The following is a 57,049-nucleotide window of genomic DNA, read 5'->3' as shown; positions in this document are numbered from 1 at the left end:
TATCTTCGCTGCTATTGGCATAAGTTGCGGCTTCCACTTCTTCGTCAGTGATAGCCGGGAACCCAAGTTCATCAAAAATTGCTTGCATTGACTTAGCCGCCTGATAACGCGCTTCAATTATAGTTTCTTCATCCACTGGCTTTAATCCGCCATCCACCATCAAATCTCGTTGAATGATTAAATAATCATCTATGTCACTTGAGTCCATATTGGATCCAGCAAACATATCTTCATTGTTTGGTACTGCGCTAAATCCTGCAAAGATGAAATCCGTTCCAGGTAACATTTGACAAAGCATTTTTGCAGTACGTCGAATTTCTGAATGCGAGAATGTTTGATCGTTTCCAGAGGCTACTTCCAAGTCAAATATCATCGTAGCTAAGTTTTCTGCTAAAACAGCACGGAGCCCACTCGGAACCGAAGCTGGTATACCGATACAACTAATGGACCCATTTTGTAATCCTTGAACTCCTGCCCCTTTCGCCATCATTACACATCGAAGTTCCAGGTACAGCATAGATTTCCCTTCTGCTCCAGCCATTTGTACCTCTGAACCCGTTCCTGATGTAAAACGCATTTTAGCACCCCGTGAAGCATAGGCAGAAGCTAGAAATGATTTGGACCAAGGTGTATCGTCACCATCAATGAAAACGGGCTCAGTTCCGTAAATAGAAATTGTTTCAGCGTATGAAGTCAGTCCAAGCATGGCTAAACGGAGTTCAGTTGCTTCTTCCAACGAATCCTGTGTTAGAATCCCGCCTCTTACCGTTTGTGATCCTACCAGTAAAGCCAATGCATTGAATGGTGCATACCGAACGACTCCTACCGTTGTTTCCTGTTCGTCAAATCCATATAATCCGGCTTCTGCAGCATCCGCAGCCATGAGCACTGGGTTATCCCTAATGTTTGTAACATGGCATTGATTTGATGGTGTTTTCCTAGCTCGCATCTTTTGTAAAGCCATCATCATTTCTACAACATTCATATGATTGAGCACTTCTAATAATTTTGCAGGTGTCAATCCTTTCGATAACTCTACAATTTCAGCACGAGGGATATTGATATCAACAAGTTTCCGTGCAATCTCCATACTGTCAAGAGCCATAACCTGTTCAGTAATTGTTGCATCAATTGTATAATCCGAAATAAATTGATCGAGCATATCGAAATCTTTTCTTTTCTTGCCGTCCAATTCAATAATCTTTCCATTTTCTAACTTAATCGAAGGTTTTGGATCATTTGGGCTCGACATTGCCACAAAGCCCATTTCTGGCCATTCTTTCACGAATCCATCTTTATTGACGGGTCTATCTTCTAAAACTTCAAATCGTTTTGAACGTTGCATATATAATCCCCTTCTTTCTATTAATTTCTTGCTTGAAAGGTAGTAATAAGAACTTACCCCCTTTATCTTTTTAATTATTATAATTTTCTGTCTTTTAAAAGTCTCTGGATTTTAACTACATCAATTAGCACATTTTTGATTTTCTAGCTATATTGCATTAAATTTTTCAGATTTATTTGACAGTATAAATTTGGATTAATCTTAATTATGCTTTTCTAATTTTTAAAAAGTACATTGAAATGCCCCACCGCCTAATAGCTTTAGTAGAGCAGCCTTATAAGGAAGACAGCTATTTAATCGTGGAAGCTGGAGCAATAAATTAAGTCAACCATAGCGAAGAAAAAATTGCGGCAGAAGAAGTAGAAAATATGCTACTTGCCCACCCTGCTGTGTTTTGGATTTTATTAGAATAGTTGGGTGGTTATTAGAAAATGTCGGCGAATTATTAGAACATTGGAGTGCTTTATTTGAAGATGTCGGATGGTTATTAGAACAACTGAGTGCCGTGATTAGAACTATTTACATGCCTCCTGTTTTATTTGAAACTATTTCCATCCAATCGACGTAGAATAGAACAATGGAGGTGTACGGATGAGAAACTTATCTTCATATATGATGCTTACTGGGATATTGATCACTGCCCTATGCGGGAACTGGATCATTCTTAATTATGATGAGGTCGTGATTTATCCGAAAGCTTCTTATCTTACTTTCGGAATCGGATTAGTACTGGTAGGATGCACTTTTGTAATGAATCAAATCTTCAGTTACCGGGAACAGGAAAAAGCACATACAAAAGATAAACGGCATGCTCTAAACGAATGGCTTTCTGCTAATCAGCCAGTTAATAAATGGTTGAGTGGACTTGTTGTTCTACCGCTTGTGATCGCACCGTTTTATAGCTGGACGCTGTTTTTTACGATGCTGGAATGGTATTTATTTTCGGGGCTTGTAATAGCCGGTATTGTTTACATCCTGAAAGGTGACAGAGTAGAAGACAATAAGGACTGGGAGTATAAAGGGAAGACAAAAATGATGCTTGATCTGATCGATTACCGCAAACATCCCTTTAATATTTCGCTTATTATCTACATCCTGGTCATTGTCAGTTTTGTGTTAAGCAAGAGGTTGGATATTCCGCTCTATATGGAAACAGGGGGCAACTCGCGCTACGTTACTTCTTTGCCAACAATTTCATTTTTAATGTCTTCCTTAATGGTCGTGAGTACGTTTATTTATACCCTGTTTATTTTAATTTTCACATTAATCAATGCGTTGTATGTGTATTTTTAAATGGATGGCTACTAACGACATAGGCACACACTGGTAAATTATTGCATATTTTAACTACAATAAAAAAGAGGTGAACTATTGAATTCGAATCAAGATTATACATCAGTGCAACCCCAGTTTACATTCGACCTTAATAAAAACCCGTTGTTCGTTAAAGACCAGCAAAATTTTATTAATGTAATGGGCGTCAACCAGTTAAATACACTGGATAATATATCGCTGCTTGATATTTATTTGAGTGCCAATAATGTGATTGAACCGCACTATCACCAAAATGCGGCGGAACTTGTTTACTGTATTGCGGGGAGTGCGATTGTTTCGATTTTGAATCCGTTTACGAAACAGCTGATGCATTTTCCGATTACCCCCGGTCAAGTAGCGAACGTTCCTCAAGGGTGGTGGCATTACGAAGTCGCTACGCAAAACAACACGCATCTGCTTGCCATTTTTAATGCTCCGACACCGGAAGTCATTTTAGGTTCCGACCTCCTTAAGCTGACACCAGCAAATATTATGGCCCATACGTATGGCATGAACGAAAATTTATGGCAGCAGGCAATTGCTCCTGTCAGACCGAATACTTTCATCGGTCCGCCAAACCCTTGGCAACATGCCCAACCCGGTAATTATGGCGGCGGGTATGAGCAGTAGTTTTTCTCGGTCAAAGGAATCAAATTTAGAAAATGCATTTGCATAATGAAACGGCCGTGTTATGATAATTGTGAAATTAACCTAATATTGGAAGCAGATGATCTGCTCATAAAACTACTAGGGGCGCCTTTTGGCTGAGAAGTACCCTTTGCACCTGATCTAGGTAATACTAGCGTAGGAAAGTAGTGTCGATCCCCTATTTTTATTTTTGTATAGGCCACGATACCACTTTCTTAAATGAAAGTGGTTTTTTTGTTGCAAAAATTATTATAAAGGATGGTAGAAATGAATAAAACGAGAAAACTTACATATTCCGCGATTATCGCAGCGATTACGACGATTCTCAGCAGTTTGGTGTATATCCCATTAGGTTTTGCAAAAATTTTTCCGATTCAGCACTTTGCCAATGTCGTATCGGCGGTACTGCTCGGTCCATGGTATGCGGTATTACAGGCGTTTCTTACGTCGACGTTAAGAAATTTGATGGGGACAGGCAGTATCTTTGCCTATCCGGGGAGTATGATTGGCGCACTTCTCGCTGCATTTTTGTTTGCGAAAACGAAGAAGTTGGCGTTTGCAGCTGTAGGTGAAGTGATTGGGACAGGGTTGCTCGGTGCGATGGCTACTTATCCGATTGCGATTTTATTTTTAGGTCAGGAAGCGGCACTGTTCGGTTTTGTCCCGGCATTTATGATGAGTTCTTTTGCGGGTGCGCTTTTAGGCTATGGCCTGCTGAAGATTATGGTGAGAAATCGGGCATTTGGCGGGATGCTTTATCAGAATGTTGGGTGAATAGCTGGCGTTGAACGCAAGGGATTTATTATTAGAAGACTTTAAAATATATTAGAAAATGAAGCGCCGGGTATCGAGTCATGGCACCCGGCACATTTTATTAAGCTAAATTGATCTGCCATGACACGCCGTAACGGTCATTTAGCCAGCCGAACTTCTTACTGAAACCGTAATCACCGATTGGCATTAGCGGATGTCCGCCTTCAAGCAGTTTTTCATAAAGATGATCGATTTCTTCTTCTGTATCACATGTAATAAAAATAGAAAATGACGGTGTGAAGTCAAACTCATGTTTTATATTACTGTCAATGCACATAAATTCCTGACCTTTTATCGAAAAAGTTGCTTGCATAACTTTCCCTTCATCTCCGCCTTCATTTGCTCCATAGCGGACAATACTCGTAATTTCTGCGTCCTCGATAACGGATGTGTAGAAGTTCATTGCTTCTTCTGCAACGCCGCCTTGAAACATTAAAAATGGTTTTGCGCTTTTCATTGTACCCGTCCCCTTCTGAATTCAAATTTACACCACTTCAATTTAGCCTATTTTACCATTTTCGCGAACTTTTCTCCCTATAAGTTAGAGGCATCTCCTAACTAGACGGTGCCTTTGATTTAATATTTAAATTTCGCGATGAGCTGTTGTTCCGAAGATGCGGCTACTTCTTCTGGAACCGTATAAAGATATAGTAGAACAATTCAACCTTTTATTAGAAAATTTTCCCCGAAAATTCAATCACCGGATGGTCATAACCCCCCACCTTGTGTTTTATTATACGTCCTAACCTTGATAGCTCACTTTTCCGGTCTCAACTAATTCCTTCAGACCCATGAACATTAAATTCCAGCCATGTTCTGTGCCATCTCGCATTTCATCTAGAGCTTTTACGATGTCTGCATCTGTCCATTGCTCTTCATTTTCAACATGGATCAGTTGGGTGAACGTCATTTCACTGCCTTGTCCCAACTCTTTCAGCTCCACTGTGATTGTATCTTCCAGTTCGCTGAATTGCGGCATTTTAAAAGTGAACACGATTTTTTCAGGCGAATTGATTTCAACATACTTCCCGATCGCCCGGTAGTCTACACCTTGCCGGTGGTCTACAATTTCCCAACTGCCCCCTACTTTTGGGTCATTTTGTGCAACCTTATTCGTCCCTTCCAATGTAAAGAACCACTTTTTTATCATTACAGGATTCAACCATGCGTCAAACACTTTTTCAGGCTTTACATTAAATTCTCTTTTCATTGTTAATGTAGTCGTTGAGGTATTGTTCATTCAAATTCTCCTTTTAGTTACTTTAGTTTATTAATAACCTATTCACAGGAACTTTTAAAACAATTGCTCCAATAAAAAAGCCTCCTGCGAGATAACCCTCACAGGAGACGTGCTTCATTAATTATTCTCCGAAAACGATATGCCACTCGGCGCGGCCTGCTAAAAATTCCTCAGCTAATGCTTTTGCGCCTTCTAAACTATGGCTTGCCGCCCAGCCGCATTGCACTTCATTACATGCTGGAACAGCCTCTGCCTTCAGCACATCTTGCAGCGTATTTTCAATAATCGTTAATACGCCGTCATAGTCATTGTAGTTCAGTAATGCCAAGTAGAAGCCTGTTTGGCAGCCCATTGGCGATAAATCAACGACATCTTCGCTATGATTGCGGATACGGTCAGCCATTAAATGCTCTAAAGAGTGTAGTGACGGCATTTCCATATGTGCCTTGTTCGGCTGTTTGAAACGGATATCGTATTTTGTTACGACATCACCTTTCGCTCCTGTTTTTGTACCGGCAAGTCGTACATAAGGTGCCACTACTTTCGTATGGTCTAAATCAAAGCTCTCTACATTTGTTTTTTCTTTTGTCATGTTGAATCCCCCTAGTTAAATAAATTGCATCGATTTTATAAATTGTTGAATCCGTTCGTTGTTGTTTGCCGTAAAGAAGTTTTCGGTTACGCCGTCATAGCCGATTTCACCGTTTTCGAGAAATAAAATCCGATCTGCCACTTCGCGCGCAAAATTCAGGTTGTGCGTCACGATAATCATCGACTTGCCTTCCTCCGCCAAATTTTTCAGCACCTTCAGCACTTCTCCTTCCAGCTCGGGATCCAGTGCACTCGTCGGCTCATCGAACAGTAAAAACTGCGGCTCCATTGCCAATGCTCTTGCGATGGCGACACGCTGCTGCTGCCCGCCGGATAGTTGCGATGGATACTGGTCTGTTTTATGACTCAGGCCAACCTTCTCCAATAATTGCTGTGCCTTTTGTTTAGCAGCCCCTTTGTCTTTCCTTAAGACGGTAACCGGCCCTTCCATCACATTTTCAAGCACTTTCATATGCGGGAACAGATTGAAGCTTTGGAATACCATCGCTGTATTTTGGCGTATTGAAAGCAGGTTCTTTTGAGAGATTGGCTTGTTCAGTTCAACTTTTTGGTTGCCGACTGTCAAAATCCCTTTTTCAGGTCGCTCCAATAAATTGATACAGCGTAACAGCGTTGATTTCCCTGAACCGGATGGACCTAAAATAACCGTTGTTTCGCCTTCATGAAATGTTAAATTAATATTTTTCAATGCCTCGTTTTCGCCAAAGAACTTCGACATTTGCTGAAATTGTACGATAATAAGCCCTCCCTTCTAGCGCTTCACCTGACACTTCTACACATACTTCGATGCGTATTTTTCCAGGCGGCTTTGAATGATCATCAGTATACTAATGAAGATTAAATAGATGACCGCACAAAGTGAATAAATCATAAGCGGCTCATATGTACGTGCGGTAATTTGCTGTCCGACCATGAATAGATCCGCTAGAGTAATACTCGCAACTAACGATGTGCCTTTCACTAAATCGATAAAATCATTGGCCACTGATGGTAATGAAATTCGGACGGTTTGCGGTGCGATCACTCGTCGCATCATTTGCCAATACGTCATACCGAGAGATTCTGCAGCTTCCCATTGTCCTTTTGGGATGGCCAAAATCGAAGCTCGAATCGATTCAGATGCATAGGCGCCTGTATTCAGTGAGAATGTAATAATCGCCGCTGTCCAGGCATCAAGGGTAATCCCCAATTTCGGAAGACCAAAGAATACGATAAACAATGTCACCAATAATGGTGTTCCACGGAATACCCAGACGTAAGTACCGAAAATCCAGCGTAATACTTTATAGTTTGAGATTCTAGCCAGTGCCGTCACGACTGCGATGACTAATGCTATGGCAAAGGCAATGAGCGATAGCGGAATGGTAACAAGAAGTCCTGCTTTTAAAATCGGCCAGATCGAGTTAAGTAAAATATCCATTTCTCTACTCATCCACTAACACTCCTTTCTATAGTTAAATCCACGTAAAAAAGGCCGTCGAAACGACCTTTCCATTAGTTGTTTGAAATAACATTTTCACCAAAATATTTTTCCGAAATTGCTTCGAATGTACCGTCTTCTGTACGTTCTTTAATAATTTCATTTAACTTCTCACGGAACTCATCGTTTTCTTTATTTAAAATTAATGCGATATCTGTTGAATTGATCGCACCGTCCAGCACTTTCAACTTCGTATCCGGCTGTTCCTGCAAGTATGTCAGGAATGTCACGCGGTCATGGATTGTTCCATCAGCGCGGCCTTGTACAACAAGCTCGATTGAACTCATCAGATCATTTGTTGCGACAACTTCTGCACCAAGCGCTTCTGCATCGCGGGCAAAGTTACTTGTAATTGTTTGTGAAGATTTTTTGCCGTCCATGTCAGCCGGCTCTTTAATTTCTGTGTTATCTGTATGTACAGCAACAACCGCTTCTGATTTCATATATGGCGTTGAGAAATCATACTTTTCTTTACGCTCATCTGTAATCGATACATTGTTAATTACGAAATCGTATTTATCTGTATCTAAACCCGCAATTAATGAATCCCATTTTGTTTCAACATACTCAGCTTCAACACCTAGGTCTTTTGCGATCTGATCAGCAATTTCATATTCAAAGCCTGTTAATGCTCCTGATTCATCATGGAAGCTGAATGGAGGGAATGTTCCTTCAAGACCGATTTGAATTTTTCCTTCTGCCTGGATTTCCTCTAATTTATTTTTTGCCTCGCTTGCGTTTTCTTCTGATTTGTCGCCACCACATGCTGCTAAAACAAGCGCTGATAATGTAACGATTGATAGTAATTTTTTCATGCTAAATGCCTCCGCTTTTAATTCCTAGTTATTTAATAAACTTTATATTATAACAGGGTAATAATAAAAACAATCTTTATTTTCTGAACAATTATTAAATTTAAAACTTTTAGTTAATAAAGGCTAGGAATCGTGCAAAATGCAGATAAAAAGTGCCAATTCCCTCAAATAGAAAATTGACACTAACTTTATAAATGCATGCCTGTCCATTGCCAAAAAGTAAAGTAGAAAAGCATGATGATGAATATATATAGGGGCATTAAAATGGCGCTAAGCTTTACGAGATTCCGCGCATCATAGGAAATATCCCCCTCCTCATAAAACAGCAGCAATGCTTTTGAGCTGACCGGCACCGTTACACAATAGTTCATCCCGATTAAACTTAAAAACACGACAGTTGAGGGGTTTACGCCGATTAACTCACTGAACAAGATCAGTCCTGGAATGAAGACTATGGCACGTGTCGTATGGGAAGTAATATACAGATGACTTGTTACGGTAATCGTTAGGATCATTAATACGATCAGCCAGTCCGGTGCAACGACAAACAGATGCAACACGCTGATCATTTCACTTTCTATCCATTCCACAATGCCCGTATCGACCAATACTTTGCCGAGCGCGGTCGCTGCAGCAACAAACATCACAAGATTCCATGAAACGGCATTCATTCCTTGTTTCCAGCTGATAATTCCGAAGTTTGGCATCATGAAAAGAATGGCACCGATTACTGTAATCAGTTCAATATCCAACCCGTGGAGGCTTTCCGTCATCCAGCCGATGATTAAAAATAATATGAGAACCATTGTCTTTTTTTCATCTTTTCCAAAAGGTTTTGTTACAGGAATCGTTTCAATACTTTCCAATTTCTCTACACTCCCCCGCGGCCACAATGTCCATTTGATGACGATTAATGAAAGCAATGTTACAACAAGTGCAAACGGAACACCCCATATTAACCACTGGATGTAGGAAATCGATTCACCGGCCGTACTTTCCAGAAAGCCGATGCCGATTAAATGGGAACCTGCTCCGATTAAAGTCGCCGATGTACTCATTAAAATGATTACCGGTGCAATAATCGCCAAAATACTTTGTTCTTTAGAAGAAAATTTCTCGCTGATTTGCTTAATAATCGGCATCGACAATGCTGCTCGCCCTGATGTTGAAGGGATAAAGAAGGCCGATGCAAACAATACCGAACTTAGTCCAAGCACGACATTTTCTTTTTTATTCGATTTACTTAAGATGAACAGCGTCAGTCGCTCGGCCAGCCCTGATTTTTTAACGGCTTCCCCGATAATAAACGCGCCGATCATAAGCCACACGACTTTCTCGGATAATGAGTTGTACAATAAATCAGGCTCTGCCGCATTCATTAAAATAATAAATGCAATAAGGGCCATCGCCACCCAGCCTGCTGAAAATTTCGTTGTCACCCATAACGTCATCGCGGATAAGAATGCAAATAGGGATACTTTTGCACTGTAATCCAAATCTTGAATGAAAATAACGGCAATCAGAATCAGGATGTGTATGGAAATAATGATCGCTGTCTTTCTCGGCATCGATTGAATCTTTGTTTTCAGGCGATTTTGCTTTTGTTTATTTCTTTCTACTTTGCTAGGCATATTAAATGGCTCTTTCTTTTCTATTTTCTTTATTGGCTATTTCCATGCCAATTGAAACTTTCCGTAAAATTGATTCCGTACTTTCCTCGATCCATTTCGGTGCCTTTTTAATCGCCTTTTCCAAAGATATCGGTTTTTGAATGATGCTGCTGTAGGCATCAATCCCGGCTTGATAGTTCAGATTTGCGCCTTTTCCGATTGTTCCAGTAATCGCAATGACCGGGATGTGATTCTTTTTCGCAATGCGTGCAACCTCAGCAGGGATTTTCCCGTTCGGTGTCTGAAAATCAAGACTGCCTTCCGCTGTTAATATGATATCCGCCGTCAAAATTTTTTCTTCTATATTGATATATTTCATGATGATATTGAACCGTGGATGCAATGTAGCACCCGCAAATGCAATCAGTCCCGCACCTAACCCGCCGGATGCCCCGCTGCCCGGTAACGAACGAACATCCACTTCTGTTGCTTGTTCAATCAAATCCGCATAATGATCAAGCGCAGATGCTAGTTGTTCCACCTGTTTTGGTGTAGCTCCTTTTTGAGGTCCAAATATATGCGCAACCCCTTTTTCCCCGCATAAAATATTTTTCCAGTTACACGCAACATTGATCGAAACGTTCTTTAACCGTGGATCGGCATTTTCCGTATCAATGGTATTGACAGCCATTAAATCTTCTCCGCCATTCACTTGGACAATTTGCCTGTTTTCATCTAAAAACTGAACCCCCAATGCTTGCGCCATTCCTGCACCCCCGTCCGATGTACCCGAATCCCCGCAGCCAATCAGAATATTATCAATGCCCATATCAATTGCCGCAACAATCAATTCCCCTACACCATAAGTAGTCGTTTTCAACGGGTTTCTTTGATGACGCGGGACGAGCTTTAAACCGGCCACCGCTGCCATCTCAATGATCGCAGTCCGTTTCCCGTTCTCTTCATAAATACCAAAATAGCTTTTAATCTTTTTGCCGACCGGTCCAGTTACTTTTTTATAAACTAATTCTCCGTCCTTTAAACGAACAATTGTCTTCACGAATCCTTCCCCGCCATCAACCATTGGCATTACTTCCAAATCAATGGTCGGGTCAAAACGTCTTACCCCCCGTTCCATCGCTAATGCGACATCCTCTGCATCCAAACATTCTTTAAACCCTGATGGTACGATTACAATTTTCATTAGGCATCCCTCCAAAATTTATTAATTGTAACTGTATCATCCCAAAATTAGAAAATACTGAGAACTCTATTAGATTACGATGATAGAACGAGGAGTGCGTTTAACAATTGGAAATGGCGCTGTTCCTCGTTGCAAGGAAAGCGCCCTTCTTTTAATCTACTATTCTTCATAAATCATTTTCTTTGTCATCCCGCCATCGATTGTCAGATCCGTCCCGGTAATAAAATCATTTTGCGGGTTCGCTAAATACAGACAGGCACGTGCAATATCATCCGGTTTGCCGACGCGGTTTGAAAAATGCTGGGCATGGTCGGAAGGTCTGAGAGCATCGTAATCTCCTGTTTCAATCCATCCAGGCGAAATGCTGTTTACCGTTATGTTTAGCTCACTGAACGAGCTTGCCAATGCATGTGTCAGGGCAAGGATTCCGCCTTTTGTTGCCGCATAGCTTTCTGAATTCGGTTCGGACATGACGGCACGCGTTGAAGCAAGATTGATGATTGCCCCACCGTTTTTCATCAGCTTTGCCGCCTCACGTGAACATAAAAAGACACTCCGCAAATTCGTATTGATGATGTCATCCCAGTCTTCAAGCGATAATTCCAGCGGTGAAATCCATTTCCCTTGTCCCGCATTATTGATCAAAATATGAATCTCGCCAAAACGGTCAGCTGCCATTCCCATCAATTGACGTACACTCTCTTCACTGCGCACATCGGTCTCGGCAAAAATGGCGGAGTGCCCTTCTTTTTGGAGTTCCCCTGCCAGCTGGACACCTAAGTCATGTTCGATATCTGCGATGATAACATTCGCACCGGCTTTTGCAAAATGGGTTGCTACGGAGCGCCCGATTCCTTGCGCTGCCCCTGTTACGATCACGGTTTTGTTTTGGAACATTGGTTGAATTCCTCCTTTATAAATTGCTTAGTAAGAGTGTAACTGAAATGGGTTGAGATTTCGTGTTTGAGGTTGTGCTTTTTTGCCGGTGCAAGCTTTGATTATCACGTTATTGAGTGACGGGGCGGATTTTTATTAGAAAAGTTCGGGTACATATTAGAAGAGTTGTATGGGATATTAGAACAATGGAGAGCATTATTAGAAAATCACCCTCACTGCAATCGATTCCGCCCATCTAGTAGAACGAGTAATTACCTCGCTTTCATGCTATAATAGATGGAGCGGATCGTTGCTAGTAAGGCAATGACAAAGGAGACAAAATAATGAGTCAACAAAATCAAGAAACAACACAACAATTACCTGAAAATTTCAGTGAATTAAAGAAAGCTGTAAACCGTACAGCAGATTGGGAAGCACGTTTAGATGCGGTACAGGAATTAGCGAAAATTAAAGCCGATGAATCAATTAAAATTTTGCAATATGTAGCGAAGGCCGATCTAGTAACAAAAGTTCGTGATGCTGCTGTGAAACAATTAAAGAAGATGGGTCAGCAAGTTGAACCGTCGGAAGCACCGAAAGGCGAATTGTTCAAAGACCTGCGTAAAATTTTCAAACGTATTAAGAAGAGCTTGCCTGCGGACCACACGTACGAGGACTTCAAAGTAAAATTGGAAAAAATGCGTATCGATATTTACAACACATATGAAGGCGAAAAAGGTGCACAGTTTGACGCTTGGCTGAAGGATATGTGGGAAACAACGACAACTCGAAAATAATTACAGTGAACACGGATTAATTTCCGTGTTCTTTTTGTTTCGTACACTCTAAAAATAGAAGAACATCAATTGAATTGATGTTCTCATTGGCACTTACCTCGGTGCGTTTCGATCTAAAATTGCGGACGTGTTATCTTCATGTAAATTATTCAAAGTCGTTGTCGTGCTGTCCACTTTGGCGTATTCATTCAGCTCATCCATTGGAATCACATCTGTTGTTTGTACTTCCACAGCATGGGCAAGTAGCGCTTTGCTGTCATTTGGTGAAAAGCCAAGCGTTTCTTCTACTTGCCGGTTTTTCATTTCTTCATTTTGATTCTTTTTCGGATTGTTCTTCATTTTTTACACCTCCTTTATTAGGATGTGTGATGCATCGTTCATTATGTAAAAAACAAAAAATAGCACTCTCCTTATTGGAAAGCGCCATTATGAAACTATTAATAATCTCTTTGAGCATCCGTTGCTTCAGCACTATCAAATACTTGTCTATCAATATATTTGTGGAAGAACCATTCCCCTAAACCGATGACTACAGCCGAAACAATGGCAGCTGCTACAATATTGTCGTTGTTTTCAGAATAGCTTTGTGCCATAAAGTAAATAACAATCGCTGCTAGAAGTACATCAGATAATGTTGCGATGATATTTCTTTTATCCTGCTCTGCGTGGGTACCAGCATTTTGGAAAATCCCTAAATCCCCAACAACATAAGCTAAAAGTGTTAACACTAAGCTGATTACTAATGTGTCGCTAAACGCAAAATCAAAAAATCCTGCAAGAATAATACCTAAAACTGCCGCAATCATCACAAATTTAATAACTAAAGCTTTCAAATGATTCATATAGAATTCCTCCTTTAAATTTGTTATACAGCTTTAATACCCATCTAATATATTTTTACTCATTTTAAGAGAAAATTATTAAATTAATATTTCGGAATAAAATTCATCATTCGTAAGTATATCTTTTAAAAGAATGGAAAAAATAGTGGAATAAACAGATGAGGTGAACATAGTGGGTATTTTTGATGGTTTGATGGGCAATGCAAGTGAATTGAAAGCAGAAGATGTTCAAAAAGAGATGGCCGAAATCATTACGAGTAATGAAGAAGTCAAGCATGCTTATAAAGTAATACGAGATACATTCATCTTTACAAACAAACGCTTGATCCTCGTTGATAAACAAGGAATGACGGGAAAAAAAACGGAATATATGTCCATTCCGTACAAAAGCATTACAAATTTTTCGATCGAAACAGCCGGAACTTTCGATTTGGATGCAGAGTTGAAAATTTGGATTTCCGGAAATAGCATCCCTCTTCAAAAGAAGTTTAATAAAGCGACGAATATTTATGCTGTCCAGCGCGTTTTGGCAGAAAATATTTTGTCTTCATAACAATTAAAACGAACGATTGTGATTGCTCCTTTCCGGGAAATCCGAATCGTTCGTTTTTTTTGTTTCTTTTCTATTTTGTAATTTATGATATGGTAGAAGCAATATGGATATTAGGAGATTTTCCGTTATATTAGAACATGTCTGGAGTTTATTAGAACTTCCGCCGCATATATTTAAACATCGGGAACACTTATTAGAAGATCGTACATATATATTAGAAAAACACAGTTTTATTAAAACATTTTTAAGTTTATTAGAACATTGAGCGGTGATTTTAGAACTTCTCTAAGAAAGCGAGGAACCCTTCATGCAAATCGAACTCGATACAAATACGAAAAAATGGATGCAGTCAAAAGGCAAGCCGGTTTCTGTAAAAACCATTTCGGTGAACGCCTGCTGTGCACCACCTGTCCAGGAATTGATGACTCAACTAGGAAAGCCAAAAGATGTGCATAACTATCAGGAAATCAAAATCGATAACCTGTCCATTTTCATTGAGAAGCATCTTTCACATAATGAGAAAATCACACTGAAGCTTACAGGCATCGGTATTTTCAAAATGATTTCGGCAAAGTTAGGGAGCAATTAGTAAGCGATTCCCACACGCGCTTTTATAAATTCGTTGCTTTGCAGTAAGCTGTAGGTAAAATCTGCTGTATCCGGAACTGAAATTTGGCTGCCGTCTACCGGTAGAAAATTGGGTTCTGTCCGGTAGTTCCCGATCCGTTCCCCGTCCGGCAAATAGGTAGGACAGACAATTGTCCAGTCAAGGTTGGACTGCTGCAGTAACTCGTACACTTTATGGTGTTCTTCGGCAGCACGGGTTAACTTCCGCTTTGATTCGCTTGACTGATAGCGCAGCAGTTCCGGGCTGACCCGGCTTTGCAGAATGCCGGCAGTACCGATCGTGATGATTCGTTTGATGCCTTCTTGTTCCATCGCATCAATAAATAGCGGCATACTTTCGGTTAAAGTCGTTCCCCCATCTGTATTCAGTGCACTTAACACTACATCCACCCCATACATCGCCCGCGTAACATCTTCTTTCTTCAGCACATTCCCTTGAATAACTGTTAAATTTTCATGCTGATTTTCAATTTTGTCCGGTGTACGAACGAGAGCTGTTACATGATGGCCGTCCTTAAGCGCATTCATAACTAAATGACTTCCAACTCGACCTGTTCCGCCTAAAATTAATAGATTCATGAGTAAAACCTTCTTTCATATATGAATGAGCTTAAACAAATAAACAGTCGGCCCCGGATATCGGTCCCAACTGTCTAAATGGAATTAATGCTGTGTAATTAATTACCCTTCAATATAATTCGCTTCCAGGCCGCGCGCTACTTCCTTCGTTTTATCCATAACTGCGCGGTGTGCCGCCGCAACATACAGCTCGTTTTCGTAAAAACGGAACGGTATTTCCTGGCTTTCATATTGCCACATGAAGAAGTGGCCGTTAATTTTCATATTGACACCGTCTTGTGTGACACTATAGAAATCTCGGTATTCGAAATCTGGTTTTGTCGCAAAGAAGTTTAGGCATTCCTGTAAGCTGAGCGTAGGATTCCCTTCCTGATCATGACGTGTAATTTTATATCGTGGATTCATTCGTGTATTCATTAAAAATCTCCTTTAATAACCATCTATCGTTTCATTATAGTTGGTTATGTTAGTTAAGGCAAAAGAGATCGTTCAGGTTCCTTAACGCTTCACTACATATTTTTACTTTGCTGCAGAAGTTTAGACTTCCCGGACCGTTCCCACTCTTCCACTGTCTCATATGCTTCTTCCGGAGAGTATCCTTTTCCTACTAGAACGCCCATAAGAATAAATTCCTGAAGAATATGAGTAGTGTTTATCCCTCTTTGAAAATCTTCTAATCCTTCTTTCACTAAAAATTCAGTATGTCGTATCCATTCATCCGGCGCCTTCCCAGAAATAACAGGGAATTCATTGCTGTGACCTCCGCCTTCTTTCATAGACATTGCTGCAGCTTTCGTAGGGTGAACCGTTCCGAATGGATGGTTCGGCGGAGCGTAGATAGAATATAGTTTTAGTGGGATATTACCTGTATTCGTTAAGTTATGCCATGTTCCGGCAGGGATGAAAATGGCAAAGTCATCCTGGACATTTCTTCTGAAGTCTAATCGATCTTTATTTTTGCCCATTTGAGTTACCCCTTGCCCTTGCTCTATCCGTAAAAATTGATCGACATTCGGATGCATCTCCAGTCCAATATCTTCTCCCGGCTCCAGACTCATTAATGTGAGCTGCAAATGCTTCCCAGTCCATAAAGCCGTACGATACGTATTGTTTTGCTTCGATGCCTCGTTAATATTGATGACAAATGGGGTCGCTCCATAATCCTTTAACATCATTCCATTATTCCCATCGGAAACAGGAGAGGGATTTAATTGATTTATAGAAATAGCCCCATACGGGTATGTCCAGTAAGTCGGGGTTCCAACATAATTATACGGCGAAGAATTCATATAATATGGTGCTTGATATGGATACCCATAAGATTGATAATACATTTATTTCATTCCCTTCACAGAATCATCGTATTATCATATGCGACAGTTTTAAAAACGCCTATTATAGAATATAGTTACCTGTCCCTTTTATAGCTTTGTATCATAATTTATGTTCATTTTAAGTTTGTTTAAATCTTTATCAATTTTAGAAATTAATCTATGTAACTCTTCATTTTCAGAAGGGGTAAAGGTTTCGCCATTGCGTTCCCTTAAAATCACCGCTTGATTAATGAGTCTTAAACATGTTTTAATCAGTGCCAAATCCTTTTCGATTGCCTCTTTACTTATGTCTATTTCGCCCATTTATAACACTCCCTTCCATAAATTATATATCAGGAAGCACAAAAATACTCCCCTTTGCTTAAAGGAGAGTGTTTTTTCATATTTTATTCCCAAATAGCGGATGCCCACTCAGGATTATCGATAAATGGATTACGGTTATGCTGGTAATCGGTATATATAATTTCATTTCTTGTACGTTCAAAATTGTCGACCGGGTCTTGTTTATGCCATTGGAGCAGTACTGAAAGTTTCCCGTGATAAGGCGCCGTGCCGTTATTTACTTTATTATTTAATTCCAAATCTACTTCTCCGCTGTCCCCTTCATAGCGAACCGCCATATAAAACAGCATACGGGCAACATCACCTTTTACGCTGTCTCTTGGCTCCCATGAATCAGAATCATAGTAGTTGCCCGATGCTTCTGAATGCTCGTTCCCGCCATTGTCAAAGTCAAGATTGCTTCGCGTACCGTTGACACTGACATCGGTTGGACGCAAGTGATGCAAGTCAGTTCCTGCACCCATCGATGTGCCAAAGCCACCATGCGATTTTGCCCAAACATGTTCACGGTTCCAGTCATTCACGTTCCCGCCGTTTGTAAATTTGCTTTGGGAGCGGCCTGTATAAAGAAGGATGACGTTATTCGAATTGTTCGGATCTTCATCTGTTTCGCGAAGAGCTGTCCATACATTGGAATACGAAATTTCGGTATGGTCATCTATAATATTATGCAAAGCCGATTTTAAAGCTGTGCCGGTCTTCCCTATAGCTGCATCATAATAGGCACCCGTAGAAGGATTTGGTGTCGGAATCGGCTCAGGTTCGGCAGGACTTCCCCCCACTATTTCAAATGCTGTACTATTTTTCAATCCAGGATGAGAAAAGTATGCGGACAAGGCACCCGTGATTTTTACGCTTTTCCCCATTAATGAAGGATTTGATTTTAATCCGTAAGAAGAGCGGAAAGAAGTTGGAATCTGTACATAGATCATGTTAGCGGTATTCGTTTCATTCGCATTGTCCGCTATAGCCAATGCATAGTCATTCGGAAAACTGCCTGTAAGGACCGTCGTTGTTGATGTAGGTTGTCCCACCACATAACCTTGAACTGTTTTTGTGGAGTTGTTTTGATTGCTGATTGCCTGAGATACGGAGTAAGGTGTCGACCATGACCCGTCCCCAGCTGCTGCATTTGTAACAGTAGATTGAAGAGGCTGAATTAAAATGAAAACAATAAGTACCCAAGAAAACAGTAGAGTTACATTTCGATTTTTAACCATTTTTCTCCTCCTAGTTATGCAATTTAAGTTCAATCAGCAAACGCCAACCAACTCCCCTTTATATTATCATAAAATTATTAATATTCCGTTAATTTTCGAAGTAAAATCGTTAAATTATTTAATTACTTGTTAAGAATGTGATGGAGTTATTTTAGGCACGTCAATAAAGCAAAAAGGCTAGAAAATGAAATAGTCCACTACTCCATTTTCTAGCGATTATAAATTTCATTTAAGCGATTGCCGGAATTTCACAATTTCCACAAGGCGATTGTTCATCATATCAACGGAGTCTTCAAAGTTATTCAAGTACCATTGAATGAGTAATCCGATAATGGCATTTGCATTGTAGGCATGCAAATATTTCTTTAACTCATGTTCATGCTTTACATAATCGGTCTCATCCATCAGCTTGCAAATTTCATCAAAGAGCATGTAATAATATTTCATCGACACATCTTCAGATAATACAATTTTGTAAAAATCCTCGTATTTTTTTACGTGGTCGAAAATCTTTACTGAATTTGGGTTTAAGTTCATTCCGCTGACAGTTAGTTCCAACCCTTCTTTAAATGGCTCATCATATGAAATTTGTAAATCCAGCATAATTTCTTCGAACAATTCCTGAAGTACATCGTCAACACTTTGATAATGGAAATAAAACGTCCCGCGATTAATCGTCGCTTCTTTACAAAGCTCTGTAATTTTAATTTGGGGCAATGACTTTTCCTTCAATAATAAAAGTAATGCTTTATGTATTGTTTTTTTCGTTTTGATAACACGAAGATCATTTTTATTCATGGCGACCTCCTTTATTGTACAATTCTATCAAATCTGTTGGATATCGTACAACACGAAGGTTTTTTGCTGATTGAAAACGCTTTAATTTGTGTATTATAATTTTATTGTACAGATGTATAATAATTATATTTCAGGAGGATGATTTCAAATGAAATTACAAGGTAAAGTAGCCATCGTAACTGGTGCAGCTTCTGGTATGGGGAAAGCAATCGCTGAACTTTATGCAAAAGAAGGCGCAAAAGTTGTCGTTTCAGATTATAACGGTGAAGGTGCAAAAACAGTAGCAGACGCAATCGTGGCAGCTGGCGGACAAGCAATCGCAAACAAGGCAAACGTAGCAGAATTAGCTGACATCGAGCGCATGTTTGAAGAAGCTAAAGCAGCTTACGGTCAATTAGATATTTTAGTAAACAACGCTGGAATCATGGACGGCATGGAGCCAGTCGGTGAAATTACAGATGAGAAATGGGATCGTGTTTTCTCAGTAAATACAATGGGTGTAATGCGTGCTATGCGTATCGCAACGAACCTCTTCCTTGAACAAGGTCACGGTGTTATCGTAAACAACATTTCAGCTGGCGGTTTACGTGGTGCTCGTGCTGGTGCAGCTTATACTGCTTCGAAACATGCAGTTGCTGGTTTAACGAAAAACACAGGTTATATGTACGCTAACTCTGGCATCCGTTGTAACGGTATCGCACCAGGTGGCGTAATGACAAACATTCAATCATCAATGACAGGTGTTTCTGAGTTCGGATACAGCCGTCAATCTACTGGTCAAGGCACAATGCCTCGTGCTGGTCAACCGGAAGAAATCGCTAAGCTTGCATTATTCCTAGGTTCTGATGATTCAAGCTTCATCAACGGACAAGTCATTGCTGCTGATGCAGGTTGGACTGCATACTAATTTTCATGTAGCTGATAGATTAAATAGAGAGACAAAATCTTAGATCACTCGGATTTTGTCTCTCTTTTTCTTGCTTTAAACAGACGCCGCTGCATCCTGATCAGCTTTCACACAATCGATTGCAATAACAATAGCAATGATGATTTTTTCCATGTCATCCTTCAGTACTTCTACCTTGTAGCTATCCCCCCATGTAAACCATTCCTTGCTTACTTGTCCGATGACTTCCCCATGCTGTTTTACTGCAAATTGCATATCCCACCAGTTCCCCTCAATTTCCACCCCAACTGCATCCACCGAATAGCGTGCCTTGAAAAGCGAGAGCTCCTTCTGGATTGTCAATACCTCTTGTCCTTCGACTTCCACATAAAATTTTGGCAGCAAGCTGAGCACCTTTTTCGTAATTAGCGCGACTTCATTTCTTGCTGTATCCATAATCGAGTACGTTTTCGGTATTTGCATAAAACTTCCTTCCACAAAATATACATCATTTTCGTGCTGATCCATTACCGTAAATTTTCCGCTAAGACTGAAAACCTTTTGTTTAATATAGAGCTGTTTCATTCAAAATACCTCCTTTAGTTAATACCTTTACGATTAAATGAGAAAAAAGATTCAATCGCTAAAATGTTGATGCGACTAATAAAAATGAACCTTCCATCTCAAACTTGACTGGAAGGTTCACTTTTTCATTTATATTTCGTTAATAACGCTTCAGGAATATGGCAGTAATCATCCGGACATCTTGTTAACCGGTCCTGATGCTCTTCCGCACTTCTCACATAGTTAGTGAGCGGCAGCACTTCCACAACAATCCGGTCAGCATCCGGTCTCGCTGTAATATATGCTTTTGCATCAATCAAGTGTGCTTCGTTTTCGCTATAGACACCCGTTCGGTATTTCTCGCCTACATCCTCGCCTTGTTTGTTCACACTGTACGGATCGATGATTTCAAAAAAGTACCCCATTAATTCGCGCATCGATACACCATTCGGATCAAACTCGGTTTTAACACACTCGGCATACCCATCATAATCGCCGTCCAGAGTGGTTGTCGTTCCGTTTGCTCTTCCGGCTTCAGTAAATGTTACACCAGGCAATGTTTTCATAAATGCCTGTACACCCCATAAACACCCACCTGCAAAATATACAGTTTCCATCTCGGTCACTCCCCTATGTAAACTAGTCCTTTGTGCTATGTATGTCGATCTTACATTCTCTCTACTATTAGTATACCATTTCAGGCTATATATTTTTAGACTACTCTTTTAAAATTTCCGTACTATACTGATAATACAAAACGAAAGGGGTGTGTCCTATGAAAGATCAAACAGATGTCCTCGATCGGGGTCCTTTTTTTCATGGTACGAAAGCAGAACTAAATATCGGAGATTTATTGGAGCCTCTTCACTTATCCAATTATCAGGATAAGAAATCGAACTATATTTACTTTACCGCAACATTGGAAGCTGCAAAATGGGGTGCCGAATTGGCAAGATCAACAGCAAAAGAGCGAATTTATATTGTTGAACCATTAGGTGAATTCGAAAATGACCCGAACGTTACGGACAAAAGATCCCCAGGTAACCCAACACGCTCATATCGTTCGAAATCTCCTTTGAAAATAGTCGCCGAATTAGGTTGTTGGGAGCGCCATTCCGATGAAGTCATCAATCATATGCTGGCATCTTTAAAGAAATTAAGTGAAGAAGGGAAAAATGTAATTTACGATTAAACCGGTAAAAAGCCAGGTACACAATATGCTCTTGTGTGTACCTGACTTTGATTACTTACTGTCTCGATGTTGATCGGCTAACAACTTGTTTCGTAATGCTTCATCACTTGCATAAATGTAGAGCCCTTTAATCCCGCGCTTCATTAAAATATTAATCGAGTTCAGCACAATCTTTTCCTTCGCTTCGTTCACATCGGCAATGCCTTCCGTGCCTGAGTAGGCCCCTTTATCCATATACTTGCTCGGATCAATGGCAATTTCATTTCGCACAGCATCATATTGAACAGATGGTCCGAGCACAACACCTACGTAATTTAAATCGAACCCTTGAATCGTATAGATCGAGCCGGCTTCATGCACCGTTTCAGGCTTTTCCGCCCATGTATATTTCGTACTTGTCGTATTCCAAGGCATTTTGTATGCGCCGTTTGATTCGTTCACATAATACGTCCCGCCATCTTTTTTATGCAAGTAATCAAATGTTGAAACGACCCGGCTTAAGCCAAATTCACTGTTGCGCATCTTTATTGCATCATGCATATCCTTCATCGTTTCGAACACTTTGAATTCATAATTTTCATCATGAGGCAGCGGAAGCAGCTTTTTATTTTTGAAGGCATTAATCCAATTAATGACATCATCATTTGCCTGCATCCGGAACTGGTTCGTTAACTGGTATTCTTCAGTGTACGTACTTTGCTTCTTTAATTGTTCAAGTGTTGCCGCACCCCATAGACTCTTCAGTTTGAGCACCTGATTTTGGTCGTAAATGATGACGACGACTTTCGCTAACTTTAATAGTTCCTCCAAGTGATTATTGCCGTGGAAGTTATTATACGTATCCGGCTTTGTCAGCAATAAATGCGCTTCATCCACAAAAATGATGTCCGCCTTTTTATTGTCTCTTTGCAGCGAATTGACTAAAGGTGTCGGCTTTGCAAAGTTTTTCGCTTTTAAATGCTTTACCTGTTTCGCAATCCCTTTATAGGTCTTGAACATTTCTTCGTGATTCACGACCAGATAATTTTCTGTTTGATAAAGCGGTGACGAAGCTTCTTCCGCCCGTTCCTGAATCGTGTTGAAAATCGAGCTTAACACAACGCTTTTCCCGACTCCCGCTTCACCTTCAATGACGAGTAAACTGCCGTATTCTTCAGGATTGGCACTTACTTGTTTCTCACAAAATTCGAGTACCTTTTCTTTCAGTTCAAGCTGCTCGAACGATAGTTCTTTAAACGGCGACAATTTAAAAATGTCTTTATTTTCAATGACATGCAGTTCATGATCGACCAGCTTTTGCTCGTGCAGCCTCTGCCAGATTTCTTTAAACAATTCTTGATCGTAATACGGCTTGTCGTAATAATTGTGTGTAAAATCGCTCGCCGTTTTACTTTTGTTTTGCAGCGTATATTTTTCATCACCAAGAAAATAATTAATCAGCTTCGTTTCCAGATGGAAGGTTGCCGAACGGTTGAATTTTTCATGCTTGATGAGGTTAATCTGACTGACGTTTTTACGGGCAGTTAAATGAGCTTTCATCCGGCTTTTAAAGTACACCGTCTCCCCAATATAAGCTTCTTTATTGCCATTTAACACGTAGATGACCGGGTAGTTCAGATAGTGTTCATTGTTATTAATCTGATTGATGCTTTCTTGCTTGAACGGCCAGGACAGTATTTCAATTGCTGACAAATTGCCACCTTCTTTGTTTTAAATCGTTGCTAATTATTAGTTACATATTAGCATACAGGATGATCATAAATCCCTCGTAAACCGGCACTTCGGAAAACCCTGACAGCCATAAAATGACCCACGCTTGCCATTACGCACTACCAAGTTACTACCGCATTTCGGACAAGCAGCATCTGTAGAAACATGAATAGGCTCAACGATTACCGGTCCTGCAGTAACGGGCTCCGCCTTTACTTTAATCACTTTTTTCTTTGCAGGTTTGGCAATTTCTTTCACGTATTCTAGATGGCGCTTTTTTATCTCCTTCTTTTGCTGCTTTGTATCAGGAACAAGTGCATGTAGCAACTGCGAAATCCTGCTAAGTTGTTCGCCTGATATTTCATTTATCGTAAATTGATTAATTGTTCGTTTTAAATGTTTTGTTTGAAGAACATGTGCTTCATGAAAAGGTTCTTTAAATTTAAATGTTGCCGCATTCGAAAACACGATTATTGAATGCAGTGGTACATCCATATCTAAGTAGTGCTGCAATGCTTTAATATGCGCTTTATTTTGCATGACCGGATTATAGAAACGTGACTTTTTCTTATAGATTGTTTGCGTCCAGTTTCTTTGACTTTCACTACCAAAGATCCACCCTGTATAATTTTTTGTTTCGATTACAAAGATGCCATTTGGCGAAAGTAATACATGATCGATCTGTGTCATTTCCCCATTCTTTTTTGGGACATACAAATCATTGTAAATCTTAACGTCCTCCCCTAAACTTTCCAGTATTTTGCGAATACGCCGTCCCCCAACATATCCTTTCAGCTGTGGTAAATAAGCATTAGAAACGAGTGAAGTTACAACAATAAAACCGATTGCTACATAAGTGTTCACCTTTAACAAAATTACTAATACCAATATGTATGAAAGTAAACCGAAAACTAACATTTCCTTCCCCCTTAAAAAGTCCTACTCTAAGTAGTTAGACATATATCATATTATCCAGTTTTTTACAACAATATATCAACAAATCATTGCAAACAAAAAGCCGGTCCGTACAAATTTTGTACGAACCGGCTTATACCCTGTCTATAATACTTTTCCTAAAAACGCTTTTGTTCTTTCTTCTTGCGGTGTTTCAAACAACGCTTTAGGATTGTTTTCTTCAACGATGTAACCGCCATCCATAAAAATAACACGGTCCGCTACTTCTTTCGCAAAGCCCATCTCATGCGTTACGACAATCATCGTCATACCTTCTCTTGCCAAGTCTTTCATAACATCAAGAACGTCCCCTACCATTTCAGGGTCAAGTGCACTCGTTGGTTCATCAAATAACATGATTTTTGGTTGCATAGCAAGTGCACGGGCAATTGCCACACGCTGTTGTTGTCCACCTGATAACTCAGAAGGATATGCATTGGCTTTCTCTACTAAACCAACTTTTTTCAACAGTTCCATTGCCCGCTCTTTAGCTTGGTCTTTCGTTAAGCCTTTTAATTTTAGCGGCGCATATGTGATATTTTGCAATACAGTTTTATGCGGAAATAAATTAAACTGTTGGAAAACCATTCCTACTTCTTGTCTAATTTGATTTAAGTTTGCATTTTTAGCGGAAATCGAATGACCGTTTACAATGACATCTCCCCCTGAAATTTCTTCAAGGCGATTCAAGCAACGTAAAAAGGTACTTTTGCCTGAACCTGATGGCCCAATAACACAGACAACTTCTTTTTCTTTAATTTCTGTGGAAATATCTTTTAAAACTTCTAGTATCCCAAATGATTTTTTAAGATTTTTTACGGTAATAATGCTCATCGCAGGGCCATTCTCCTTTCGAGGTAATTACTTAACAATGTTAACGCATATAAAATCACAAAGTAGATTGCTCCGACAGTTAACCAAATTTCAAACGCAGCAAAGGTAGCAGAAGCCTGTATGTCCCCTTTTTGCGTTAAATCGGCTATACCGATAACAGATAATAGCGATGTATCTTTCAAACTAATAATTGCTTGGTTCGTAAATGTAGGAAGCATTCTTCTAAGTGCTTGTGGCATAATAATGTCCTTCATCGTCTGAGCCCCTGAAAGGCCAAGTGAACGTGCTGCTTCTGTTTGTCCTTTATCAATTGATTGAATTCCCGCACGGATAATTTCAGAGAAATAAGCGCCGGCGTTCAATGAAATCGCAAGGATTCCCGCTGTAATATTATCCATCGGAATGAACTTTGTTACACCGAAGTAGATGAAGAATAGTTGTACAATGATTGGTGTACAACGGATGATATTTACAAATACTTTTGCAATGATATTTAAAATTGTTAATGGTGCCAATCGGAACAATGCTACGATAAGACCGATAGCAAACCCTAATACAATTGCAATAACAAAGATGTAAAGGGTCATCTTCAACCCTTCCAGTAAATAAGGTAACGCAGCGATTGCTACTTCCATATGTATTTCACTCCTCTTAAAAATAAGCACGCTATACGCGTGCTTACCGTTTTATTCAGCTAAATAATTGTCTAGAATTTCTTGATACTTTCCGCTTTCTTTCAAGTTTTCTAGACCAGTATTAATTTTTTCAAGAACCTCTTCGTTTTTACCTTTTAATACACCAATTCCATATTTGTCATCATTTAAACGGTCACCAACAATTTTTAATGGTAAATCTTGTTGTGCGATTGCATATGAGATAACTGGGTAATCTTCAAATAATGCTACAGAATTCCCGTTTTGTACTTCAAGGAACATTGATGGACTATCATCAAATTGAATCATTTCAAATCCAATCTCTTGTGCAATCGAAGTCGCATAGTTTGCGCCAACTGTTCCTTTTTTTACTGCTACGCGTTTTCCTTTTAAATCTTCTACAGATTGAATATCTGTATTTGCTTCACTTACAATAAGAGATACACCTGCATCGAAGTACGGCTCAGTGAAATCAACAACATTTTTACGTTCTTCTGTGATACTCATTCCACCCATAGCTACATCTAATTGCCCTGCTTGTAATGCTGGAATAATCCCCTTGAAGTCCATTGCTTTTAATTCCACTTCAAAACCTTGATCTTCACCAATTGCTTCGATTAATTCCACATCAATCCCAACATATTTACCATCTTTTTCGAATTCAAATGGTGGGTATGTAACATCAATACCTACTGTATACACTTCTTTTTCTGAATCAGTTGATGATGATTTTTTTTCTGTTTCTTCTCCACCGCACGCTGCTAATAACAATGCTGGTACGAGTAATAGACTTGCTAATAGATTCTTTTTCATGAATTTTCCCCTTTTATTATATATTTAGATATTTCTAAATTCAGTTTATTATTAAAAAACTGCCATTACAAGCTTTTTCGTTCTATTTTCCTTTGTTATATCATTATTTTGCTAGTTTTAGATACTTTTCTGCAATAAAATTCTATTTATCAGAAAATTTTTTCTGTTTATTTTAAATTATTATTATTTTGATTGAGCGCCATCTTAGAGAAGAATGCAGTGAAAACTAACACAACGCCAATCTATCAAAAAAGAAGCCCCCTATTAAAGGGAGCTTCTTTTTTGTTGCTATCTATATTTGTACCACACCAATTAAAACCGCAATGATCAGTAGGGTAATACTTAATCCCCACATCCAGAAGAATGAGAACTTCAAGTGTTTGCCCATTTCCAGACCTGATAGTCCAAGTGCCAACCATACTGCTGGTGCAAGTGGTGATACGAATGTGCCGACGATGTTACCGATGATCATCGCATACGCTGTCGATAATGAATCGATGCCGTACGTTAAACCGATCTGGTCAACAACCGGGAACAATGCGAAGTAGTATGCATCCGTACTTAACAGCAAGTCAAACGGTACACCAAGTACCCCGATAATAATATGTAAGTACTGGGCTAAAAAGCTTGGTAAAATATTTACGGCGTTATTGGCAATGGCCGTTAACATGCCTGTCCCGTTTAAAATTCCTAAAAACAGACCTGCTGCAATAATGATTGAAGCCATTGTCAACGCGTTCGATGCATGTGCCTGAATACGTCCCATCTGCTCTTTCGGTGTACGGTAGTTTAATGGTAAAGCGATTGCGACACCGATCAGGAACGCTAAGCCAGCTGGTAAAAGTCCTGACATTAATACAGCAAGAACAACAATTGCTAAAATCGCATTTGCCCAAATAAGTTTTGGTCGTTTTAACGTTTCATCTGTTTCAGCATTTAAAATACTATTGCTTAAATCAAATTTTAACGTTTCTCCTGTTTGCGCTCGTTTCGCAATCAGGCGTTTTTCACGGAAGCCCATAAAGATCGCAAGTAACAGCATCAGCACAACACCGATGATTTGAATTTTAATTAACGGATGCCATAGCTCTGTTACATCTGTTTCTAGAACGGATGCAACACGCCCTAATGGCCCGCCCCATGGAATCATATTGATAATCGCCGCAGAACCGCCGACTAATAGTAAAAGTAAATACGGGTTCATCCCAAGTCGAACATATAGCGGCAATAATGCCGTAATCGAAATTAAGAATGTGGAAGCACCTGAACCGTCAAGCTGTGCAATAACCGCGACAATTACCGTAACGATTGCAACAAGCACAACATTCCCTTTTGACAGCGCTACCATTTTATTGATAATTGGTTCGAATAACCCGACATCCTGCATAATCCCGAAGAAGATAATCGCAAAAATAAACATGATGGCAACACTGATTACAGAACTGATTCCATCATTGAAAAATACCCCTAAATCATCGAACGAATAGCCTGCAACAAACATCGCCACTACTGGTGGAATAACCATTGCGACAATTGGTGATACACGTCCGCTAATTAACAGCACAACGATAACTAAAATCGTAATAATACCAATAATACTTAACATTCAACAACCCCCATTGCTTAGAATTCTTATAATCTTATGACAATTCTATGTTAGGAGGAAGAATGTGCTCATTTATTTAATAAAAACAATAAAGCTAATTTTGTTCATAAGTTTCACGGAGGACATAATTCCGTTCCGGACGCCCGACTGTTCCGTAAAGAAGTTTTGTCTCCAGTATATTCATTTCCACTAAGTATTCCAAATAGCGGCGTGCTGTGGAGCGGCTCGTGCCGATTACTTCACTCAGCTGTGTCGCCGTCAATGTCGTGAACTTTTCCTCCTTAAATAAGTGAATGGCCTGTTCGAGCGTAAAGGTATCGATCCCTTTTGGCAGTGCCTTTTCAGTCGCCGTCGAATGATTTTTCCGGTAAAACAGCGTATCCAAATCTTGCTGCGATAAATGTGTTTTCTTTTGCAAAGCCGATTGCATGTGATGAAACTGCTGAAATGCTTTTTGCAGGCGAGCTTCATCAAACGGCTTCACAATATAGTCGAATACCCCATATGCATACAATGCTTCCACATGTGCACGCTCGGCCGCTGCCGTCACCATAATGATGCGGACTTCCGGGAAATGTGATCTTACATACGCAACGAGTTCATAACCTGTAACATCCGGAATATATAAATCCATCAACAGAGCGGCAGGAGGTGTGTTATGCAGGAGCGCTTCCTTTAATGAGGCCCCCGTTAGAAATTGCTGTACTTGTGCATCCGGCTGTATCGCTTTAATATAGTCTGCATGAATCGCCGCAATGCGAAAATCGTCTTCCAGTAACCATATATCCATTGAATCACTTCCTTTGTAAAATGATTAAAAAGCAGGCCCCGCCTATATCGCTTTCTTCTATTAACAGTGAGCCGCCGACTTTTTCAAGTGCCTGTTCACTGATCGCCAGACCGTACCCCCGATCATAGCCATCCTTTGTCGTAAACCCGAGAGTAAATATGTGATTTGCCGTTTCTTCATCGATTCCCGGCCCATTGTCATGCACCTCAATAATCAGCTCATGACGATATTGATGAATAAAAAGCTTAATTTGCTTGTCCGTTATGTTTGTCTGATCCAAAGCATCCATTGCGTTTTGAAGAACATTCCCTAGCGATGTTAATAATGCGTCCACTTCTTCATCATTATAATCGATTAAAACATCCTCGGTTTCGATCGTAATCGTAATACCGCGCTCTTTCGCTTCCGATATTTTCCCTTCGAGTAACGCCTGCAGCAATATCGACGGCTGTGTTGCAAGTGCCTGTTGCTGTTTCGTAGAATCTTGCTGCTCCTGCCTGATAAATGCAATCGCTTCATCAATATGGGCTTGCTTCAACAAGCCAAGGATAACGTGCAGCTTATTCGCAAATTCATGTGTTTTTGCCCGCTGCATCCGCGCCTGCTGCTTCACCAATGTCAGCTCATTAATGACCGTTTCATATTCAAGCTTAGCCCGTAAAATATATAAATAGCCGAGCTGCTCCTCATGTTTCAATGGCGTTTTGGTAATAATCATCTCTTGCTGCTGCAACGGAATTTCCAGAGCCCGAATCACGTCTTCTTTAAAAAGCCGTTCGGGAAGTAGCGTATGTAATGAGATCCCTTCTGTCAGGGATGAGATGAGTTCCTTCGCACGTGTATTAGCAATCACCACTTCATTATTCAGTGTCGTTAAGATCACACCATCCGTTGTTTCCTCAAGTATTGTATGATACGCCGAATAGAGCTTCGCAATTTGCGCCGGCTGCATACCGAGCAACTGTTCCTTTACATAAAGCGAGATCAGCACCGCACAGACAATCCCGAAAACCGCGAGCAGGAGCGTGATCTGAAGCCAACCGAAAAAGGCAGTATCAATCGTCTTTTGTATATCTTTCGTTAAAAATCCGACCGAAACAACCCCGACAACATTGCCGTCAACTAAAACTGGGACTTTTCCGCGGATCGATTCTCCCATTGAACCCGTCGTTACCGAAACAATGGACTCTTTGTTAATCAGCGCTGAATCATTATCCCCGCCGACCATCGACTGGCCAATCTTTTCAGTGATCGGATGGGTGTAGCGAATCCCTTGCTCATTCCCTATCACGACGAAACTCGCTCCGGTCTGCATTCGTATATCCTCTGCAATCGGCTGAAGAATGGAAGACGGATTTTCCGCAGAAAATGCATTGACTATATCCGGCCGCTCAGCAATCAAGTATGCACTCGTTAACGCCTTTTCTCCCATTTCCTCCAGTACCGATTCATCCAGATAGTGATTGATCAACAACAAAAACAGCACACAAATTGTGAATATGATTCCGCTGATGGTGATAAGAAGACGGGTTGTTAATGATTGTTTTACGCGGGTTATCATGGGACGAGCCTCCTTTTGAGCGGTGTTATTATTAGTTTAACATGTAGAATGATCTCGTTTAACAGGATTCAGATGAAACCACCGCAAAAAAACACGTAAAACCTTTTATGAGTAGGGTTTTACGTGTTTTTAATAACTATGCTAATTTCCGATACCAGAACCGTTGGGCTGCTATCGCTTGTATGAATTGGGTTGCGAACTCCTGCATATCTGTTCCTGTTATGACACCCGGCTGACCTAAAATCTGATTTACACGCAGCCATTCAATACCCGCACCCGTCGCACCAATTGGCTTGTAATGTGAATAGGCTTCATCGATGAAGTAGGCCGCATCCTTGTTGAACATGACGTTTGTGTTACTTCCCCTTACCATATAAACAGCATCAAACAGCACGGATTTTGCAGTTAGGAAGGTGTTTTCGGCTTTTACGACCACTCCGTCTGTTCCGAATACCATCCCAATATGTTCGCTAATAATTTCCGGAACAATGCCTTGGTTAATCAATTGATGGAGCACGTAATTAACTTCCGGACCATTGAATCCCTCTGTCAAAATGACCGCTACTTTCCGTGTTTGTACGGATTTCACTGTATTTTCCTGGCTGAGTGCCGGTGAGGACTTTGATACCGCCGAACCGCCCCTTGCAGGAGGTTGTGACCCGATATTTATTGCAAAGGCGGTTGCTAGTTCCATATCTACATTGGCGAACATATTCACTACCTGCTGTTTAACAGATTCACTTTTCACTTTACTTAGTTCAAAGCTGAACGCTTCAATGATATGCATTTTTTCAGGTGGGCTCATACTGTTCCAGAAAAGTGTCGCTTGTGAAAAATGATCGGCAAAACTTTCACTTCGAGCCCGGATTTTTACACCGTCCACTCTTTCCTGATAAGAAGCATATCCGCCTTTATCCGGACTTACAGGTGACGGCGTGTTCCCGGCTAATGAATTTCGGTGATAACTCACTTTCCCAAGATTAATCGTCTGTCGGTGAAAGCCTTCCCGCTGATTGTTATGGAAGGGGACAACCGGTCTGTTAATCGGGATCTCATGGAAGTTAGGTCCGCCCAGACGAAGTAATTGTGTATCTAAATACGAAAATAGCCGTCCTTGTAATAATGGATCATTTGTAAAATCGATCCCTGGCACGACATTCCCCAAATGGAAAGCAACCTGTTCTGTTTCCGAAAAGAAATTATCTACATTCCGATTTAACGTCATCTTTCCGATAATATTTACAGGAATGTCTTCTTCCGGCCAAATCTTTGTCGCGTCAAGGATGTCAAACCCGAGGCTGAATTCGTCCTCTTCCGCAAGAATCTGAACACCTAGTTCGAATTCAGGGAAAAAGCCGTTTTCAATCGCACCCCATAAGTCATTGCGGTGAAAATCCGGATCAATGCCCGCCAGTTTACGGGCCTCGTCCCATACTAAAGAATGCGTTCCCAATAAAGGCTTCCAATGGAATTTTACGAAATGTGCTTTTCCTTCCTCATTGACGAGACGAAACGTATGCACACCAAATCCTTCCATCATCCGGAAACTACGTGGGATGGCGCGGTCTGACATGATCCACATGATCATATGGGCAGATTCCTGGTTATTCGCGACAAAATCCCAAAACGTATCATGGGCAGTGGAAGCTTGCGGTATGTCATTATCAGGCTCCGGCTTAAATGCATGTACAAGATCCGGGAATTTTATGGCATCTTGGATGAAAAAGACTGGAATATTGTTGCCAACTAAATCATAATTCCCTTCCTCGGTATAGAATTTCGTTGCAAATCCTCTCGCATCACGTACGGTATCGGCAGAACCACGGGAACCATTGACAGTAGAAAATCGAACAAATACAGGCGTCTTTCTAGATGTATCCTGAAGGAATTTCGCTCTTGTATAATTTTTCATGTTTTTATATAACTGAAACTCCCCATGCACACCGAAGCCACGTGCATGGACAACGCGTTCTGGAATTCGTTCATGGTCAAAATGGGTTAGTTTTTCACGAAAATGAAAATCCTCTAGTAAAGTTGGCCCTCTCACGCCCGCTTTTAATGAGAATTCATCTTCCGACACTTTTAACCCTTGATTCGTTGTAAGATCTTTTCCTCTATCATCTGTTCGGAAAATATCTAATTGTTCGTCCTTGCTGTTCTTGCGGTCATTTTGCTCATCCATCCAATATCCCTCCTCAACATTAAATGGTATGAGTCCATGGAATAATTTATGTAAAAGTAAGCATTTGCAAAAAGCTCTTTTAAACAAACCCTTTTATGCAATTAAACGCATTAATTTGGATTATTTTGAGGAGATGTAGCGAGAGGTCTTTTACTAAAAAGATGCTGCGCAGTAATTATATACTGGGCAGCATCTTTCGTAAAAAACAGAATAATCAGTCTCTTTAAGGCGCACCTAATTTAAGTTAATCGTTTCCCAGATGTTGTTACACGTACTTCTTTATTGCCTTCTGCTTCAATTTCAATATTTGCTTTCGGCATTGTTAATAAAATTAGGATACCGACAACTAAAATAATCGCAAGTGCAAACATGCCAGTTTCTAAAACAAACATACCTAAAATTGTTGGACCTACGAATCCACCAAGGGCTGCAAATGAGTTAACAAGTGCAATTCCTACTGGTGCTGTTGACTCGGTGAAGAAGAATGTTAAATAGGCAAAGAAACTGCCCGTGAAGCCGTATAGTCCTGCTGAAGCTAGTGACAACATGGCAACCATTGGCCATAGAGTCGTAGCGAGTGCACAACCTACGAAACCAACTGTAGCAATAAGCAAACATACTACTAGATGCTGCTTATGCTTTCCTGTCCGGTCAGCGTTAAGCCCGGTAAAGATAATGGCAGGTATACCGACTAACGATGGTAACATAGCCATCCAACCAATTTCCATATTCGTTGTAGTGACTGCAGAGAGTGATTTAATGATAGTTGGTACCCAGAACGATAGACCGTATACACCTGTATAGCCAGCAAAATAGAAAAGTGCTAATTTCCAAACCGTTGCATCCTTTAACATTGCTAGTTTAGACGGCTTATTGAGCTTTAATGCCTTTTGTCGCTCTACATTTAATTCGCCTTCCAACCAATTTATTTCTTCCTGTGTCAGCCATTTCGCTTTACTTGGACGATCTGTTAAATAAACTAATGTAATCACACCTAAAATTAATGCTGGAATCCCTTCCAAAATAAACATCCAGCGCCAGCCTTCTAAACTTGCCCAAGCAACGTTATCAATAATCCATGCTGATAATGGAGCACCAATTAATCCTCCAATCGGCAACGCTAATAATAAAACTGCTGTTGCTTTACCACGCTCGCGTTCGCGGAACCAATAGGTTAAATATAAAATAATACCAGGAAAGAATCCGGCTTCCGCAACACCTAGTAAAAAGCGTAAAATGTAAAGATGTGTAGCTGATTGCGCAAATCCAGTCAGAATAACAATGATTCCCCAAGAAAGCATTATACGCGCAATCCAAATTCTTGCTCCTACTTTATGCATAATCATATTACTAGGGACTTCAAAGAAGAAGTAACCGATAAAGAAGATACCCGATAATAACCCGAAGACTTCAGCAGTTAATGCTAAATCAGCGTTCATTTCTAACGCAGCAAACCCTAAATTTACACGATCTAAGTAGGCAATGATATACAGGATTAAAATAAACGGTAAAATACGAGTCATCGTTTTCTTCGTCGTCTGTTTCGCTAAAGCGCTTTCATTCATAGCTTTACCCCCATATCTAATTGAATTTTTAATCGGTCTAGCAATTGTTCAATCGTAAGGTCACCTAACAATTCCTTTACAATTACTTTTTCGTCCTCAAATTCAAATACCGCGTATTCAGTTACAAGCATCTCTATCCTGCGTATACCGCTTCTCGGATAAGTTAAGCTTTCTACAATTTTTGGATCGCCATCTTTTGTAAACAAAGTTGCGGCTGCAATTACCTTTTTGGCCCCTACTACTAAATCCATTGCTCCACCTACACCTAAAATCGGTTGCCCCGGTACAGACCAATTGGCAATTTCACCAAAACGATTCACCTGTAAAATTCCTAATACAGCTACATCGATATGGCCCCCTCGGATCATCGCAAAAGAATCGGCACTACTGAAAAACGATGCATCTTTTGTAATCGTAACAGGTTCTTTTCCTGCAGATATTAAATCTGCATCAATCTGATTTTCTGATGGTGGTGGTCCCATTCCTAATAAACCATTCTCTGATTGTAGATAGACATCTTTTCCTTCAATGTAAGAAGTCACTAACGTAGGAATTCCGATGCCCAAATTCACGATTTGACCATCTTGCAACTCCTGCGCAATACGTTTAGCGATAACTGTACGTGGATCAAACGCTGACATAGCGATCCCCCTCTTTCACATAGTTAGACTGCACAATATAATCTACATAAACATGTGGTGTAACAATTGCTTCTGGATCTAATTCGCCTACCTCTAAAATTTCATCAACCTCCACGATGACCGTTTCAGCAGCAGTTGCCATCATAGGATTAAAGTTTCTGGCAGTCGTATGATAAATTAGATTTCCTAATCGATCGGCTGCTTTAGCACGAATTATTGCCACATCGCCCTTGATTGCTTTTTCAAAAATATACGTTTCTCCATCTATAACTCGCTCTTCTTTATTGATTGCCAACTCAGTGCCTACAGCCGTTTTCGTATAGAAGCCACCAATTCCCGCGCCTCCACAACGAATGGCCTCCGCTAATGTACCCTGTGGTAAAAGTTCAATATCTAGCTTACCTTCCGACCAAGCAATAACTGCCTCTCTGTTCATTGTAAAAAATGAACCAATTGCCTTTTCAATCTTCCCTTGTAAAAACAGTTTGTGTAAACCGATTCCATGATCCCCTAAGTTATTGCTAACTACATGCAATCCCTTCACATCGGTTTCAGCCATTTGATCAATAATTGTTAATGGTGCGCCTGACAATCCGAATCCCCCTGCTAAAATAACCTGATTGTCCTTGAATAACCCACTTAGTTCTGAAAGATTTTGGATGACTTTGTTTTTCAATTTTAACCCCCCTCATCTTATTAACTAGACTGCAGTCTAATTTTACAATAGAATAAAAGAGAAGTAAATGTATAAAGGGTGATTTAATTGATTAAAAGAGAAAATAAAATACATAAAACAGAAAATAAAAGGGAATTCATCATAAGGATTGCCATGCAGTTGTTTAAAGAAAAAGGATATAAAAATGTCAGTGTCGATGAAATTGTACAAGCCTGCAATTCATCCAAAGGTTCGTTTTACCATCACTTTAAGTCAAAGGCTGAAATTTTAAATGAGCACTTTGCCTTGGCAGATAAGTATTATGAACAATTGTATAATGATCTACCAATACAATTATCACCAAAAAGGCGATTACAGCTCTTTTTAGAGAACGTATTTATTTATTTAGAAGAAACGTTTGGACGTGAGTTTTTATCCGTAGTTTACTCTACTTCTTTAGAATCTGAAGCTCATTTATATTTCAGGAATCCTAACCGTAAATTATTTATGTTATTTGAAGCATTAATTACCGAAGTTATTGAAGCAAGCCCAACAAAACCTGCATTATCACTCAAACAATTAAAACTCGCCTTTACCCAGCTCGCAATGGGCGTCATTTATCATTGGTGTACCTTCCCAGAAGATCAGTCTCTCCAAGAAAGTGGTGCGAGTGCATTACAGCATTATTTAAATGGCTTTTCGTAAAGATTTAAAAAGAAACAAAGGACAACCCAAACTCCTTGGATTGTCCTTTGTTTCTTTGTTGTATGGCACTCTATCTCAAATACTACTCTCTCAACCCTTGCCAGCTTTGCACATAGTGTATACCTACCCCGCTATAATAACGGTTTTTAGCATAATGACCCGCCACTTGGTTGAGCACTTGGCTCATCTTGATTTCACCTTCATCAGCAAATGTTATATAAGGCTCATCTGGAAACGGCATTGTTTCAACACCAATCACAACCGGTGTTTGATACTTCTTTGCATAACTCATTTCATTTTTTGTAATGCTCTTTAATGCGGCAACTGTATTGCGATAGGCCATTATGGAGACGCCGTCTGTATTCGCAATCATCCACTCTGCCAAGTTGCCTTCACCAAATTGGTTATAATATAGCACTTCATCATACCAGAATGGGATGTCCGTCTCTAACCTTAATTCTGTACAGCGTACTTTATAGAGGGCGTGTTGTATTAATTCTTGATACTGACTGACTGCAAGGTTTCGATTCTGTTCCCATAATGCAGATAAATAAGGCTCTACATCTAAATGGACTGCTGTGAATTTCGATGCAGGATATTCCTGATGGTATTGACTGATCCATGCCCATAACGCATCAAAATTTGCTGTATTCCAATAAGGACCACCATCCAGTGCCTGCACTTCAATATTTGCTTCGCGCATCCTGTTAATAAAGGCTGCGTACACATCATTCGGTAATGCTGGATCAATCTGCAAATAAACGGTCGTTACTTCTTTTTCTATTAGAAAATGGATCGTTTGCTCATCTGTAATCGTATGGGTATGCCAAAGCCAAGTTGATTTTGTATTATTTTGCTGTGCCTGTGCATCATTCATTATAAAAATGACTCCTAACATCATAAAAGCAGCGAATAGTTTTTTCATTTACATTCCCCATGTTCATTCGTAGTTGTTATTTTTAGTATAAATCATTGTACCCTTCAGGAAGAATTATATTTCAAAAAATCTGTGAACTAGGCCTTGCGATGGAAAAAGGAATGGCGTTTTAAACACTCACAAATAAGCTCGCTGCGTGTTAGGAGCAGCGAACTTTATTTATCGGTACGTTATTTCACCAATTTATTCAAAACAACAGCCGACTGAGCCCGTGTTAACGATTGCTTCGGATTGAACTCATTATCAATTCCTGTCATAATGCCCGCCGCTTTCAGAGAGGCAACGGCTTCCTTTGCATACGCGGAAATTTTTGCATCATCCGTATAGGCAGGTGCTTCGGCAGCTGTAATTTGGCCATTCGCCTTCAATGCATTGTAAACCGCAACGGCAAATTCTTCACGCGTAATCGGTTTTGCTGCACCAAATACTTTGTTGTTTACTGGGCTGATGAACTCGTTTGCCACTGCCCATGAAACAGCTACTTGTGTTACAGGTGCTTTCACGTCATTGAAATTCGTAACATCACTTCCCGGTGTACCTGCCAATCGGTGCAGTACCAATGCCGCATGTGAACGGTTAAATGGCTTGTTCGGTGCGAACGTTGTCTCATTTACCCCTTTAAATAAACCGCGCTTTGTTACGTTTGCAATAGCATCTTTATCCGGATGATTTTCAGCGTCTTTAAATACGATCGGATCATCCATTACATTCAACACTGTTACCGTACCACTCACTTCATGACCAACGATTAGCTGCGGCTTGTCTTCCTTCGTAATGACGGCCATTCCTTCTGGTGAAACATCACCTTTGATATCATCCGAGAAGTCCCGTAAGTTCAAATAGTCTACAAATTTTGGGCTTGCCGGTTTTGTGATGTTGTACATCATGACACCACCGATGCGCTCCAGTCCAATGTATGCAAAGATTTCATCACCTACTTTGCCGATCTTTACATCTTCCGGCTCGGGTCCTTTTTTGCCGCTGCGACTATCAAGTTTTACGTTCGTATTACTTGCGTTGAAATGTTCAGGATGGTGCTGTGCTGTCATTGTTTCAAAATCACTGCCGCTATCGAACACGACATCCATTGTCTCAGCATCAAAGATCGCAAATGAACGTGCACCGAAAATATAGTCCTGCCCTTCTACAAAACCTTCGTAGCCAGACGTATCATATGTTACGATTTCTTCTTCCGTTTCGATTTCATTCAGATGGAAGTTTTCGCTGTCTTCCTCACCCCATTCGCGTCCATCGCCTTCATTGGCCGTGACGAGATAATCTTTGCCGTTAATCGAGACGGCCGCCATTCCATCCGGCATATAGATTCCGAAATAGTTTTCATTTTTAATCTCGATTTTGCCGTCTTTCAATAAGTCGATTTCATTGCCGGGCTTGCTGTGGTCTTTGAAGCCAAGCCCTTTCACAGACACCACTTCATTTGATGTTAAATCAATAGTGGCAACGGCATTGTTTTCCTGTAACGCTACATATGCTTTTGTGCTCGCTTCATTAACTGCTATGTATTCTGGCTCTAAATCATCAGAAGGGTTCGTATTTTTCTTTAATATTACATTGTCTGCCACGAGCTCAGCGCGCTTTTCAGGTGTATCGAATGCATCGAAGAAAAGCGTCTCTTCTGTTAAAACATCATAGCCGTTTGCTGTATCAATTACAGAAATGCTACCTTTCGGGTCCACAATATCCTTGCCATAACCTTCACGCGGTTCGCCTTCATTTGCCGTTAAAAGCTTCTTCCCGTCTGTTGTGAATGTAATGTTATCCGGTTGACTGCCTACTTTTGTAGCGCCAAGAAGCTTGCCTTCACCAGTGAGTATAACGGCATAACCGGCAGTATTGTAGCCTTTTGCCTGTACAGACACCGCAATCACATTTTCTTTCGGATGCACCGTAATACTTGTTAAGTCCCCGTATTCAAAAGTTTGGTCGAATGAGGCAATCGTTTTCGCGATATCAATCGAAAGGAAAGGCTTTAAATTCATTGCTTCGTCTTTTGTATAGTTGAGTGAGATTGCTTCGATTTTTTCCGTTTCGCCATTTACGACATATGTTGCATGTGAGTGCGGGTTATACGCAACGATTTCCGTTGTACCGCCATCTTCATTTTGAACACCTGAATCATAGCGGGCATCCAAACTTAATGCTGCTTCTGCGACAATGGCAGGTGTAGTGACCGCCGCTCCAAAAAGTGCAGCAGCTAATAATTTCCTAGACATAGACAACATTCCACCTTTACATTTTTTCTAAGTGTAAAGGTGGAATGTTAAGGTCATATGAAGGATTTGTTAGAGTTTGTAAGTATTATTGTGCTGGGTGAACGAAAGTCCGAGGAAAGTAGAGAGTTCCGGGTTGAAAGTAGAACAGATCGGGGCGAAAGTAGAACTCTGTGCCTTGAATGTAGAACGAAAGCTAGGAAAAGTAGAACAACTTGGCTCAAAAGAGGAATGGTTCGGGAATATTAGAAAGTTCCGGCTTGAAAATAGAACAGTTCGGCCAGAAAGTAGAACTTGGCACTTTGAATGTAGAACGAAAGCTGGCGAAAGTGGAAAAAGCTGCTCTTTTAAAATACCCTACTTAAATTTCCCACAAAAACAAGTACCATTTTTCAATTCTTTCATATGATTTATATGAAAGGGGGAGAAGGTTATCGTCTATACGGAAACGATTGATCTTCAAGGTCATTTATTTACTGCGGTAACGGTTCAATTACCTAAAACAACATTGCTAACGATTTCGAATGAGCATGGGTACATTATGTGTGGTGCACTCGATGTTGGTCTGTTAAATGAAAAGTTGGCCGATCGCAAAATCATTGCGGGTCGTGCAGTAGGTGTTCGAACGATCGATGACTTACTAAAAGCGCCACTGGAATCTGTCACATACGAAGCGAGAGCGTACGGCATTGAAGAAGGCATGATTGGCGAAGAAGCTTTATTAAAAATGATTTAGTTACATTGTAAGTTCTCAGGTGATGAGCTCCACCCCAAAAAAAGTTCCATGCAAAAAACCGCTCTTTCAATTTCTTGAAAAAGCGGTCTATCTATTTTTATTGACGTGATTACGTACAATTAGATTGCTTTATTATAATAGGAAGCTTTTGACCCTTTACTTCTTTTCACAGCTAGAAGCTCTTCTAATTTTTGAATATATTCACGGTCTGCCGATATTCTTGTAAGGCTTGTTAATAAATATGGTCTTAATCCGGAATTGATTTTTTGGCAACGCGCAAGATTGATCAAATACTTGGCCATCTTAAATGACTTTAAGTGCGTATGTCCATTTTTAAATTCCTTCTTCGTATTGACGACCATAAATTCCTGCTTTCGCCCTTTATAAAAAGGAATAATAATAAACTCATCTTTTTTGAAAATTTGATTCATATTATCCTCATCCTTTTCTTGAATATATTCAAAAACGACCTTTCACATACGGAGAAATAGTGATCACCCCGTTCCTTTTAATGCCCCTCCCGCCTCTCCTTTTTATTGGTCTTACGTTTCCATACCCTATTTACCGCTTACTTTATTCCATGGTTGAATAAAAAAGCACTTTTTTAGGTATTATTAACAGTTCGGATATGTTTTTACATTTAATTAATATAGGATATTACAGAGGAAACGCATTTGACAGGACTATCGCTTGAATTTTACTGAATTTTCTGTAAAATAAAATCAAGTTCTATCCACTACTTGTAATGTTTTGCTCGCACACTACATTTACGAGGATTGGGTTGGGCTTTCTTTATCGTACCCTGCTTGGCAAAATAAACGATAAAGTTCCGCTTATTGGTATTTTACTGGTAAGATAAATGGAATAGACTGAAAAGCCGTACTTATTTTCCGGGAACACTTTAATTATAGAAAAAAGGCTACATTTAAAGTAATTGTTTCTTTTAATGTAGCCTTTTTATTGAATTTTATTATATGATTTTTTTTATTCTACTTGGCTACTAAAAGCGCTGCCGCTTCTTCCAACGTGACCATATTCGTAATCATCGAACAAGCCGCATCAAGAATCGGGAACGCTAATGCAGCACCCGATCCTTCTCCAAGTCGCATATTCATATGCAGCATCGGTTCCAGTCCTAAAAGCTCGGCCGCAATTTTTGCACCTGGCTCTTCCGATAAATGTGACGGTATCAAATATGCTTTCACATTCGGATTTAATTTATAGGCGATTAATGCTGAAACGGTTGAAATGTACCCGTCAACTACGACCGGCACACGGTTCGCTGCTGCTGCAAGGAAGATTCCTGCCATCCCGCAAATCTCCAGTCCGCCTACTTTCGCGACAACATCAATCGGATCATCCGCATTCGGCTCATTCAATGCAATTGCTTTTCGAATAACTTCGGCTTTATATTTAATGCCGCCAGCTCCGACACCTGCACCAAAGCCCGTTACTTCCAGCGGATCGCAGCCATGAAGTACCGAAAGCACCGCAGCACTTGGCGTCGTATTCCCGATGCCCATTTCACCTGTACCGATAAGATTGATACCGTTTTGGATCGCTTCTGTTGCGACTTCAATCCCTACTTCAATTGCCTGAATCGCTTCTTCTCGGGTCATCGCTGGACCTTTCGCCATATTGTCCGTCCCGTATTTCACCTTTTTAATAATGACCCCTGCGTCTTGAGGTAAGTCTTCTTTTACTCCGATATCTACCGGAATGACTTGTGCATTCGTGATTTTCGCAATCGTACACATTCCTGTCGTCCCTTTTGGAAAGGAAAGTGTTTGGAATACCGTTGTACCTTGCGGGTTCGGCGTTACCCCTTCCTCATATACTCCGTGGTCTGCAGCCATGACGATCATCGCTTTGTTATCGATTTTCGGCGCAAGCTCACCGGTAATTGTAGCAATTTGCATAGCTAAAGATTCGAGCTTCCCTAAGCTTTGAGGCGGTTTAGCTAATGAGTCTATGTACTGACGTGCTTTGTCTTCCATTTGTCGGTCGATTTCTTGAATTTGTTCAATTGTTTGCTGTAGTAATTTCATGTTTCGTTTCCCCCATTAAAATGAATTTTGACAATAAAAATAGCCTGCAGTTTATTCGATAACAAATAAACTACAGACATATCCAGTGTCTATAAACAGTAAGCATACTTAGGCAGGTCTCCTGGCTCAGATTCATGATTTCATAGCCCCTTCCCAGATTGACATCCAGTGGGCTTTGCTATGAAACTCCTCTATACAGTGTTGGGATTACGCTAAAGCTTTTCACTTTATTCCCTATTCTCCCTTAACGGGCACCTAATGCTTGATGAATTTAACATTACTTTACTTTGAACCTGTCTTCTCGTCAAGGGGTCTATGCATTCAGCTTCTATACGTCTCCCCAATCGACAACGTTTTCAGTTCCACCTCTTCCAAATCCGCGCGCTGCCAATGATTATGCAGCCGGTCAATCGCTTCTTTCGGTGTATCATCCGCCAGCATATAGGCACCGTAATGCATCGGAATAAACACTTTCGCTCCGACATCACAAAACGCCTGGATCGCTTCTTCCGGTGTTACGTGGGAGGCATGCATAAACCATTCCGGCTCATATGCGCCGATTGGCATTAGCGCTGTATGTATGTTGAAGCGTTCGCCAATATCTTTGAAGCCTCTAAAATACCCGCTATCTCCGGCGTAATAAATACTTTGCGCATCCGATGCAGTTTGCAATATGAAGCCGCCCCAATGCGAGGTATTCGTATCCCAAGGCATGCGTCTTGTCCAATGGTTTGCAGGAACGAAATGAATTTCAAGCGCACTTGATTCATGCTTGTCATACCATGATAGCTCGATAAAGTTATGCAACTTATGACGCTTCATTAAATAACCGAGCCCTTCTGGAATAAGAAACAATACGTTGGGATTTCGTTTTTTCAATTTCTTTAACGTCGGTACGTGCAGGTGATCGTAATGCGAGTGTGAAATGATGACAATATCAATGTCCGGTAATTCATCCAGCCGCAACCCCGGCTCTGCCAACCGTTTCGCTACACCCATCCAATTTGCCCAAACCGGATCCGTTAAAATATTGAGCCCTTCTTTTTGAATTAAAAAGGTCGAGTGGCCGATCCACGTAACGGACTGCTCCGTGCGATTACTTTTTAGAAACGCAATTTGCTTTTCCTCACACTGCGGTACTTCGTAATCGACAACTTTCTTTTGCTTTGATCGCTGCCATTTCAGGACATCTTTAAAAGTACCGAGCCGGTCATCTTGGTCTAAATTTGTAAAGCGTTTACTCATCGCAGCACTCTCCTATTAATAAAGGCTTAAATTCCTACGCTGATCACCCAGCTGTGGTTTCATTATTATCCTTGCAAAAAAGTAAACAAAAAAACTTAAAAAAGTCCCGAGTACAGTAAAGCTGTTTGATACCGGAATAGATGAAGCGATAACGCTCAAGATATTTAATGTGTAAAATACTATTACTCCAATCAACGCAACTGTCATCACTTTATTTTTTCTTGCCAATTGTTTTCGATACAGCGGGCTGCCAATGCCGTTCCCGCTATGCTTTGTCTCTTTAATTTGTTTAATTAAAGCATAAGTTAAACCTGCAATAATGATCCCAACTACTGCAAATCCAATCATATCATCCATTTCAATTTTCCCCGTTTCACTAATCTCCCAAATAAAACTCCTTTATTTTATACGGTAAGACTTTACTCATAATAATTCCTGCCAAAGCCAAGCCAATCAAAATCACTCCAATTTCCATAAGGTTTTTTAACCATGTGATTTCAATCCTATCCGTTATGTTGGATCCACCTATAATGATGAAAACAGCTCCCGCCCATGCCAATAAAAAACCTGCGCCAAATTGTAGCCATTCTTTTTTTGAAAGCTGTTTAAAAACCGCCCTATGCTTATAAAATTTCCGAGTCGCAAAGATTAATAATAACCCTGTTAGAATATATCCAATCATCACAATCCCCCTGTATCTTTTCCTTTTAAAAGTTTAATTGTCGCCCATAACGAGACGATGAACAGCAACAAAAATATGAAAAAAGAAATTCCCGCAAGCCATTTTGCAACGATCGACGGCTGATTAATATATAGCTGTATATTTTTAATTAAAAATCCTATAAACACGGTTTGAGCTAGGATTAAGCTAATACTTACAGAAATCGTCTTTGAATTCTGTGTCATACCCGCTCCCCCCTTTAGTTATTATTTTACTATGCTAACATATTCTCCTAAAACGAGGTAGTACAGAGTCCGGCTTATAAAACTTACAGCGCCCTTCAACAAATTAAAAAACCGGCATGAATTTCTCCATGCCGGTTTCCCCCTATCAACTAAGTACGCTCTCACTTTCCGCATACACTTTCACGCGGTTACGTCCTTCTTCCTTCGCAGCATATAAAGCGGTATCTGCCTTATGCAATAGCTGATACAGTGTTTCCTCTGTCCAGTCCACCACTTCCGCCACACCAATACTTAACGTAACTGAAAGATTCCCTGCTTCTGTCATGAGCGGTGCCTGCTCAACGGCAGTTCGAAGCTGGTTGGCTAGTATTTCACCTTCCCCTTCATTGAAACCTTTCAGCGCAATGACGAATTCTTCCCCGCCGTAACGAGCGAAGAAATGCCCTTCCAGCAGTTGCGTTTGGCAAGCATTTACAACATGCACGAGCAACTGGTCCCCAATATGATGCCCGTACGTATCATTCACCCGTTTAAAGTGATCGATATCCATTAATAGGGCCGTAAATGGTAAACCTGTTTCCTTAGCTTTCTGAAAATCCTGTTCACTTTGCTGTAGAAATGCACGGCGATTATAAATCTTAGTCAGCTCATCATAATAAGCTTGCTGCTCCAGTTTTTCCTGCAGTCTTTTGATCTCCGTAATATCCGTAAAAACCAGCAACAGACCTTTACTGTTTCTCGCTTGTTCCAGTGAAGTAATACGGACTTGATAAACCCGCTCCGCATGTTCGGAGCATAACCTTACTTCTTGAACGTACTCGATATCGGCCGTTAATTTGAATGGCAGGGCCTCTCCTGTCTGCTCATTCCAAAACTTCACGAAGTTTTTGCCGAACATCGATTTGTTCAAATTAGGCAACATCACTTTCGATGCTTGATTGAATTCAATAAGCCGGTATGAATCGTCCAATACGATGGCCCCATCATTGATACTATTATAGATTTTATCTTTCGCAATCGGCATAATCCGAAACAGCTGCGATGTGCTGATTGCCCACAAATATAATAATGAAGAAAGCCATAAAATCATCGGTACCGGATCCACTCCTGGAGGTGTGAATCCGTTCAAATAAAGAAACGCTGTCACTATCGGAACAAGCTGACCGAACATTAACGCGATCAATTGGGGGCGGTATACTTTCGCCGTTTCCTTCCAATGAGAAATCAACAGCAAAAACGCGACAAACATACTGGCAAATGTGTAGACACCGTGCACCATATACCACATGCCAATCTCCTGATAAACAAAAGGTTCCCCTAAATTCGGGTCCAGTTCAAATACACGATAATGAAGATGATGCCAGTGATTTGTCGCTACCATTATAATTGTAATAAACGGAATAAGAAGGATGAGCATGCTTCTTCTAACCGTCAGCTTAAATCCTAAATAGCTCATGACATACAGTAAACCTAATGTTGCAGATGTAGGCATCCCGATGTAGAGAACGGTATTCCAGAAACTGATTTGTTCGAGCGTCGTCGATATTAAAGACATAGCCGAAGCAAAACAGTAAATGCTAATGGCTGCTGTATATAAAATAAAATAGTTTGCGATATTTGTATATTTATGACGTTTGCTAAAGGCATAGAGACATAAGTACAAATTCAGTACGCCTGACGTGCAAACAAGCGTAATATACATAGTCAATTGCGAACCCATTTTTGGTTCACCCTCTCTTAATTAACACTTTTTCCTTATAATGTAGCACATTTTAAAATATAAATGGATATTTTATTGAGATAATAATGATGGAATGAGGGCTTCCGTCCCAAGACTTCTTTAAGGTTTCGACTATAAAAGAATGTGTTGTTTAACAATACCCACTATTAAAAACGGACGCTGATTCCTATTACAGAATCGCGTCCGCTAAAACGCCGATCCGTACGAAATTTCAAGTACGAATCGGCTTTCTTTATTTGAACGTGAGAACCTTCCCACCGTCCTGTTAATTTAATTGAAGCTCCTCTACACGCGCTGCTTGAATATGTTTCCCAATAATGCCATACACAATTGTCATCAACACGACACTTGCAACCATCACTGAAATACTTGGCACAATAAACGCTTTACTCATCGAGAAAATGACTTCTGTACGGAACCAGTTTTGGAACGGTATACCTAGACCTAAAAGTACAGCGAAGAATCCGATTTTCACAACAATAGGTTTCCCTTTCATTTTACCGATCATCGTGTTAATAAATAAACGTAACAGCGCCAATCCTGCTCCGACAAAAAAGAACGTTACTAAATACCCTTTCACCGCTTCATCCAGAATAAACGCTTTCCCCACAAATCCGATTAATATAATACTAGCAATTGCCATTAATAGTTTAGATACTTTACTCATTGTTTGCTTCCTCCTCAAAATTGAACAACTTGTTCATTTCATACTCTTATTTTAAAATGGACGATTAATGGAAGCAATGCACAATATTCAACATATTGTTGATTTTTATTAAACTTCTCTCCCCAATTCTATTTGAATCGAAATTATAACCGAAAAGTGATAGATTCCAAGTAATAAATATCCATATCCCTTTACTTATAACCCAATATCATACAGAATGATTGTTAAATAGAAGATAAACTTTTATGTTTTAAACATATATAAATCTAAAATGTTATAGGTTACCATTTGAAGGGAGTGCTATTTCATGATTCAAAATACGGTTAAACGTAATAACGTACATATTCGAGGTAAAGGTAAAAAACCTCTAATATTCGCTGCGGGATTTGGTTGCGACCAAACGGTATGGAATGACATTTTCCCTGCTTTTGAAGAGGATTATCAAGTGGTTTTATTTGATTATGTCGGGTTTGGAAATTCAGATATTACCGCTTTTGACCTTGTAAAATATGGAGAACTGTCCGGTTACGTACAGGATCTATTGGATGTTTGTGAAGCGCTCGATTTAAAGGATGCTGTTTTTGTCGGTCACTCGGTAAGTAGTATGATCGGTTTATTGGCTTCGTTAGAGAAACCGGAATATTTTTCACAAATAATCATGATTGCTCCGTCGCCAAGCTATATAAATGATCCGCCTGTATACTACGGTGGTTTTGAAAAGAAAGACTTACTCAATTTAATGGAGATGATGGAAAAAAATTATATCGGCTGGGCCAATGCTTTCTCGATTACATTATTAAACAATACGGCAAAAGCAGGTGTGGCAAAAGATTTGGAAGATCGTTTCTGTTCTACCGATCCTTTATTCGCCAATACTTTTGCAAAGGCTTGCTTCTTTACTGATAGTCGTAAAGATGTTCCGAAAGCTACGGTACCTTCCCTTATTTTACAATGCTCGGAAGATGTCATTGCGCCAAGGGTAGTTGGCGAGTACTTACATGAGAATATGCCAAACAGCACGATTGCCTATATGAATGCAATCGGTCACTGTCCACATATGAGCGACCCAGAGGAAACCATTCAATTGATTAAAGATTATTTATTGGAGCAATCTGTGCCCCTTATCGGTGAGGGTGTGGGATTTATAAATGGATGAACTCATAGAAAACGCTCCATGCGGGCTCCTCACTCTATCTGCACAAGGTGAAATACTTACTATAAATAAGACAATGCTAAATTTGCTGCACTATCCATCATCTGAGCATCTTATAGGAAAGCATTTTAATGTGCTATTATCTCCTTCCTCTCAGATTTTCTGTCAGCTCTATTTAGTACCAATGATGAAAGTGAAGCAGGCGGTAGAGGAAATGTTCCTGACATTACTATCCGTAATGAAAGAAGAAATTCCTATATTATTAAACGCATCTGTCCATGATAATCATCCGTTAACCTGTGTCATCTTTCCGATCCGTAATCGCAGTGCATTGGAAGACGCGCTCATTAACGCCAGAAAAATGACGGAAGATGCTTATTTAGAAAAAGAACAGGCTCTTTTGGAATTGGAAAGAAAGCAACAGGATCTCTTGCAGGCCAATCAAATCAACACAAAAATCATGCGCGAAACCGAGCGTGATTTACAGATTGCCAAAAAAATTCAGGAAACCGCATTAACGAATGACATCACCAATGACAATATTGAGATTCTCTCTTATTACCGTGCTTCCAAATCATTATCCGGCGATATTTTTGGATTTTATCAAGTAACGCCCCAAAAATATGCAATTATTTTATTGGATGTGATGGGGCATGGGGTTTCATCGGCCTTAATTACGATGTCCCTTCAATCGATGTTCCAAAAGTTAATATCACGGGAAGCTGCGCCTGAAAAGGTATTGCAGGAGCTGGACCAATACTTGCACGATTTATTTCAAAATAACCAGGATGCATGGCATTACTGTACAGCAATCTATTTAAATATTGATATTCGTACACATACGATTGAATATATCAATGCTGGTCATCCCCCTGCCATCCTGCAGGTAGACAACAATGGTGCACAGCAAGAGCTAGGTGCAACCAATCCGCCATTAGGAACATTTGAAAACATACTTTTTAAATCGAGAACTTTGCACTATGAACGCGGGACAAAAATTCTTTTGTACACAGATGGCGTTTCGGAAGCATTTGAATGTAACACTTTAAATCATTTATTGAACGAATCCATTTCCTGTCCATTGGCACAGACAAAAGAGACCATACAGAGTGCCCTCGAAAACAAGGAAACGATATATAGTAAATACAATAACGATGACCAGTGTTTTATTTTGGTTGGGTTGTGATAAAAAAACAGTGGGAGAATCTTCCCGCTGTTTTTCTATTTTCCTACTAAGACTGTGACTCTTGCCCATGGAGGTGTTTATATGAAGAAATTAATTTTAACATTTAGTTTCATTTTTTTAAATGCTTGTTCAAATGAAACATATTCTATTTACGGAGAAATCTCTTCAATTGAAGAAGATAGCATCAATGTTGGGTGTTCAGATCTAGTTAGAAAATCGAATAACAGTAATGATGACATAGGCTATTCTTGTACTATAAAAATAACCGACGAAACGATTATTAAGACTCACGCTGGTGATGCATTCACATTTGATGAATTAAATATAAATCACATGGTTTCAGTATATTTTGAAGAGCCAATAACAAGTGTCGATTCCGAAAGGCTAACATTTGAAGCTAAAGAGATAACAGTATTTGAAAGTAAGGAATAGAAGGGTTTTGAACAAAGAGAAACAATTCTGAATCCCTTTCTACAATATACTGTTCCATATTTTTTGACCTTCGATAATTCCGATTATTTTTCTTTCGTAATCAAACTCTATTCTATAAGTGATTTCGTAATTCATTATATCAAACTAAATTAAAGAGCAACAAACGTTGATTTAATAACGCTTGTTGCTTTTCCAGGGATTCCCGGGTTACATATAAATGCTGCTAGATTAACTAATAAGTAGTTAATTTAACTGCTTTTTGAGCCGAGTAAATCCAGCGCTGCCACCAGGACAGGTTATCCTGATATTCTTCCACATTTAGAGTGTAGAGGGCATCTTCGTTTTTCCAAATCCGTTCAAAATATCGTTCCATATCCAAGACGAGCGCGCTATCATTTGGAGCAAGGATTCGTACATTATTTTCTAAATTGTAATTATCCAATGTACGTTCCGTATAATTGGAAGAACCGCTTGAAATGATTGTTTTTTCCGCTGTTTGAATCCAGATGGCTTTTGTATGGTATTGGCCGACTACGGTATTGTACCAGCGAATGTTGATTTGTTCATTTGTATCCTCAAGTAGCTCGTTCACAACCGGCCGATTCGGCAGACCGGACTTTTCCTGGCCAAATGAGTTTTCGTTTGGATCTAGTATCATATTCACTTCCACGCCACGGTTTACTGCATCTGTTAAAGCGTTCACAATGCCGCGCTGTGCAATAAAGAACATGCCAACCCAAATTTTATCTCCCTCTTTTGTCGCCTCCAGATCTTCAAGTAAGGTATCCAAAACTTTCTTCTCGGTCAAATACTGTACCGCATACTGGCCGTCATCTTGCTGGGGAATCTCCGCCCTCGGCAATTTTGGACCATCCGACATGAGCGACACCGCTTCTTCTGCCTCCAGAATATCGTTTATGACGGGCCCCGTTACTTTCAAAGCAAGATTTCCGTGGAAGCCACTTGCATCATGCGGGTTTGATGAAGTAATAATCGCTTCCTTTTCCGAAACTGCTGCTTTGCGGTGGTTGGCTTTCACGTTGAGCAGTTCCAAATAGGAGGATGCGGTCATTTTTGGTGCTTTGCTCGACATGGCGTTGGCAATCCATCCTTCGCCATCACGGTCGAACCATTGAAAAAATAATCGGTATAAGCCTGAATAAATCGGCGTGGAATCCCTCAGTGGTTCCAAATCGGTATAAACAATTTCTACTCCGGCTTCACGCATCTTCTTGAACCATGGCGTTTCATAGGAACCATAGCCCTTATTTAGCGGATCGGTGATAAAAATAACCGGCATATCCGGATTGTTTTTCTTTTTCTCGGCAAGCTTGTCAGAGAGACTATCTGCGATTTGCGGGAAATCTTCTTTTTCATCGAAATACCCATCCATCAAGAAGAAATCCATCACGACAAACTGTTCGGCTTCATCAATCAATGTATAAACTTCATCAAATATATGATTCTCATGTTTTCGATCCGTTCCATCTTGGTCTTGCGCATAAGTTAAATCCGTGATCATTTCAATATTGTCTGTTCTATGTAAGTCCCCTTCATAGGAAATATCTTTCGGCAACGGTTTATATGTATGCCATAACATTACCCCTATATATAGTAAAATCAAAAGAAGTATAAGAACCCTTATAACCTTTTTTCTGCGACTCAAGCTGTTCCATTTCTTCTGAACTTTTTCCATTGAAATTCCCCCAGTACTGTTGTACTTTAAGTTCCCGCGCACAAGCAAAGTTAAACAGCGCTTGCTTGATTGGGGGCTGGGAATTTCAGGGGAATGTAAGTAACGCTAGTGTCATGTTTTCCTTCAATAAGGAAAAAGTACTTTTCTATAATAGAATCATATTGTTGCATAAAAGTTTTTTAAGCAATGTCGAATACCGCTTTGGTTCCTTTCACGTTGTCCCCCTTTGGTTTAAATTATTAAATATTAGAACTTATTAATGTAGAATATTAATAGAATTCGTGTGAAGAAATATTAAAAGGAGAAAGAATTTAGTGAACAAGAAATGGTCTTATATCAAAATGTTAACGGCGTACTTTTTTCTTACAACTCCGTTAATATTAATATTCACTTTAGCCTCGATTCCAGAAGCCATTACAATACAACCCACGACACTGAGTAGATTGTTTTTTATGGTGATGCTATTTGGCTTATGGATTATTTTTTATTTTTATATAGTTCCAGCATTTAAGGAATTAAAATATAAAACAATAGCTTTAATTATCTCAATGATAGCGAGTGTTATATTTTTAATTATAAGCTTGAGCTTCTAATATTCAAATTGGGCGCGTTTATTTAGGAACGCGCTTTTTGCATTATTTTTACGACCATTTACTTATTAAAGTCTTCAAAATTTCTATACTTCTTAACTGAAGTAAATGTCTGCTTTTTCTCTCCAATAAATTTCGAATATTTTTAGTTTTTAGTACAGTCTAAAAATAATTGAATACATAAAATAAGGTACTTTGTGATGAAGGAGGTACAATATTTGCCTTATAAAAAAAGTAAAATCAAAAGAATCTATGAAGATTGTGATAGTTACCCTTCATTTAGAGCTTCCTGTTGTTCTCCTGGATTACCCGGACCTCCTGGACCTCCTGGACCTCCTGGAACTGGTGTAACCCCTACATTTGGTTCTTTATATGGAGATTTCACCCAAAGACCCGTTGTTGCAGGAACTCGAATAGAATTTGATACCGCTGGTCCTGTTTCAAATACAATTGCAGATCCCCTTACAAATTCAATTACAATTTTAACTAATGGTATATATGAAATTTCTGCCGGGTTAGAAAGTCTTCATTTAAATGGTAATGCATCTGTCAGATATCAAATTTCAAGAAACGGTAGTCAAATTGATGGATCTGTTTTTTCAGCTTCAGGAACTGGAATTCATTCTTCGGGTAAAACTGTTCAAACTAGTTTAGTAACCGGGGATGTTATAACAGTTGATGCATTTGCTGCATCTAGCAATTCTCCTCAATATAGCGATGCTTCCTTGACTGTAAATCTTATAGGTCCATAATTTAATTTAACTACTCTCTTCTTTGGTATTGTATTTCTAAATATAATTTTCAACTATTTCATCCAACGATTCACCAAATAAACAAACTAATCTATAAATACCCGAAGCTTTCGACAAAACTGGCGCTTTTCTTGAATAAGAAAAGTGCTCTATTCAATTATATAGCCATATTGTTAAATAACCTCTTTATGAAATGTCACCACCCCACGCTTTAGGAATATTTCCTCTACGTCTACCAACTGTGTAGTGTTAAAATCGAAGTAAAGACTTTCTTGCAAAAGGAGTATAGATTTGAAAAAAATATGGCTTATTCCTATTAGTTTAATAATAATGTTTATGATGTTTACGATATATCAACAAAATCAATTGATTAAAGATTATCGCAGTTTACTCTATTTTGAAATGAGTAGAATAAATGTTCCGGTAGAACGTATTCTTGCTTTTCATCAGGAAGCCGATAGCTATGATGATGAAGAACGTACGGAAAAACTTGAGCGTTTAGATGAAACGTTTGCAGATTTTTTCAATTTTACTGGTAGTGGTTTGCAATTAGAGCCACAAATAAGTGCAGAGTATTTTGTACCTTATAATGATGCCAAAATAGCTTATTTTCATCTTGTTAAAAATTATATAGCTGCATCCACGACTGAAGATCGTGAACAAGCTTACATAAATTTAAAGAAACGACACGATCAATATAATGAATTCCTTAAAACTTCTGAAGAAAAACTAGTTGAGCCTTTTGAGTGAGCAATTCTAAAGGAGATATATTGTTCGGACAAAAAACGGTAAATGCTGCTACAACAATATTTACCGTTTTTTTGCCCACAACCCTTTAATTTGGGAACGTTATTTTATATGTATTTATATAACTCGAATAATTCAACAAATACAAAGTTATTTTGAAGTGGGAGTTTCTCTGTTTTCGCTGTACGAAGAAGCTACTGCTGAAGCTAAATATTTAATATAAATTCAATTATCTTAAACTTGACAGAGAATAATCTAAGTATTAATATTTTATATATTATAAATAGAGTTTTCTCCTTAGTTTGGTAGTCAATATTTTGGATATTGATTATCCATTCAAAAAGGAATTAGAATAATAATTTTAAATAATAGGTAGACATTTTAAAAAACCTAGATTAGGTTAGTTAAAAGTAAACCGACAATTTTAAAAGTAAATGGTTTGATATTTGAACCATTATTTTTTGATTGTCGGTTTTTTTATTTTTTAGAAATGAAAGCTATGGACTTGTTAGAAATGGTGCAGAGAAATAATATTTATATATGCCATATGGGAGAAACTAGAGGTAACACAGACTATAAAATAAATATATAACGATTAATTGTGGAATGGAAGGGATGGAAGTCACGATGAATAAAACAAAGGGTGCTCTTGAAGCCGAAATCAGTAAAGTGTTAACTAATTGGGAGAAAAGTTATCTAGGACGCGGTTCCGTATCGGTTAAATCAGATATCTTGCGAGATATGGTGGTTGTTGTGTTAGGGGGGGTCTTAACACCTGCTGAATATGCAGTATGCCAAGATAAAGAGGGCCTATTATCAGTTAAAAAAATGCGAAATAGCTTGGTGGAATCGGGTGTAGAAGAAATAAAAGAAGCAATACTAACCATAACAGGTATGGAAGTTGTGAGTTTTTATAGTGATTTGAGCACAATAACTGGGGAACGCATTATGGTCTTTAAGCTTTCAGAGGATTTGCAAAGTAAATTATGATGTAACAATTGAATGTAGTCATTTCTCTAGAATCGTTTCAAGAAGTTAATGTAATAATGAATTAATAGTCTTCTGGGGAAAGAAAAGATTTATATCCCTCATTATAATAGCGAATAAAGGAGGATTAAATTGTTATGGATAATAGTAAAACATCAGTACCTCAATTAGATACAAAACTTAAAAACCATCTTGAAATTTTCGATAATGAAATCCATCTAAATATAAAGGAAACGATAGCTAAAAATAAGGAAATAATAGAGAAAAATCGCGAAATTCTATCTTTTAAAATTGCTGACGATTCAAAGAAAATAATAGAATGAGTTTTCTTTCTTCCTAAACAATTGCATAAAACACAGCATAAATATTCCACACACAAAAATCCACAAACAATGATTTAAAAGCGTTTGTGGATTTTTTGAATTCTCAAACTTTCATTTGGGAACGTTATTTTGTAAAGAACTGTATAATTTTGTCTAAGTGCAATATTATGTTTTGCAATGAGCTTAATTAGAACCGACTGTTAATGCATTGATTTAATTGTAGTTATCGAAGTATTTCCCCTTTTCAATAATTTTTTCTGTACTTAATCCTGTCCACTCTTCTGGAGTTAGATTTGGGTGTAAGTCGAGGTAGGATTTAATCATTTTATAGCCTTCACTATACCCATAAAATAAAGGCAGCCCTTTACCACCATATAAGATTTCTAAAGAACGATTTATATCTTTACTGTTTAAATCAGGTTCAATTTTAGACCAAAATTCATTATTATAAGTGAAATCCAACTGTGTAATTTCAATATCAGGATATACAGTTTTTTCAAACATAACAGCTTTCCCTTCAAATATAAGATTATCTAAGACTGAACCTGAACGAGTACTTAAATAACTTTCTGCCCAAGTACTATGATGATATTCATGTGCTAAAGCAGCTTTTATAAAATCATCTTCAAAGTATTCATTATAGGGAATCAGAATTTTACCAGCACCTACCGTATACATAACAACATTGGAATTACTAGATGGAAAGACACATACTGCTACGTCACTTTCAGATGGTAGTAGCTTAGCGGATTGAAGTAGTGCATCTTGAATAAGTGCATTTATGTCATCTTTTTTACTTTCAATTAATTCACTTACAATTTTTAATTCTGTTAAACTAGTTGGAGCCTTATTAAGAACGGAATCTACTATATGTATGAACTCTCCATTTTCAAAACAGTCGCTGTAAACAGGTTGGATAACCTCCTCCTTGTATAATTCCAAGTTTGATTGGCTTGTATAATTTTTTACTTTTTCAAGGTAGCTATCAAATAAAGTATTAACATGGACTATTTTAAACTTTTGATTGGTATCAGAGTTCTCAAATAAATATAATAATTCTTTCTCATCAAAAATTTCTTCCTTCTCACTTCTATCTGTTTGTGTGCAAGCTGATAGAGTAAATAAAAGTACAATAAAGAGTACAATAAATTTCAAGATATTTTTCAAATTGTTCTCACCTCACCCATTATGGATAATTATACCAAATATTAGCAATACATATTAGAATGTAATAAATAGTAGAAAAGTTGCTTTAGTAACGTTTCTGCGACTTTCATAAAATTCGGTACAAACAATATTTCAATAAAAAAACGGTAAACGTTGTTGTAGTAACGTTTACCGTTTTTTCTTATGCCCATAATCTTTTGTGAACTTTTATTAGATTTATTTTGTAGATTTTGTGCTACTTTTAACTGTAATAAATCTAATAAACAAAGGTAATAGGAAAGTAAGTGTAACAATAAAAAATAACTCATCAGACATTATAAATGAACAATACTTTCTATGGGCAAATTGAAATGCCGCATCCGGAAGCTAATATATCAAAAGCAACGGCTATATCGTAACGTTTCAACTCCTGAAAGAAAATCTTTGTTGTTAATTGTCATTTATTCAAATTTATATAAATGATGCTAGCAAAAAAATAAGACTAATCCATACACAAAGAGGTGAATAGAAGGCGGTATCTTGTTTTGCGAATCTAGTATGTTTTATTTTCTTGAAAAAACCTACATATTTTCCTTCACCAATAGCACGTAATAAGAAAACAATTCCTCCAGTTATACAAAGCCACTTTGAAAGTGGGGAGGGTTGGATGACTGTAAATAAATCTATTTGAACTAATAGTAGAACAGATGCAAAAAAGCAAAATAAACCGATCAAAAGTGTACCTAACATTCTTGGTTGTAAAACTGGCAATTTACTGTCATCTTTAGTCGGAAGAACCGCTTTTACTCCCCAACCTCCACCAAATGCCCAAAAAACGTGTAACATGCCAATAATTATAAATATTAGAGAAGTTACTCCTATTAGAATCTTAAACAATTTACCACCTCTTCTTATGTTATCGTCCTCAGTATCTAAATTGGTGATATCATTAGTGCATTCATTTTATTACACTTTATTCCATTTCATTCCATAACGCTAGATGATCGTTGAGTTTATTTAACTAACGGATCAGTTAGTTGAAGAATCGTCTTTAGATGTTATTCAACAATCGGGCCATATTGTGGAGCAACAATTTTTCGTGGGGGAGTCTTAGAGAAGATACAGATTTATACCGATAAAAGAATGGCTATACAAGTTTTTATGCA

At 39.2% G+C, this 57,049-nt stretch carries 62 protein-coding genes, 1 pseudogene and 2 riboswitches (1 of these 65 cut by a window edge); of the genes and pseudogenes, 18 read left to right on the top strand and 45 right to left on the bottom strand.

The annotated features are described in order from the left end of the window. A protein-coding gene (locus ACQKN3_RS13325; RefSeq protein ID WP_427712118.1) for a propanediol/glycerol family dehydratase large subunit crosses the window boundary here: on the bottom strand, positions 1–1,345 show its 5' portion. Its footprint begins 323 nt before the window's first position; 1,345 of the gene's 1,668 nt are visible here — the first part of the coding sequence; the start codon lies at positions 1,343–1,345; its stop codon lies beyond the left edge, outside the window. A gap of 284 nt (positions 1,346–1,629) precedes the next feature. Here ACQKN3_RS13325 and ACQKN3_RS13320 point away from each other — a divergent pair. The 4 genes and pseudogenes from ACQKN3_RS13320 to thiW all read left to right on the top strand — a co-directional run. Next, positions 1,630–1,737: pseudogene (locus ACQKN3_RS13320) on the top strand (hypothetical protein); the annotation flags it as partial. 199 nt (positions 1,738–1,936) lie between these two features. Continuing rightward, positions 1,937–2,638, top strand: a complete 702-nt coding sequence (locus tag ACQKN3_RS13315; RefSeq protein WP_427712116.1) for a nucleotidyltransferase — start codon at positions 1,937–1,939, stop codon at positions 2,636–2,638. A gap of 78 nt (positions 2,639–2,716) precedes the next feature. Next, positions 2,717–3,289, top strand: a complete 573-nt coding sequence (locus ACQKN3_RS13310; protein ID WP_427712114.1) for a cupin domain-containing protein — start codon at positions 2,717–2,719, stop codon at positions 3,287–3,289. 109 nt (positions 3,290–3,398) lie between these two features. Further along, positions 3,399–3,487, top strand: a riboswitch (TPP riboswitch). Between the two features lie 87 nt (positions 3,488–3,574). After that, entirely contained in the window at positions 3,575–4,081 is a 507-nt protein-coding gene (thiW, locus tag ACQKN3_RS13305; RefSeq protein ID WP_427712112.1) for an energy coupling factor transporter S component ThiW, read from the top strand. A 100-nt stretch (positions 4,082–4,181) separates the two neighbouring features. On the opposite strand, the gene ACQKN3_RS13300 is transcribed toward thiW, so the two are convergent. The 9 genes from ACQKN3_RS13300 to ACQKN3_RS13260 all read right to left on the bottom strand — a co-directional run bounded on the left by ACQKN3_RS13300 (position 4,182) and on the right by ACQKN3_RS13260 (position 11,978). Beyond that, on the bottom strand, positions 4,182–4,577 hold the full coding sequence (locus ACQKN3_RS13300) for a VOC family protein (RefSeq protein ID WP_427712110.1): 396 nt from the start codon (positions 4,575–4,577) through the stop codon (positions 4,182–4,184). Between the two features lie 285 nt (positions 4,578–4,862). Continuing rightward, positions 4,863–5,360 carry an SRPBCC family protein gene (locus tag ACQKN3_RS13295; RefSeq protein WP_427712108.1) on the bottom strand — a complete coding sequence of 166 codons (498 nt, stop codon included), beginning with the start codon at positions 5,358–5,360 and terminating at the stop codon, positions 4,863–4,865. Between the two features lie 121 nt (positions 5,361–5,481). Continuing rightward, a complete protein-coding gene (locus ACQKN3_RS13290; protein ID WP_427712106.1) occupies positions 5,482–5,952 on the bottom strand; it encodes an S-ribosylhomocysteine lyase in 471 nt (156 codons plus the stop codon). A 15-nt stretch (positions 5,953–5,967) separates the two neighbouring features. Further along, a complete protein-coding gene (locus ACQKN3_RS13285; protein WP_251690450.1) occupies positions 5,968–6,708 on the bottom strand; it encodes an amino acid ABC transporter ATP-binding protein in 741 nt (246 codons plus the stop codon). A gap of 36 nt (positions 6,709–6,744) precedes the next feature. Then, positions 6,745–7,404, bottom strand: a complete 660-nt coding sequence (locus ACQKN3_RS13280; RefSeq protein WP_251690177.1) for an amino acid ABC transporter permease — start codon at positions 7,402–7,404, stop codon at positions 6,745–6,747. Positions 7,405–7,466: 62 nt separating this feature from the next. Then, positions 7,467–8,267 (bottom strand): transporter substrate-binding domain-containing protein, encoded by an 801-nt coding sequence (locus ACQKN3_RS13275; protein ID WP_427712104.1) that lies wholly within the window; start codon positions 8,265–8,267, stop codon positions 7,467–7,469. A 188-nt stretch (positions 8,268–8,455) separates the two neighbouring features. Beyond that, positions 8,456–9,898, bottom strand: coding sequence for an SLC13 family permease (locus ACQKN3_RS13270; protein WP_427712102.1), 1,443 nt, complete (start codon positions 9,896–9,898; stop codon positions 8,456–8,458). Position 9,899: 1 nt separating this feature from the next. Continuing rightward, positions 9,900–11,081 (bottom strand): glycerate kinase, encoded by a 1,182-nt coding sequence (locus ACQKN3_RS13265; RefSeq protein ID WP_427712100.1) that lies wholly within the window; start codon positions 11,079–11,081, stop codon positions 9,900–9,902. A gap of 159 nt (positions 11,082–11,240) precedes the next feature. Next, positions 11,241–11,978, bottom strand: coding sequence for an SDR family NAD(P)-dependent oxidoreductase (locus ACQKN3_RS13260; protein WP_427712098.1), 738 nt, complete (start codon positions 11,976–11,978; stop codon positions 11,241–11,243). Positions 11,979–12,301: 323 nt separating this feature from the next. On the opposite strand from ACQKN3_RS13260, the gene ACQKN3_RS13255 reads away from it, so the two are divergent. Then, on the top strand, positions 12,302–12,754 hold the full coding sequence (locus tag ACQKN3_RS13255; protein ID WP_427712096.1) for a HEAT repeat domain-containing protein: 453 nt from the start codon (positions 12,302–12,304) through the stop codon (positions 12,752–12,754). Positions 12,755–12,847: 93 nt separating this feature from the next. On the opposite strand, the gene ACQKN3_RS13250 is transcribed toward ACQKN3_RS13255, so the two are convergent. Both ACQKN3_RS13250 and ACQKN3_RS13245 read right to left on the bottom strand, forming a co-directional pair. Next, positions 12,848–13,093: a cAMP-binding protein gene (locus ACQKN3_RS13250; protein WP_427712094.1), complete on the bottom strand. Its 246-nt coding sequence runs from the start codon at positions 13,091–13,093 to the stop codon at positions 12,848–12,850. A 98-nt stretch (positions 13,094–13,191) separates the two neighbouring features. Then, positions 13,192–13,596 (bottom strand): DUF2512 family protein, encoded by a 405-nt coding sequence (locus ACQKN3_RS13245; protein WP_251690184.1) that lies wholly within the window; start codon positions 13,594–13,596, stop codon positions 13,192–13,194. A gap of 172 nt (positions 13,597–13,768) precedes the next feature. On the opposite strand from ACQKN3_RS13245, the gene ACQKN3_RS13240 reads away from it, so the two are divergent. Beyond that, the gene (locus ACQKN3_RS13240; RefSeq protein ID WP_427712092.1) at positions 13,769–14,149 is read left to right on the top strand and encodes a PH domain-containing protein; all 381 of its coding nucleotides are present in this window, start codon (positions 13,769–13,771) and stop codon (positions 14,147–14,149) included. A gap of 307 nt (positions 14,150–14,456) precedes the next feature. After that, positions 14,457–14,738, top strand: coding sequence for a CC/Se motif family (seleno)protein (locus ACQKN3_RS13235; protein WP_427712090.1), 282 nt, complete (start codon positions 14,457–14,459; stop codon positions 14,736–14,738). Here the strand turns inward: ACQKN3_RS13235 and ACQKN3_RS13230 are convergent. The 6 genes from ACQKN3_RS13230 to ACQKN3_RS13205 all read right to left on the bottom strand — a co-directional run bounded on the left by ACQKN3_RS13230 (position 14,735) and on the right by ACQKN3_RS13205 (position 19,049). Further along, a complete protein-coding gene (locus ACQKN3_RS13230) occupies positions 14,735–15,355 on the bottom strand; it encodes an NAD(P)-dependent oxidoreductase (RefSeq protein WP_427712088.1) in 621 nt (206 codons plus the stop codon). The genes ACQKN3_RS13235 and ACQKN3_RS13230 overlap by 4 nt on opposite strands. A gap of 102 nt (positions 15,356–15,457) precedes the next feature. Next, the gene (locus ACQKN3_RS13225; protein ID WP_251690188.1) at positions 15,458–15,772 is read right to left on the bottom strand and encodes an excinuclease; all 315 of its coding nucleotides are present in this window, start codon (positions 15,770–15,772) and stop codon (positions 15,458–15,460) included. 92 nt (positions 15,773–15,864) lie between these two features. Further along, complete coding sequence (locus ACQKN3_RS13220) at positions 15,865–16,689, bottom strand: cupin domain-containing protein (protein ID WP_427712086.1); 825 nt, start codon at positions 16,687–16,689, stop codon at positions 15,865–15,867. An 87-nt stretch (positions 16,690–16,776) separates the two neighbouring features. After that, positions 16,777–16,992, bottom strand: coding sequence for a phosphoglycerate mutase (locus ACQKN3_RS13215; RefSeq protein WP_251690190.1), 216 nt, complete (start codon positions 16,990–16,992; stop codon positions 16,777–16,779). An 83-nt stretch (positions 16,993–17,075) separates the two neighbouring features. Beyond that, positions 17,076–18,251: an endonuclease gene (locus ACQKN3_RS13210; protein WP_427712084.1), complete on the bottom strand. Its 1,176-nt coding sequence runs from the start codon at positions 18,249–18,251 to the stop codon at positions 17,076–17,078. Between the two features lie 225 nt (positions 18,252–18,476). Further along, a complete protein-coding gene (locus ACQKN3_RS13205) occupies positions 18,477–19,049 on the bottom strand; it encodes a TetR/AcrR family transcriptional regulator (RefSeq protein WP_427712082.1) in 573 nt (190 codons plus the stop codon). A 148-nt stretch (positions 19,050–19,197) separates the two neighbouring features. Between ACQKN3_RS13205 and ACQKN3_RS13200 the strand changes: the two genes are divergently transcribed. Next, a complete protein-coding gene (locus ACQKN3_RS13200) occupies positions 19,198–19,956 on the top strand; it encodes an SDR family oxidoreductase (protein ID WP_427712080.1) in 759 nt (252 codons plus the stop codon). 75 nt (positions 19,957–20,031) lie between these two features. On the opposite strand, the gene ACQKN3_RS13195 is transcribed toward ACQKN3_RS13200, so the two are convergent. Next, positions 20,032–20,520: an LURP-one-related/scramblase family protein gene (locus ACQKN3_RS13195; RefSeq protein ID WP_427712078.1), complete on the bottom strand. Its 489-nt coding sequence runs from the start codon at positions 20,518–20,520 to the stop codon at positions 20,032–20,034. A 125-nt stretch (positions 20,521–20,645) separates the two neighbouring features. Beyond that, positions 20,646–21,116 (bottom strand): peptide-methionine (S)-S-oxide reductase, encoded by a 471-nt coding sequence (locus ACQKN3_RS13190; protein ID WP_427712076.1) that lies wholly within the window; start codon positions 21,114–21,116, stop codon positions 20,646–20,648. 158 nt (positions 21,117–21,274) lie between these two features. On the opposite strand from ACQKN3_RS13190, the gene arr reads away from it, so the two are divergent. Continuing rightward, positions 21,275–21,691 carry an NAD(+)--rifampin ADP-ribosyltransferase gene (gene arr, locus ACQKN3_RS13185; RefSeq protein WP_427712074.1) on the top strand — a complete coding sequence of 139 codons (417 nt, stop codon included), beginning with the start codon at positions 21,275–21,277 and terminating at the stop codon, positions 21,689–21,691. 51 nt (positions 21,692–21,742) lie between these two features. Here the strand turns inward: arr and ACQKN3_RS13180 are convergent, their stop codons facing one another. The 12 genes from ACQKN3_RS13180 to ACQKN3_RS13125 form a co-directional block, all read right to left on the bottom strand. Then, positions 21,743–23,383 carry a DNA/RNA helicase domain-containing protein gene (locus tag ACQKN3_RS13180; protein WP_427712072.1) on the bottom strand — a complete coding sequence of 547 codons (1,641 nt, stop codon included), beginning with the start codon at positions 23,381–23,383 and terminating at the stop codon, positions 21,743–21,745. 63 nt (positions 23,384–23,446) lie between these two features. Further along, the gene (locus tag ACQKN3_RS13175; RefSeq protein WP_427712070.1) at positions 23,447–24,319 is read right to left on the bottom strand and encodes an NERD domain-containing protein; all 873 of its coding nucleotides are present in this window, start codon (positions 24,317–24,319) and stop codon (positions 23,447–23,449) included. A gap of 141 nt (positions 24,320–24,460) precedes the next feature. After that, the gene (locus tag ACQKN3_RS13170) at positions 24,461–25,189 is read right to left on the bottom strand and encodes an amino acid ABC transporter ATP-binding protein (protein WP_427712068.1); all 729 of its coding nucleotides are present in this window, start codon (positions 25,187–25,189) and stop codon (positions 24,461–24,463) included. Continuing rightward, entirely contained in the window at positions 25,186–25,824 is a 639-nt protein-coding gene (locus tag ACQKN3_RS13165; protein WP_251690198.1) for an amino acid ABC transporter permease, read from the bottom strand. Before ACQKN3_RS13165 ends, ACQKN3_RS13170 begins: the two co-directional genes overlap by 4 nt. A gap of 51 nt (positions 25,825–25,875) precedes the next feature. Then, on the bottom strand, positions 25,876–26,655 hold the full coding sequence (locus ACQKN3_RS13160; RefSeq protein WP_427712066.1) for a transporter substrate-binding domain-containing protein: 780 nt from the start codon (positions 26,653–26,655) through the stop codon (positions 25,876–25,878). Positions 26,656–26,947: 292 nt separating this feature from the next. Further along, positions 26,948–28,261 carry a CitMHS family transporter gene (locus ACQKN3_RS13155; RefSeq protein WP_251690200.1) on the bottom strand — a complete coding sequence of 438 codons (1,314 nt, stop codon included), beginning with the start codon at positions 28,259–28,261 and terminating at the stop codon, positions 26,948–26,950. Between the two features lie 94 nt (positions 28,262–28,355). Further along, the gene (locus ACQKN3_RS13150) at positions 28,356–29,051 is read right to left on the bottom strand and encodes a response regulator (protein ID WP_427712063.1); all 696 of its coding nucleotides are present in this window, start codon (positions 29,049–29,051) and stop codon (positions 28,356–28,358) included. Between the two features lie 4 nt (positions 29,052–29,055). Further along, a complete protein-coding gene (locus ACQKN3_RS13145) occupies positions 29,056–30,612 on the bottom strand; it encodes an ATP-binding protein (RefSeq protein ID WP_251690202.1) in 1,557 nt (518 codons plus the stop codon). 136 nt (positions 30,613–30,748) lie between these two features. Next, on the bottom strand, positions 30,749–32,794 hold the full coding sequence (locus tag ACQKN3_RS13140) for a catalase (protein WP_427712061.1): 2,046 nt from the start codon (positions 32,792–32,794) through the stop codon (positions 30,749–30,751). A gap of 239 nt (positions 32,795–33,033) precedes the next feature. Next, positions 33,034–34,359, bottom strand: a complete 1,326-nt coding sequence (locus ACQKN3_RS13135; RefSeq protein WP_251690204.1) for an MFS transporter — start codon at positions 34,357–34,359, stop codon at positions 33,034–33,036. Further along, a complete protein-coding gene (locus ACQKN3_RS13130; protein WP_427712058.1) occupies positions 34,356–35,000 on the bottom strand; it encodes a 3-oxoacid CoA-transferase subunit B in 645 nt (214 codons plus the stop codon). The genes ACQKN3_RS13135 and ACQKN3_RS13130 overlap by 4 nt, the downstream gene beginning before the upstream one ends. Continuing rightward, complete coding sequence (locus ACQKN3_RS13125; protein ID WP_008405297.1) at positions 34,987–35,676, bottom strand: CoA transferase subunit A; 690 nt, start codon at positions 35,674–35,676, stop codon at positions 34,987–34,989. Before ACQKN3_RS13125 ends, ACQKN3_RS13130 begins: the two co-directional genes overlap by 14 nt. A gap of 87 nt (positions 35,677–35,763) precedes the next feature. Between ACQKN3_RS13125 and ACQKN3_RS13120 the strand changes: the two genes are divergently transcribed. Next, positions 35,764–36,360, top strand: coding sequence for a TetR/AcrR family transcriptional regulator (locus ACQKN3_RS13120; RefSeq protein ID WP_427712056.1), 597 nt, complete (start codon positions 35,764–35,766; stop codon positions 36,358–36,360). An 82-nt stretch (positions 36,361–36,442) separates the two neighbouring features. Here the strand turns inward: ACQKN3_RS13120 and ACQKN3_RS13115 are convergent, their stop codons facing one another. Continuing rightward, entirely contained in the window at positions 36,443–37,285 is an 843-nt protein-coding gene (locus ACQKN3_RS13115; RefSeq protein WP_427712054.1) for a hypothetical protein, read from the bottom strand. A gap of 182 nt (positions 37,286–37,467) precedes the next feature. Next, the gene (locus tag ACQKN3_RS13110; protein WP_427712052.1) at positions 37,468–39,531 is read right to left on the bottom strand and encodes a choice-of-anchor I family protein; all 2,064 of its coding nucleotides are present in this window, start codon (positions 39,529–39,531) and stop codon (positions 37,468–37,470) included. Between the two features lie 430 nt (positions 39,532–39,961). On the opposite strand from ACQKN3_RS13110, the gene ACQKN3_RS13105 reads away from it, so the two are divergent. Then, on the top strand, positions 39,962–40,264 hold the full coding sequence (locus tag ACQKN3_RS13105; RefSeq protein ID WP_065216841.1) for a YunC family protein: 303 nt from the start codon (positions 39,962–39,964) through the stop codon (positions 40,262–40,264). Between the two features lie 119 nt (positions 40,265–40,383). Here the strand turns inward: ACQKN3_RS13105 and ACQKN3_RS13100 are convergent, their stop codons facing one another. The 8 genes from ACQKN3_RS13100 to ACQKN3_RS13065 form a co-directional block, all read right to left on the bottom strand. Further along, a complete protein-coding gene (locus ACQKN3_RS13100; protein WP_008405307.1) occupies positions 40,384–40,695 on the bottom strand; it encodes a hypothetical protein in 312 nt (103 codons plus the stop codon). Positions 40,696–41,253: 558 nt separating this feature from the next. After that, complete coding sequence (gene cobT / locus ACQKN3_RS13095; protein WP_427712049.1) at positions 41,254–42,312, bottom strand: nicotinate-nucleotide--dimethylbenzimidazole phosphoribosyltransferase; 1,059 nt, start codon at positions 42,310–42,312, stop codon at positions 41,254–41,256. A 94-nt stretch (positions 42,313–42,406) separates the two neighbouring features. Continuing rightward, positions 42,407–42,586, bottom strand: a riboswitch (cobalamin riboswitch). A gap of 47 nt (positions 42,587–42,633) precedes the next feature. Then, on the bottom strand, positions 42,634–43,557 hold the full coding sequence (locus ACQKN3_RS13090; RefSeq protein WP_427712047.1) for an MBL fold metallo-hydrolase: 924 nt from the start codon (positions 43,555–43,557) through the stop codon (positions 42,634–42,636). 15 nt (positions 43,558–43,572) lie between these two features. After that, positions 43,573–43,914: a 4-aminobutyrate aminotransferase gene (locus ACQKN3_RS13085; RefSeq protein ID WP_427712045.1), complete on the bottom strand. Its 342-nt coding sequence runs from the start codon at positions 43,912–43,914 to the stop codon at positions 43,573–43,575. Positions 43,915–43,933: 19 nt separating this feature from the next. Then, entirely contained in the window at positions 43,934–44,239 is a 306-nt protein-coding gene (locus tag ACQKN3_RS13080; RefSeq protein WP_427712044.1) for a hypothetical protein, read from the bottom strand. Then, entirely contained in the window at positions 44,239–44,463 is a 225-nt protein-coding gene (locus ACQKN3_RS13075; protein WP_251690214.1) for a hypothetical protein, read from the bottom strand. Before ACQKN3_RS13075 ends, ACQKN3_RS13080 begins: the two co-directional genes overlap by 1 nt. Before the next feature lie 145 nt (positions 44,464–44,608). Next, complete coding sequence (locus tag ACQKN3_RS13070; protein WP_427712041.1) at positions 44,609–46,183, bottom strand: histidine kinase N-terminal 7TM domain-containing protein; 1,575 nt, start codon at positions 46,181–46,183, stop codon at positions 44,609–44,611. Between the two features lie 286 nt (positions 46,184–46,469). Further along, a complete protein-coding gene (locus ACQKN3_RS13065) occupies positions 46,470–46,871 on the bottom strand; it encodes an MFS transporter permease (protein ID WP_251690216.1) in 402 nt (133 codons plus the stop codon). 307 nt (positions 46,872–47,178) lie between these two features. Between ACQKN3_RS13065 and ACQKN3_RS13060 the strand changes: the two genes are divergently transcribed. The 3 genes from ACQKN3_RS13060 to ACQKN3_RS13050 all read left to right on the top strand — a co-directional run bounded on the left by ACQKN3_RS13060 (position 47,179) and on the right by ACQKN3_RS13050 (position 49,642). Beyond that, the gene (locus ACQKN3_RS13060) at positions 47,179–48,027 is read left to right on the top strand and encodes an alpha/beta fold hydrolase (RefSeq protein ID WP_427712039.1); all 849 of its coding nucleotides are present in this window, start codon (positions 47,179–47,181) and stop codon (positions 48,025–48,027) included. Then, positions 48,020–49,210 carry a SpoIIE family protein phosphatase gene (locus tag ACQKN3_RS13055; protein WP_427712037.1) on the top strand — a complete coding sequence of 397 codons (1,191 nt, stop codon included), beginning with the start codon at positions 48,020–48,022 and terminating at the stop codon, positions 49,208–49,210. The genes ACQKN3_RS13060 and ACQKN3_RS13055 overlap by 8 nt, the downstream gene beginning before the upstream one ends. A gap of 81 nt (positions 49,211–49,291) precedes the next feature. After that, positions 49,292–49,642, top strand: coding sequence for a hypothetical protein (locus ACQKN3_RS13050; protein ID WP_427712035.1), 351 nt, complete (start codon positions 49,292–49,294; stop codon positions 49,640–49,642). Positions 49,643–49,874: 232 nt separating this feature from the next. On the opposite strand, the gene ACQKN3_RS13045 is transcribed toward ACQKN3_RS13050, so the two are convergent. Further along, positions 49,875–51,338, bottom strand: coding sequence for a phospholipase D family protein (locus ACQKN3_RS13045; protein ID WP_427712033.1), 1,464 nt, complete (start codon positions 51,336–51,338; stop codon positions 49,875–49,877). Between the two features lie 808 nt (positions 51,339–52,146). Here ACQKN3_RS13045 and ACQKN3_RS13040 point away from each other — a divergent pair. The 4 genes from ACQKN3_RS13040 to ACQKN3_RS13025 all read left to right on the top strand — a co-directional run bounded on the left by ACQKN3_RS13040 (position 52,147) and on the right by ACQKN3_RS13025 (position 54,737). Then, positions 52,147–52,680 carry a hypothetical protein gene (locus ACQKN3_RS13040; protein ID WP_427712031.1) on the top strand — a complete coding sequence of 178 codons (534 nt, stop codon included), beginning with the start codon at positions 52,147–52,149 and terminating at the stop codon, positions 52,678–52,680. 291 nt (positions 52,681–52,971) lie between these two features. Further along, complete coding sequence (locus ACQKN3_RS13035) at positions 52,972–53,430, top strand: hypothetical protein (RefSeq protein WP_427712030.1); 459 nt, start codon at positions 52,972–52,974, stop codon at positions 53,428–53,430. 624 nt (positions 53,431–54,054) lie between these two features. Beyond that, complete coding sequence (locus ACQKN3_RS13030; RefSeq protein WP_251690222.1) at positions 54,055–54,417, top strand: DUF2294 domain-containing protein; 363 nt, start codon at positions 54,055–54,057, stop codon at positions 54,415–54,417. A gap of 134 nt (positions 54,418–54,551) precedes the next feature. After that, entirely contained in the window at positions 54,552–54,737 is a 186-nt protein-coding gene (locus ACQKN3_RS13025) for a multidrug transporter (protein ID WP_251690223.1), read from the top strand. Between the two features lie 213 nt (positions 54,738–54,950). Here the strand turns inward: ACQKN3_RS13025 and ACQKN3_RS13020 are convergent, their stop codons facing one another. Both ACQKN3_RS13020 and ACQKN3_RS13015 read right to left on the bottom strand, forming a co-directional pair. Next, positions 54,951–55,904, bottom strand: coding sequence for a DUF2268 domain-containing putative Zn-dependent protease (locus tag ACQKN3_RS13020; RefSeq protein ID WP_427712028.1), 954 nt, complete (start codon positions 55,902–55,904; stop codon positions 54,951–54,953). A gap of 450 nt (positions 55,905–56,354) precedes the next feature. Beyond that, a complete protein-coding gene (locus ACQKN3_RS13015) occupies positions 56,355–56,780 on the bottom strand; it encodes a DUF3995 domain-containing protein (RefSeq protein ID WP_251690225.1) in 426 nt (141 codons plus the stop codon). Positions 56,781–57,049: the final 269 nt, after the last annotated feature.

It is taken from the genome of Solibacillus sp. NPDC093137, from assembly GCF_050280445.1.
In the GTDB taxonomy this organism is placed as follows: Bacteria; Bacillota; Bacilli; order Bacillales_A; family Planococcaceae; genus Solibacillus; species Solibacillus isronensis_B.
Note: the sequence above shows the minus strand (reverse complement) of the source record. Positions and strands in the feature narration are given on the sequence as shown.

What these genes read in the sequence shown, in the direction of transcription:
- ACQKN3_RS13100 (WP_008405307.1), bottom strand. Translation starts at nt 40,695, where the DNA reads ATGAATCAAATTTTCAAAAAAGATGAGTTTATTATTATTCCTTTTTAT.
- ACQKN3_RS13280 (WP_251690177.1), bottom strand. Translation starts at nt 7,404, where the DNA reads ATGAGTAGAGAAATGGATATTTTACTTAACTCGATCTGGCCGATTTTA.
- ACQKN3_RS13170 (WP_427712068.1), bottom strand. Translation starts at nt 25,189, where the DNA reads ATGAGCATTATTACCGTAAAAAATCTTAAAAAATCATTTGGGATACTA.
- ACQKN3_RS13070 (WP_427712041.1), bottom strand. Translation starts at nt 46,183, where the DNA reads ATGGGTTCGCAATTGACTATGTATATTACGCTTGTTTGCACGTCAGGC.
- ACQKN3_RS13190 (WP_427712076.1), bottom strand. Translation starts at nt 21,116, where the DNA reads ATGGAAACTGTATATTTTGCAGGTGGGTGTTTATGGGGTGTACAGGCA.
- ACQKN3_RS13270 (WP_427712102.1), bottom strand. Translation starts at nt 9,898, where the DNA reads ATGCCTAGCAAAGTAGAAAGAAATAAACAAAAGCAAAATCGCCTGAAA.
- ACQKN3_RS13085 (WP_427712045.1), bottom strand. Translation starts at nt 43,914, where the DNA reads ATGGATGATATGATTGGATTTGCAGTAGTTGGGATCATTATTGCAGGT.
- ACQKN3_RS13235 (WP_427712090.1), top strand. Translation starts at nt 14,457, where the DNA reads ATGCAAATCGAACTCGATACAAATACGAAAAAATGGATGCAGTCAAAA.
- ACQKN3_RS13050 (WP_427712035.1), top strand. Translation starts at nt 49,292, where the DNA reads ATGAAGAAATTAATTTTAACATTTAGTTTCATTTTTTTAAATGCTTGT.
- ACQKN3_RS13225 (WP_251690188.1), bottom strand. Translation starts at nt 15,772, where the DNA reads ATGAATACACGAATGAATCCACGATATAAAATTACACGTCATGATCAG.
- ACQKN3_RS13055 (WP_427712037.1), top strand. Translation starts at nt 48,020, where the DNA reads ATGGATGAACTCATAGAAAACGCTCCATGCGGGCTCCTCACTCTATCT.
- ACQKN3_RS13260 (WP_427712098.1), bottom strand. Translation starts at nt 11,978, where the DNA reads ATGTTCCAAAACAAAACCGTGATCGTAACAGGGGCAGCGCAAGGAATC.
- ACQKN3_RS13255 (WP_427712096.1), top strand. Translation starts at nt 12,302, where the DNA reads ATGAGTCAACAAAATCAAGAAACAACACAACAATTACCTGAAAATTTC.
- ACQKN3_RS13195 (WP_427712078.1), bottom strand. Translation starts at nt 20,520, where the DNA reads ATGAAACAGCTCTATATTAAACAAAAGGTTTTCAGTCTTAGCGGAAAA.
- ACQKN3_RS13160 (WP_427712066.1), bottom strand. Translation starts at nt 26,655, where the DNA reads ATGAAAAAGAATCTATTAGCAAGTCTATTACTCGTACCAGCATTGTTA.
- ACQKN3_RS13110 (WP_427712052.1), bottom strand. Translation starts at nt 39,531, where the DNA reads ATGTCTAGGAAATTATTAGCTGCTGCACTTTTTGGAGCGGCGGTCACT.
- ACQKN3_RS13165 (WP_251690198.1), bottom strand. Translation starts at nt 25,824, where the DNA reads ATGGAAGTAGCAATCGCTGCGTTACCTTATTTACTGGAAGGGTTGAAG.
- ACQKN3_RS13140 (WP_427712061.1), bottom strand. Translation starts at nt 32,794, where the DNA reads ATGGATGAGCAAAATGACCGCAAGAACAGCAAGGACGAACAATTAGAT.
- cobT (WP_427712049.1), bottom strand. Translation starts at nt 42,312, where the DNA reads ATGAAATTACTACAGCAAACAATTGAACAAATTCAAGAAATCGACCGA.
- ACQKN3_RS13250 (WP_427712094.1), bottom strand. Translation starts at nt 13,093, where the DNA reads ATGAAGAACAATCCGAAAAAGAATCAAAATGAAGAAATGAAAAACCGG.
- ACQKN3_RS13025 (WP_251690223.1), top strand. Translation starts at nt 54,552, where the DNA reads ATGGATAATAGTAAAACATCAGTACCTCAATTAGATACAAAACTTAAA.
- ACQKN3_RS13060 (WP_427712039.1), top strand. Translation starts at nt 47,179, where the DNA reads ATGATTCAAAATACGGTTAAACGTAATAACGTACATATTCGAGGTAAA.
- ACQKN3_RS13150 (WP_427712063.1), bottom strand. Translation starts at nt 29,051, where the DNA reads ATGGATATATGGTTACTGGAAGACGATTTTCGCATTGCGGCGATTCAT.
- ACQKN3_RS13155 (WP_251690200.1), bottom strand. Translation starts at nt 28,261, where the DNA reads ATGTTAAGTATTATTGGTATTATTACGATTTTAGTTATCGTTGTGCTG.
- ACQKN3_RS13300 (WP_427712110.1), bottom strand. Translation starts at nt 4,577, where the DNA reads ATGAAAAGCGCAAAACCATTTTTAATGTTTCAAGGCGGCGTTGCAGAA.
- ACQKN3_RS13315 (WP_427712116.1), top strand. Translation starts at nt 1,937, where the DNA reads ATGAGAAACTTATCTTCATATATGATGCTTACTGGGATATTGATCACT.
- ACQKN3_RS13245 (WP_251690184.1), bottom strand. Translation starts at nt 13,596, where the DNA reads ATGAATCATTTGAAAGCTTTAGTTATTAAATTTGTGATGATTGCGGCA.
- ACQKN3_RS13295 (WP_427712108.1), bottom strand. Translation starts at nt 5,360, where the DNA reads ATGAACAATACCTCAACGACTACATTAACAATGAAAAGAGAATTTAAT.
- ACQKN3_RS13205 (WP_427712082.1), bottom strand. Translation starts at nt 19,049, where the DNA reads ATGAATAAAAATGATCTTCGTGTTATCAAAACGAAAAAAACAATACAT.
- ACQKN3_RS13080 (WP_427712044.1), bottom strand. Translation starts at nt 44,239, where the DNA reads ATGATTGGATATATTCTAACAGGGTTATTATTAATCTTTGCGACTCGG.
- arr (WP_427712074.1), top strand. Translation starts at nt 21,275, where the DNA reads ATGAAAGATCAAACAGATGTCCTCGATCGGGGTCCTTTTTTTCATGGT.
- ACQKN3_RS13030 (WP_251690222.1), top strand. Translation starts at nt 54,055, where the DNA reads ATGAATAAAACAAAGGGTGCTCTTGAAGCCGAAATCAGTAAAGTGTTA.
- ACQKN3_RS13145 (WP_251690202.1), bottom strand. Translation starts at nt 30,612, where the DNA reads ATGATAACCCGCGTAAAACAATCATTAACAACCCGTCTTCTTATCACC.
- ACQKN3_RS13215 (WP_251690190.1), bottom strand. Translation starts at nt 16,992, where the DNA reads ATGGGCGAAATAGACATAAGTAAAGAGGCAATCGAAAAGGATTTGGCA.
- ACQKN3_RS13130 (WP_427712058.1), bottom strand. Translation starts at nt 35,000, where the DNA reads ATGTCAGCGTTTGATCCACGTACAGTTATCGCTAAACGTATTGCGCAG.
- ACQKN3_RS13210 (WP_427712084.1), bottom strand. Translation starts at nt 18,251, where the DNA reads ATGGTTAAAAATCGAAATGTAACTCTACTGTTTTCTTGGGTACTTATT.
- ACQKN3_RS13175 (WP_427712070.1), bottom strand. Translation starts at nt 24,319, where the DNA reads ATGTTAGTTTTCGGTTTACTTTCATACATATTGGTATTAGTAATTTTG.
- ACQKN3_RS13135 (WP_251690204.1), bottom strand. Translation starts at nt 34,359, where the DNA reads ATGAATGAAAGCGCTTTAGCGAAACAGACGACGAAGAAAACGATGACT.
- ACQKN3_RS13090 (WP_427712047.1), bottom strand. Translation starts at nt 43,557, where the DNA reads ATGAGTAAACGCTTTACAAATTTAGACCAAGATGACCGGCTCGGTACT.
- ACQKN3_RS13265 (WP_427712100.1), bottom strand. Translation starts at nt 11,081, where the DNA reads ATGAAAATTGTAATCGTACCATCAGGGTTTAAAGAATGTTTGGATGCA.
- ACQKN3_RS13220 (WP_427712086.1), bottom strand. Translation starts at nt 16,689, where the DNA reads ATGTATTATCAATCTTATGGGTATCCATATCAAGCACCATATTATATG.
- ACQKN3_RS13290 (WP_427712106.1), bottom strand. Translation starts at nt 5,952, where the DNA reads ATGACAAAAGAAAAAACAAATGTAGAGAGCTTTGATTTAGACCATACG.
- ACQKN3_RS13230 (WP_427712088.1), bottom strand. Translation starts at nt 15,355, where the DNA reads ATGAATCTATTAATTTTAGGCGGAACAGGTCGAGTTGGAAGTCATTTA.
- thiW (WP_427712112.1), top strand. Translation starts at nt 3,575, where the DNA reads ATGAATAAAACGAGAAAACTTACATATTCCGCGATTATCGCAGCGATT.
- ACQKN3_RS13065 (WP_251690216.1), bottom strand. Translation starts at nt 46,871, where the DNA reads ATGAGTAAAGTATCTAAACTATTAATGGCAATTGCTAGTATTATATTA.
- ACQKN3_RS13075 (WP_251690214.1), bottom strand. Translation starts at nt 44,463, where the DNA reads ATGACACAGAATTCAAAGACGATTTCTGTAAGTATTAGCTTAATCCTA.
- ACQKN3_RS13275 (WP_427712104.1), bottom strand. Translation starts at nt 8,267, where the DNA reads ATGAAAAAATTACTATCAATCGTTACATTATCAGCGCTTGTTTTAGCA.
- ACQKN3_RS13045 (WP_427712033.1), bottom strand. Translation starts at nt 51,338, where the DNA reads ATGGAAAAAGTTCAGAAGAAATGGAACAGCTTGAGTCGCAGAAAAAAG.
- ACQKN3_RS13200 (WP_427712080.1), top strand. Translation starts at nt 19,198, where the DNA reads ATGAAATTACAAGGTAAAGTAGCCATCGTAACTGGTGCAGCTTCTGGT.
- ACQKN3_RS13115 (WP_427712054.1), bottom strand. Translation starts at nt 37,285, where the DNA reads ATGAAAAAACTATTCGCTGCTTTTATGATGTTAGGAGTCATTTTTATA.